This is a genomic window from Leifsonia sp. NPDC058248, from assembly GCF_042881905.1.
Classification (GTDB): Bacteria; Actinomycetota; Actinomycetes; order Actinomycetales; family Microbacteriaceae; genus Leifsonia.
This window is the reverse complement of sequence record NZ_JBHVXB010000004.1, coordinates 302,664-344,029: the sequence shown is the minus strand read 5'-3', so window position 1 is coordinate 344,029 and position 41,366 is coordinate 302,664. Positions and strand designations below refer to the sequence as shown.

At 70.2% G+C, this 41,366-nt stretch carries 33 protein-coding genes; 19 read left to right on the top strand and 14 right to left on the bottom strand.

Annotation, left to right across the window (positions count from 1 at the left end):
* Positions 1–101: 101 nt before the first annotated feature.
* On the bottom strand, positions 102–572 hold the full coding sequence (locus ACFVV5_RS09340) for an Lrp/AsnC family transcriptional regulator (protein WP_387242347.1): 471 nt from the start codon (positions 570–572) through the stop codon (positions 102–104).
* Between the two features lie 234 nt (positions 573–806).
* Between ACFVV5_RS09340 and pdhA the strand changes: the two genes are divergently transcribed.
* The 3 genes from pdhA to ACFVV5_RS09325 are packed head-to-tail and all read left to right on the top strand — an operon-like array spanning position 807 to position 4,398.
* On the top strand, positions 807–1,922 hold the full coding sequence (gene pdhA, locus ACFVV5_RS09335) for a pyruvate dehydrogenase (acetyl-transferring) E1 component subunit alpha (RefSeq protein ID WP_387242382.1): 1,116 nt from the start codon (positions 807–809) through the stop codon (positions 1,920–1,922).
* Complete coding sequence (locus tag ACFVV5_RS09330; RefSeq protein WP_387242344.1) at positions 1,919–2,929, top strand: alpha-ketoacid dehydrogenase subunit beta; 1,011 nt, start codon at positions 1,919–1,921, stop codon at positions 2,927–2,929. The genes pdhA and ACFVV5_RS09330 overlap by 4 nt, the downstream gene beginning before the upstream one ends.
* The gene (locus ACFVV5_RS09325; protein ID WP_387242341.1) at positions 2,929–4,398 is read left to right on the top strand and encodes a dihydrolipoamide acetyltransferase family protein; all 1,470 of its coding nucleotides are present in this window, start codon (positions 2,929–2,931) and stop codon (positions 4,396–4,398) included. Before ACFVV5_RS09330 ends, ACFVV5_RS09325 begins: the two co-directional genes overlap by 1 nt.
* A gap of 2 nt (positions 4,399–4,400) precedes the next feature.
* Here the strand turns inward: ACFVV5_RS09325 and ACFVV5_RS09320 are convergent, their stop codons facing one another.
* The gene (locus tag ACFVV5_RS09320; protein ID WP_387242338.1) at positions 4,401–5,744 is read right to left on the bottom strand and encodes an FAD-binding oxidoreductase; all 1,344 of its coding nucleotides are present in this window, start codon (positions 5,742–5,744) and stop codon (positions 4,401–4,403) included.
* A 265-nt stretch (positions 5,745–6,009) separates the two neighbouring features.
* Complete coding sequence (gene dapD, locus ACFVV5_RS09315; RefSeq protein WP_387242335.1) at positions 6,010–6,990, bottom strand: 2,3,4,5-tetrahydropyridine-2,6-dicarboxylate N-succinyltransferase; 981 nt, start codon at positions 6,988–6,990, stop codon at positions 6,010–6,012.
* A gap of 17 nt (positions 6,991–7,007) precedes the next feature.
* Between dapD and dapE the strand changes: the two genes are divergently transcribed.
* From dapE to ACFVV5_RS09300, 3 genes are all read left to right on the top strand, one after another.
* Complete coding sequence (gene dapE / locus ACFVV5_RS09310; RefSeq protein ID WP_387242332.1) at positions 7,008–8,090, top strand: succinyl-diaminopimelate desuccinylase; 1,083 nt, start codon at positions 7,008–7,010, stop codon at positions 8,088–8,090.
* Positions 8,059–9,333: a hypothetical protein gene (locus ACFVV5_RS09305; protein WP_387242329.1), complete on the top strand. Its 1,275-nt coding sequence runs from the start codon at positions 8,059–8,061 to the stop codon at positions 9,331–9,333. Before dapE ends, ACFVV5_RS09305 begins: the two co-directional genes overlap by 32 nt.
* A 105-nt stretch (positions 9,334–9,438) precedes the next feature.
* Positions 9,439–9,612: a DUF3117 domain-containing protein gene (locus tag ACFVV5_RS09300; RefSeq protein ID WP_387060166.1), complete on the top strand. Its 174-nt coding sequence runs from the start codon at positions 9,439–9,441 to the stop codon at positions 9,610–9,612.
* A gap of 87 nt (positions 9,613–9,699) precedes the next feature.
* Here the strand turns inward: ACFVV5_RS09300 and ACFVV5_RS09295 are convergent, their stop codons facing one another.
* A complete protein-coding gene (locus tag ACFVV5_RS09295) occupies positions 9,700–10,332 on the bottom strand; it encodes an O-methyltransferase (protein WP_387242326.1) in 633 nt (210 codons plus the stop codon).
* An 81-nt stretch (positions 10,333–10,413) separates the two neighbouring features.
* Between ACFVV5_RS09295 and ACFVV5_RS09290 the strand changes: the two genes are divergently transcribed.
* The 3 genes from ACFVV5_RS09290 (at position 10,414) to ACFVV5_RS09280 (ending at position 13,937) form a co-directional block, all read left to right on the top strand.
* A complete protein-coding gene (locus tag ACFVV5_RS09290; RefSeq protein WP_387242323.1) occupies positions 10,414–10,776 on the top strand; it encodes a twin-arginine translocase TatA/TatE family subunit in 363 nt (120 codons plus the stop codon).
* A gap of 274 nt (positions 10,777–11,050) precedes the next feature.
* Entirely contained in the window at positions 11,051–12,433 is a 1,383-nt protein-coding gene (locus tag ACFVV5_RS09285; RefSeq protein ID WP_387242320.1) for an MFS transporter, read from the top strand.
* The gene (locus ACFVV5_RS09280; RefSeq protein ID WP_387242317.1) at positions 12,420–13,937 is read left to right on the top strand and encodes a pyridoxal phosphate-dependent decarboxylase family protein; all 1,518 of its coding nucleotides are present in this window, start codon (positions 12,420–12,422) and stop codon (positions 13,935–13,937) included. The genes ACFVV5_RS09285 and ACFVV5_RS09280 overlap by 14 nt, the downstream gene beginning before the upstream one ends.
* Before the next feature lie 26 nt (positions 13,938–13,963).
* Here the strand turns inward: ACFVV5_RS09280 and ACFVV5_RS09275 are convergent, their stop codons facing one another.
* Genes ACFVV5_RS09275 through ACFVV5_RS09265 form a run of 3 tightly spaced genes read right to left on the bottom strand, consistent with a single transcriptional unit; the run spans position 13,964 to position 16,929 of the window.
* Positions 13,964–15,106, bottom strand: a complete 1,143-nt coding sequence (locus ACFVV5_RS09275) for a P-loop NTPase (RefSeq protein WP_387242315.1) — start codon at positions 15,104–15,106, stop codon at positions 13,964–13,966.
* A complete protein-coding gene (locus tag ACFVV5_RS09270; protein WP_387242312.1) occupies positions 15,099–15,623 on the bottom strand; it encodes a DUF1003 domain-containing protein in 525 nt (174 codons plus the stop codon). The genes ACFVV5_RS09275 and ACFVV5_RS09270 overlap by 8 nt, the downstream gene beginning before the upstream one ends.
* The gene (locus ACFVV5_RS09265) at positions 15,610–16,929 is read right to left on the bottom strand and encodes a magnesium transporter MgtE N-terminal domain-containing protein (RefSeq protein WP_387242309.1); all 1,320 of its coding nucleotides are present in this window, start codon (positions 16,927–16,929) and stop codon (positions 15,610–15,612) included. Before ACFVV5_RS09265 ends, ACFVV5_RS09270 begins: the two co-directional genes overlap by 14 nt.
* Positions 16,930–16,986: 57 nt before the next feature.
* Between ACFVV5_RS09265 and ACFVV5_RS09260 the strand changes: the two genes are divergently transcribed.
* Positions 16,987–17,637, top strand: a complete 651-nt coding sequence (locus ACFVV5_RS09260; RefSeq protein ID WP_387242306.1) for a general stress protein — start codon at positions 16,987–16,989, stop codon at positions 17,635–17,637.
* Between the two features lie 116 nt (positions 17,638–17,753).
* On the opposite strand, the gene ACFVV5_RS09255 is transcribed toward ACFVV5_RS09260, so the two are convergent.
* Positions 17,754–19,262 (bottom strand): aminopeptidase P family protein, encoded by a 1,509-nt coding sequence (locus ACFVV5_RS09255; protein ID WP_387242303.1) that lies wholly within the window; start codon positions 19,260–19,262, stop codon positions 17,754–17,756.
* Between the two features lie 33 nt (positions 19,263–19,295).
* Here ACFVV5_RS09255 and ACFVV5_RS09250 point away from each other — a divergent pair, with 33 nt between their 5' ends.
* On the top strand, positions 19,296–20,168 hold the full coding sequence (locus tag ACFVV5_RS09250; RefSeq protein WP_387242300.1) for a PHP domain-containing protein: 873 nt from the start codon (positions 19,296–19,298) through the stop codon (positions 20,166–20,168).
* 47 nt (positions 20,169–20,215) lie between these two features.
* Positions 20,216–21,388 (top strand): hypothetical protein, encoded by a 1,173-nt coding sequence (locus ACFVV5_RS09245; RefSeq protein WP_387242297.1) that lies wholly within the window; start codon positions 20,216–20,218, stop codon positions 21,386–21,388.
* Positions 21,389–21,506: 118 nt separating this feature from the next.
* Here ACFVV5_RS09245 and ACFVV5_RS09240 read toward each other — a convergent pair whose 3' ends face one another.
* Positions 21,507–22,973 carry a DEAD/DEAH box helicase gene (locus tag ACFVV5_RS09240; protein ID WP_387242294.1) on the bottom strand — a complete coding sequence of 489 codons (1,467 nt, stop codon included), beginning with the start codon at positions 22,971–22,973 and terminating at the stop codon, positions 21,507–21,509.
* A 126-nt stretch (positions 22,974–23,099) separates the two neighbouring features.
* Between ACFVV5_RS09240 and ACFVV5_RS09235 the strand changes: the two genes are divergently transcribed.
* Complete coding sequence (locus tag ACFVV5_RS09235; RefSeq protein WP_387242292.1) at positions 23,100–23,816, top strand: ferritin-like fold-containing protein; 717 nt, start codon at positions 23,100–23,102, stop codon at positions 23,814–23,816.
* Positions 23,817–23,834: 18 nt separating this feature from the next.
* On the opposite strand, the gene ACFVV5_RS09230 is transcribed toward ACFVV5_RS09235, so the two are convergent.
* The gene (locus tag ACFVV5_RS09230; RefSeq protein WP_387242289.1) at positions 23,835–24,137 is read right to left on the bottom strand and encodes a hypothetical protein; all 303 of its coding nucleotides are present in this window, start codon (positions 24,135–24,137) and stop codon (positions 23,835–23,837) included.
* A 10-nt stretch (positions 24,138–24,147) separates the two neighbouring features.
* Positions 24,148–24,372, bottom strand: coding sequence for a DUF3107 domain-containing protein (locus tag ACFVV5_RS09225; RefSeq protein ID WP_387242286.1), 225 nt, complete (start codon positions 24,370–24,372; stop codon positions 24,148–24,150).
* 108 nt (positions 24,373–24,480) lie between these two features.
* On the opposite strand from ACFVV5_RS09225, the gene ACFVV5_RS09220 reads away from it, so the two are divergent.
* Both ACFVV5_RS09220 and ACFVV5_RS09215 read left to right on the top strand, forming a co-directional pair.
* Complete coding sequence (locus ACFVV5_RS09220; protein ID WP_387242282.1) at positions 24,481–27,621, top strand: ATP-dependent helicase; 3,141 nt, start codon at positions 24,481–24,483, stop codon at positions 27,619–27,621.
* Positions 27,618–30,935 carry an ATP-dependent DNA helicase gene (locus ACFVV5_RS09215; RefSeq protein WP_387242279.1) on the top strand — a complete coding sequence of 1,106 codons (3,318 nt, stop codon included), beginning with the start codon at positions 27,618–27,620 and terminating at the stop codon, positions 30,933–30,935. Before ACFVV5_RS09220 ends, ACFVV5_RS09215 begins: the two co-directional genes overlap by 4 nt.
* Here the strand turns inward: ACFVV5_RS09215 and ACFVV5_RS09210 are convergent.
* Positions 30,872–31,948, bottom strand: a complete 1,077-nt coding sequence (locus tag ACFVV5_RS09210; RefSeq protein ID WP_387242276.1) for a phosphotransferase — start codon at positions 31,946–31,948, stop codon at positions 30,872–30,874. The genes ACFVV5_RS09215 and ACFVV5_RS09210 overlap by 64 nt on opposite strands.
* Positions 31,949–32,010: 62 nt before the next feature.
* On the opposite strand from ACFVV5_RS09210, the gene nudC reads away from it, so the two are divergent.
* Positions 32,011–33,027 (top strand): NAD(+) diphosphatase, encoded by a 1,017-nt coding sequence (nudC, locus tag ACFVV5_RS09205; protein ID WP_387242273.1) that lies wholly within the window; start codon positions 32,011–32,013, stop codon positions 33,025–33,027.
* Positions 33,024–34,781 (top strand): ATP-dependent helicase, encoded by a 1,758-nt coding sequence (locus tag ACFVV5_RS09200; RefSeq protein WP_387242270.1) that lies wholly within the window; start codon positions 33,024–33,026, stop codon positions 34,779–34,781. Before nudC ends, ACFVV5_RS09200 begins: the two co-directional genes overlap by 4 nt.
* Here the strand turns inward: ACFVV5_RS09200 and ACFVV5_RS09195 are convergent.
* On the bottom strand, positions 34,663–35,517 hold the full coding sequence (locus ACFVV5_RS09195; RefSeq protein ID WP_387242267.1) for a TOMM precursor leader peptide-binding protein: 855 nt from the start codon (positions 35,515–35,517) through the stop codon (positions 34,663–34,665). The two genes, ACFVV5_RS09200 and ACFVV5_RS09195, sit on opposite strands and share 119 nt — an antisense overlap.
* 61 nt (positions 35,518–35,578) lie before the next feature.
* A complete protein-coding gene (locus ACFVV5_RS09190; RefSeq protein ID WP_387242264.1) occupies positions 35,579–36,922 on the bottom strand; it encodes a zinc-dependent metalloprotease in 1,344 nt (447 codons plus the stop codon).
* Positions 36,923–37,058: 136 nt separating this feature from the next.
* Between ACFVV5_RS09190 and ACFVV5_RS09185 the strand changes: the two genes are divergently transcribed.
* Positions 37,059–38,198 (top strand): PDZ domain-containing protein, encoded by a 1,140-nt coding sequence (locus tag ACFVV5_RS09185; protein WP_387242261.1) that lies wholly within the window; start codon positions 37,059–37,061, stop codon positions 38,196–38,198.
* 125 nt (positions 38,199–38,323) lie between these two features.
* Positions 38,324–41,233, top strand: coding sequence for a UPF0182 family protein (locus tag ACFVV5_RS09180; RefSeq protein WP_387242258.1), 2,910 nt, complete (start codon positions 38,324–38,326; stop codon positions 41,231–41,233).
* The last annotated feature ends 133 nt before the right edge of the window (positions 41,234–41,366 follow it).

Below are 41,366 nucleotides of genomic sequence, written 5' to 3'. Positions count from 1 at the left end.
AACGGGCCGCGGGAGGGGGTGGGACTAACCCCGTTTGCCCCCCCCACCCAGCCCGGACTCGATCGCGGGGACCGTCAGTGGGCGGACCGTCAGCGGGACCGTCAGCGGGCGGCGTCGCGGGCGAGCAGCGGGTGCAGCCGGAACGGGATCAACTCGCCCATGTCGAGAGCGGTCTCCGCCCGTTCGACACCGTCGGCCGCCTGGATGGCGCCCGTGATGCGGAACAGGTCCTCAGCATCCGTGCACACGACGCGCACGAGCAGATCCGACGGTCCGCTGAGCCCGTGCGCCTGCACGATCTCGGGGATGGTCGCCAGGTGCTCCACGATCGACGCCAGCTTCTGCTGCTGCACATGGACCGTCACGAACGCCGCCAGCGGGTACCCGGCGACGTGCGCGCTGATGCGCCGATCGAACGACAGGAACACGCCCGACCGCTCCAGTGCGGTCATCCGGGCCTGCACCGTGTTGCGGCTCAGGCCGAGGCGGTCTGCGAGGGTGACGTTGGTCGCGCGCGGGTCGTCGGTGAGGGCGACGAGGATGCGCCGATCGGTGCTGTCGAGAGTGGGCATAGTGCGAAACCTAGCACCAGGCGACACGGCTGGATAGTGCATCCTGCCCATCCGACACGCTGAGAGTTGTGCTGGCTGACTGGTCAGCGTAGCGTTCCTCCTAATTCCGGCGATGAGGCCGGAAGCCGGTCGCGCGCGCCACAAGCCTGCGGACCGGGCGCGAGAGTGAAGGTTGCGTGAAGCGTGACGATCGACAATCAGCCCGCCGTTCGAAACTCCGACAGCTCCAACCGGATGGACGAGGTCCATCTGGGTGAGCTCCGCCTCGGCGAGATCGACACCGTGCAGCTCCTGACCCCGGCGGGGGATCGGTTGAGCGACGTGCGCTACGACGCCTGGGTCGCCGATATCGGCGATGACCAGCTCCTCTCTCTCTATGAGGACATGGTGGTCATCCGCCGCATCGACACCGAGGCCACCGCCCTGCAGCGTCAGGGCGAGCTGGGGCTGTGGCCCCCGCTGCTCGGCCAGGAGGCCGCACAGATCGGTTCGGGTCGTGCCCTGCGCTCCGACGACTTCGTCTTCTCCAGCTACCGCGAGAACGGTGTCGCGTACTGCCGCGGCGCCGCGCTGCCCGACCTGGTCAAGGTCTGGCGCGGCATCGCCCAGAGCGGCTGGAACCCGTACGACATCAACATGGCCACCCCGCAGGTGATCATCGGCGCCCAGACACTGCACGCCACCGGCTACGCGCTCGGCATCCAGGCCGACGGCACGGATGCGGTGGCGGTCGCGTACTTCGGCGACGGTGCGACCAGCGAGGGCGACGTGAACGAGGCGATGATCTTCGCCGCCACCTACGCCGCCCCGGTCATCTTCTTCTGCCAGAACAACCAGTGGGCCATCTCCGAGCCCGTCGCCCTGCAGGCGCAGCGCCCGATCGCCGAGCGCGCGCCCGGCTTCGGCATCCCGAGCGTCCGTGTCGACGGCAACGACGTGATCGCCGTCATGGCCGTGATGCGGGCGGCGCTCGACCGCGCCCGCAGCGGCGGCGGCCCGACCTTCATCGAGGCCGTGACGTACCGGATGGGCCCGCACACCACCGCGGACGACCCCACCCGGTACCGCGATCCTGCCGAGCTCGACGAGTGGAAGGCGAAGGATCCGATCGCCCGGGTCGAGTCGCTCCTCACCGCGCGCGGCGTGCTCACCGCCGAGCGTGCCGAGGCGGTAGCCGCCGTCGCCGACACGGTCGCCGCCGAGCTCCGGGCCGGGTGCGTCTCGCTTCCCGACCCCGACCCGATGAGCGTCTTCGACAACGTCTACGCCGAGGCCCATACCGGCCTCGCCCGCGAGCGGGACCATTACAGCCGTTACCTCCGCACCTTCGTCGGGGGTGATAGCCGATGACGACACTCACGATGGCCAAGGCGATCAACGCCGGCCTGCGCCGCTCTCTGGCGGGTGACGACCGCGTCGTGCTGATGGGGGAGGACATCGGCACCCTCGGTGGCGTCTACCGCGTGACCGACGGCCTGCAGACCGAGTTCGGGCCCCGTCGGGTGATGGATTCGCCTCTGGCCGAGTCCGGCATCCTGGGCACCGCGGTCGGCATGGCCTACCGCGGCTACCGGCCGGTCGTCGAGATCCAGTTCGACGGGTTCATCTATCCGGCGTTCGACCAGATCGTCAGTCAGGTGGCCCGGATGCGCTACCGCACGGCCGGCGCCGTCAGCATGCCGATCACCATCCGCGTGCCGTTCGCGGGCGGCATCGGCGCGGCCGAGCATCACTCCGACTCGCCCGAGGCCTATTTCGCGCACGCCGCCGGACTCCGGGTCGTCAGCCCGTCGAGCCCCGAGGACGCGTACACCCTCATCCAGCAGGCCATCGCCTCGGACGACCCCGTGCTCTATTTCGAGCCCAAGCGCCGCTACCACGTGAAGGGCGAGGTCGACGAGACCGCGCCGCTGGCCGACGCGCGCCCGATGAGCACGGCCCGGGTCGTCGTCGAGGGCACGGATGTGACGCTCGTGACCTACGGCGGCCTGGTTCAGACCGCGCGCGACGCCGCGATCGCAGCCGCCGACGAGGGGGTCTCGGTCGAGGTGATCGACCTGCGCTCGCTCTCCCCGCTCGACATGGACACCGTCATCGCCTCCGTGCGCAAGACGGGACGCCTGGTCGTGACGCATGAGGCCCCGCTCTCCGGCGGTCTCGGCGCCGAGGTCGCGGCGGCCATCACCGAGCGCTGCTTCTATGACCTGGAGCACGCGCCGGTGCGGATCACCGGCCACGACATCCCGTACCCGGCCGCCAAGCTGGAGGGCGCCCATGTGCCCGACCTCGATCGCATCCTCGATGGGATCGACCGGGCCCTCGACCGTCCCAACTCGCTGACCGGGGTCGAAGACTGATGGCCGCGATCAAAGAGTTCGCGCTGCCCGACCTCGGCGAGGGTCTCACCGAGTCGGAGCTGGTGTCGTGGCATGTCGCCGTCGGCGACACGGTCGTGCTGAACCAGATCATCGCCGAGGTGGAGACCGCCAAGGCCCTGGTCGAGCTTCCCGCACCCTACGCAGGCGTGGTCTCGCGCCTGTTCGTCGAGCCGGGCGTGACCGTCTCGGTGGGGGACCCGATCGTCGCCTTCGAGGTGGCAGGGGCCCCGGATGCTCCGCCGCCAGCGACGACCGCCCCCGCCGCGCGGCCCGAGCCTTCCACGGACGCTGGCGCAGACTCCGCCGCTGGCGCAGACTCGGCCGGTGGCGCAGACTCGGCCGACGCGGACTCCGCCCCCGAGCCGAACCTCGTCGGCTACGGCGCCAAGGCCGACTCCCGCGATCACCCGCGCCGCCGCGCACGCCCCGGACTCACGCCGCCGACGATCACGTCGGCTCCCTCCTCGGCTCCCGCTTCGACGGCTGCGGGGACGACCGCGACCGTGGCGCCGCAGCACTCCGCGACGGCCGGACCGGCCGTCCTCGAGCGCCCGCGCGCCACCCCTCCCGTGCGCAAGCTCGCCCGCGAGCGCGGCATCGACCTCACCGACGTCCTGGGCACGGGCGACGGCGGACTGATCACCCGGCAGGACGTCGAAGCCGTCGTGACCGGCGGGTTCCGTCGCACAGCCACCGCATCCGCCGAGGCTCCCGCGGCCAACCGGCCGGCCGGCCGTCCGTCCCGCGCGCGCGAGACGCGCATCCCGATCAAAGGCGTGCGCAAGTTCACGGCGGAGGCGATGGTGCGCAGCGCCTTCACCGCGCCGCATGCCACGGTGTTCCTCACCGTCGATGTGACGCCCACCATGGAACTGCTCGAACGCCTGCGCGCGCAGCGCGAGTTCGCCGACAGCCGTCCGGGGCTGCTGGCTGTCGTCGCCAAGGCGCTGTGCCTCGCCGTCGCCCGCACCCCCGAGGTGAACGCGCGATGGGACGAGCAGGCCCAGGAGATCGTCGAGTTCGGCTACGTGAACCTGGGCATCGCGGCCGCCACGCCGCGCGGCCTCGTCGTCCCGACCATCCCGGATGCCGACGCCCTCGACCTGGTGGGCCTTGCGACGAGCATCCGGGAGCTGGCCGAGACCGCCCGCGCCGGACGCACCTCGCCGGAGCGGCTCAGCGGTGGAACGATCTCCATCACCAACGTCGGGGTGTTCGGGGTCGACGCCGGGACGCCGATCCTCACCCCGGGGGAGGCCGCGATCCTCGCGATCGGGGCCGTGCGTCGTCAGCCGTGGGAGTACCGCGGCGAGGTGGCGCTGCGCCAGGTGATGACGCTCGCGGTGTCGTTCGACCACCGGCTGGTCGACGGCCAGCAGGGGTCGCGGTTCATCGCCGACATCGGCCGGGTGCTGTCGGACCCCGCGAGCGTGCTCACGATGATCTGACCTCAGTCCGCCGGCGGGACGTTGTGGTTGCCGGCGAACAGATTGGCGGGATCGTACCGGCGCTTGACCGCGGCGAGCCGCCGATAGGTCTCCGCCGGGTAGATGGCGGCGACATCCTCGGCGGTGGCCGACGCGAGGAAGTTCGCGTAGGCGCCGCTGACGTGGGGCGCGAGTCTCGCCCAGATCGCCTGCAGCGCCGGGCGACCAGCATCGACGACCGGTTCCGGACCCGCGATGGTCGTCACGAACATCAGCTCGGCCCGGCGGTGCGCGAACGCGGTGGCATCGTCCGGCACCCGGGACACCGCACCCCCGACGCTGCGGATGGAGATGAACGGCGACGGCTCCGACGCACCGACCTCCGCAAGGATCCGGAGCACGGCGGGCACAGCCTCCGAGTCGACGAAGGCGCTTCGGGCGACGAACCGGATGCCGGGAGGCGGTGTGGCGCCGTCCACCAGCGTGTCCGCATACGGCTTCAGCTCGACGTCGTCGCTGAGAACCGTGCCGAGCCGGCGGATCGGGTCGATAGCTTCGGCCGCGAGCAGCGGGCCGTCGCCGTCGAAGGCCACCTGGATCTCGACCGGCGCCTCCGACCCGCCGGTGAACGGATTGGCGAACCCGAGCGTCGACGTGAGCTCTTCCGGCGCGGTGCGGAGATAATCCGCCCAGCCGCGGAGCACGGCGGGAGCCTCCGACGCCGGGAAGGCGATCGTGCCGAAGTAGACGTCGGTCGTCGGATGGGCGACAAAGTCGAAGGCGGTGACGATCCCGAGATTGCCGCCACCGCCGCGGATCGCCCAGAACAGCTCCGGGTTCTCTGTTGCACTCGTCCGCACGACCTCACCGCCGGCGATGACCACCTCAGCGGCCACGACGTTGTCCAGGGCGAGACCGTGCTTCCGGACCTTCCAGCCGATGCCGCCGGTCAACGTCAGGCCGCCGACACCGACGCTCTTCGTATCGCCCGAGGAGATCGCGAGTCCGAGCGGCGAGAGGATGGCCGCGACCTGACCCCAGGTGGCCCCGCCGCCGATGCGCACGACGTGGCGTTCGCGATCGACCACCTCCACGCCCGAGAGGCCGCCCAGGTCGATCACGACTCCGCCGTCGTTCGTGCTGAAGCCCGGGAATCCATGACCGCCGCCCCGCACGGACAGGGCGAGGCCGGCGGCGGCGGCGAATCTGACGTCCGCTTGGACGTCGCTGACGCTGCGCGGCCGCAGAACGTAGGCCGGGCTGCCGGAGGCGAAGACCGCCCGACTGGCCGATTCGTACTCGGGGGCGCCGGGTTCGATGATGTCGCCGTCGAAGTCGCGGCGGAGTGTTTCGAGCGCTGAGTTCACAAGAGGTTCCTTTCCAGCCACGGACGAGAATGGTTCACGTGGTATTCATCAGACGCCGGTGCTGACGCTTCTGTGACATCCGGATGCGAGGGCTCTGCGACCTTATGCCTTGGACACCGTCATGGCGGTGCGCATCGACGACGGCCGCATCAGCGGACTCTATGCGGTGGGCAATCCCGAGAAGCTGTCCAGGATGGTCGAGGAGACAGCCCTTCGCCGCTGAGCGCGGCTTGCGAGGCGCTGAGCGTGAGGCGCTGAGCGAGGCTCAGGCGTGCAGCGCGGCGTTCAGCTCGATTCCGTCGCCGGAGCGTTTCAGCACCTCGACCGCGCCGGTCAGCGAGTTGCGGCGGAACAGCAGCCCCGGAACGCCCGACAGGTCGAGGGCCTTGACCGTCTGCGGCCGTCCGTCGGCGGTGGCTGCGCCGTTCACCACGACGACCTTCGTGCCGGCGGTGACGTAGAGGCCCGCCTCGACGACGCTGTCGTCGCCGATCGAGATGCCGATGCCCGAGTTCGCGCCGAGGAGAGCACGCTCGCCGATCGCGACCCGCTGGGTGCCGCCGCCCGAGAGGGTCCCCATGATGGAGGCGCCGCCTCCGATGTCGGAGCCGTCGCCCACGACGACGCCCTGCGAGATGCGGCCTTCGACCATCGAGGTGCCGAGCGTGCCGGCGTTGAAGTTCACGAACCCCTCGTGCATCACGGTGGTGCCCGGCGCCAGATGCGCTCCGAGGCGCACGCGCGAGGCGTCGGCGATGCGCACCCGATCCGGCGTGACGTAGTCGAGCAGCCGCGGGAATTTGTCGATGCCCGTCACGTGGATGCCCGCACGCTGCAGCTTCGGGCGCAGCCGGTCGAAGTCGGCCGGATGCACGGGGCCGGCGTTCGTCCACGTCACGATGGGCAGGTGCCCGAAGATCCCGTCGAGGTTGACGGTGTTCGGACGGGTCAGGAGGTGCGACAGCACGTGCAGGCGCAGGTAGGCGTCGGGGGTGGACGCGGGAGGGGCATCCAGATCGATCTCGACGGTCACGATGTCGACCCGCACATTGCGTCGCTCGTCCTCGCCGGCGAGCTCCTCGAACTCGGCCGGGGCGATCCAGCGGTCACGGCCGGCGGGCAGGCCGCCCAGCTTCGGCTCCGGGAACCAGGTGTCGAGCACGGTGCCGTCGCCTGCCACCGTGGCGAGGCCGTATCCCCAGGCGTGGCGGGGCGTGGAGGATTCGGAGGAAACGTCGGAGGGCATGGCTCTAGATTAGTAGGGTGCCCCTCGACCTCAGCGCTTCGTCCATCGACCTCACCCGCCAGCTCTGCGACATCGAATCGGTGTCGGGCGGTGAGACGCGGCTCGCCGACGAGATCGAGGCGGCGCTGAGCGGCCTCGGCCATCTGGAGGTCATCCGCGACGGCGACACGGTGGTCGCCCGCACGGACCTCAGTCGTGAGCGCCGGGCCGTCATCGCCGGCCACATCGACACGGTTCCGCTCAACGACAACCTGCCCACCCGTTTCGAGACCATCGACGGCATCGAGTACCTCTGGGGGCGGGGCACCGTCGACATGAAGTCGGGCACGGCCGTGCAGCTCAAGCTCGCCGCGGAGCTCACCGACCCAACGGTCGACGTGACGTGGATGTGGTACGACCACGAGGAGGTCTCCGCCGACCTCAACGGCCTCGGCCGGCTCGCCCGCCATCGCCCCGACCTGTTCGCCGGTGACTTCGCGATCCTCGGCGAGCCCAGCAACGGCATCGTCGAGGGCGGCTGCAACGGCAACCTGCGCGTCGAGGTGCGCACCTTCGGCCTGCGCGCGCACTCGGCGCGCGGCTGGGTGGGCGACAACGCCGTCCACAAGGCCGCGCCCATCCTGGACACGCTCGCCTCCTACCAGGCTCGTGAGGTCGAAGTCGACGGCCTCGTGTACCGCGAGGGACTGAACGCGGTCGGAATCTCCGGCGGTGTCGCCGGCAACATCATCCCCGACGAGTGCATGGTGCACATCAACTACCGCTTCGCGCCGAGCCGCAGCTCGGAGGAGGCGATCGCGCACATGCACGAGCTGTTCGGCGAGTACCAGATCACGGTCGTCGACCGCGCCGACGGCGCACGTCCCGGTCTCGACGCGCCTCTCGCGCAGGAGTTCCTGGCGGCGGTCGGCGGGGTCGCCAAGCCCAAGTACGGGTGGACGGACGTCGCACGATTCAGCGCCATGGGCATCCCCGCGGTCAACTACGGCCCGGGCGATCCGCTGAAGGCGCACGCCGACGACGAGCGCGTCGCCGTACAGCAGATCACGGCCGTCGAAGCGGGACTCCGTGCCTGGCTCACCGGTGCCGGCCGCGCCTGAGGAGGCGGCTCGCGAGCAGCGGCTGCTCGAGCGAGAGCTCCCGCCGCCGATCATCGTCCCCTGGTGGTCACGGTGGTGGATGCGCGTCCTGGCCGTCTACGTCGCGAGCCGTGTCGTCACCACGACCTTCCTGCTGATCCTCGCGAACGCGCAAGGCCAGAACCAGTGGACCGCCGCGCATCCGGGCTACTTCGACTTCGCGGCGATCTGGGACGGCCGCTGGTACAACATCGTCTCGATCGCGGGCTATCCGGCGTCGCTGCCCACGGTCGACGGGGTCCATGTCACGGAGAACGCCTGGGCGTTCATGCCGGGGTATCCGGCGTTCGTGAACCTGCTGCAGTTCCTGACCCGGATGCCGTGGCCGGTCGCCGCCGTCTTCGTCTCGGCGGCGTTCGGCGCCGGCGCAGCGCTCATCTTCTACCTGCTGCTGCGTCGCCTGAACTTCTCAGCGTCGACGAGCCTGTTCGCGGTGGTGCTGTTCTGCGTCGCGCCGGTGTCGCCGTTGTTCCAGCTGGCGTACGCCGAGTCGATGTACATCTTCCTGCTGGTGCTGGCGCTCTACCTGCTGGTGGACCGGCGGTACGTCGCGCTGTTCCCCGTCGTCACGATCATGGCGTTCACGCGTCCGAGCGGCCTCGCGTTCGCCCTGACGCTGGCGTTGCACGTCGCCTACCGCTGGTTCACCCGCCGCACCGACCCCTTCCCGGTGCGCGACCGCGTGCTGAGCATCTCGCTGATGGTCTTTTCCGGTCTCGCCGGTCTCGCCTGGCCCGCGCTCGCCGGCATCGTCACGGGATCGTGGACGGCTTACACCGACACCGAGCTGGCCTGGCGTGCGCCGTACATCGGCTACGTGCACCTCGTGCCGTTCGCGTCCTGGTTCCAGGGGGCGGACTGGTGGTTCGGCTACATGCTGGGGCTGCCCGGCTGGCTGGGCATCGTGTGCCTGGTGCTCATCCTGGCGATCTTCGCCATCACCCTCTTCTCGCCCGCGGTGCGGCGTCTCGGAGTCGATCTGCGGTTCTGGATCGCCGCCTACGCTCTGTACCTGCTCGCGGTGTTCTTCCCGCAGTCGAGCACGTTCCGGCTCCTGATGCCGCTCTTCCCGCTGCTTGCGGTGCTCGCGATTCCGCGCAGCAGGTTCTATCGATCGGGCCTCGTGGTGCTGTTCCTGGCCCTGCAGGTGGGGTGGCTGCTCGTGTGCTGGGGCGTCGACGGACTCGACTGGTCCCCGCCGTGATCGTCGCGGCGATCGTCGCCGGACACGGACGTGGGTAGACACACGATTTCCGCAGGTCGGCGCGTATGACAGATAATAGAGATACATCCACGAAAGGGGAGCTGCATGGCGGCCATGAAGCCGAGGACCGGGGACGGGCCAATGGAGGCTGTGAAGGAGGGTCGGCTCATCATCGTGCGAGTGCCGCTCGAGGGTGGGGGACGACTCGTCGTCTCTGTCAACGACGCGGAGGCCAAAGAGCTTCACGACGCTCTCGCGAGCGTCGTCGCCTCCTCCTAGCTAGCGCGGAAACGGGCCCCCGAGGGGGCCCGTTTTCCTGTGCCTGCGGTCGGATGGACGCCGCGATGCGCGGCGCCCGTCGACCCGTTACGGGGCGAGTTTCGTGATCTGCAGCAGCCCGTCGCCGGCCAGCGAGAGCGCGCTGACGACGGCGCCGGAGGCGGCGGTCTCGGTGACGAGGGTGCGGAAGCCGGTGGCGACGTCGTCGCGTTGCGCCGGGTCGGAGACGCGTCCCTTCCAGAGCGCGTGGGCGACGAGCACGGTTCCTCCCGGTCGCGCCAGGCGCAGCCCGTGCTCCACGTATTCGATGACCGACTGGGGGTCTGCGTCGATGAAGACGATGTCGTACGAGTTCTCGTTCATCCGGGGCAGCACGTCGAGCGCGCGGCCGGTGATGAGCCGCACCCGGTTGGAGGCGATGCCGGCGTCGGTGAAGAAGCCGCGCGCGTGCTGCTGGTGCTCGAGCTCCGAGTCGATCGACGTGAGCTGAGCCTGCGTGCCGCCGGTGAGCAGCCACAGACCGGATACTCCGGCCCCGGTTCCGACCTCGACGATGTTCTCCGCAGCGGTGGCCGCGACGACCACGGCCGCCTGCGCGCCGACGCTCGGTGCGATCGGGTCGATGCCCAGTTCGAGCGACTGCTGCCGTGCACGGGCGATGACCTCGCTCTCGACGATGACGTCGTCGGCGAATTTCCAGTTCGAATCTTTGTCTGTCACAGCGCTCCCGGTGATCTCCGGCACCAGGATACGGCCCGCTATCGCAGCTTTCGTGCAGGCGTTCCGAGTTACCCTTATCTCGTGTTCGGATTGACCTTCGAGAAGCTGCTGATCATCGGCGTGATCGCGGCGTTCCTGCTGGGCCCCGAACGGCTGCCCGGCTACGCCGCCAAGCTCGGCCAGTTCACCCGCTCCCTGCGCGACTTCGCCAACGGCGCGAAGGACCGGATGCGCGAAGAGATGGGCCCCGACTTCGACGACGTCGACTGGAAGAAGCTCGACCCGCGCCAGTACGACCCGCGCCGCATCATCCGCGAGGCGCTCCTCGACGACGGAACGGCCACGACCACGGCGATCAAGCCGGTCACCGAGTCGGCCTACGCCCAGCACCAGCGCAAACTGCAGGCCGGCGCCCTGCCCCCGTTCGACACCGAGTCCACCTGATCGGCGCGGTGAAGAATCTAGGCTACTGAAATGTCGGTAGTCTGCAGATGAACGACATCGTCAGTTCCGGTCTGCAGTTGGCAGACATGATTGCGCGTCCGATCGGATTGCACTCAAGATCTATCCATAAAGCCAAGCGCCCCCGAACATGTCGGAGGCGCTTTGCCGATCGAGCTTTCCCAATCCACTTGATCCGAGCTTAGCGAGTTTCTGTTTCAGAAACCTCAATGTGCCCGTGTGCGGTCGGAGAGTCTCCGGGCTATATCATTCGGGAATGATCGCAACGGAGCAGTTGCTCACCCGCCGGACGATCGCCCGCTACGCCATCGGCTCCCTCGGAACCGGAGGGTTCGCAACACTGCCCGGGCTGGTCCTCGTCTACTACCTCACCAACACGCTCGGCGTCGCCGCCATCGTGGCCGGGGTCGTCGTCACCGTGGCCAAGATCTGGGACGTGATCATCGACCCCGTGATCGGCGCGCGCTCCGACCGGATGCTCGCCCGCAACGGCTCCCGGCGGGGCATGATGATCGTCGGCGCGATCGCCCTCCCGGCGTTCTTCCTCGTGACGTTCGCCGTTCCCGCCGGCACGTCGCCCGCCGCCGCGGGCATCTGGGTGTTCATCGCCTTCCTCCTCACCGCGACCGCGTTCAGCCTGTTCCAGGTGCCGTACATCGCGCTCCCGGCCGAGCTCGCATCCGGCTACGACCAGCGCACCCGCCTGCTCACCTGGCGCGTCGTCGTCCTCACCTTCGCCATCCTCCTCTTCGGTGCGGGCGGTCCCGTCCTTCGTTCACTGGGCGGCGACAACGAGTACGCCGGCTACCTGCTGATGGCGCTGGTCGCCGGCGTCGTGATCGGGGCCGGGATGCTCATCTCCAGCTTCGTCGCGCCGCGCCACCTCGTGGCCGCCGGTGACGCGCCGCCGCGGGAGAGCATCCGGAGCACGTTGCGCACCAACTATGCGGCGGGGTTCCGGGTGCTGCGCGACAGCCAGCCGTTCCGGGCGCTGCTGCTGACCTTCCTGCTGCAGGGACTGGCGACCGGCGTGATGCTCACCGGAGCCAGCTACGTCGCGACCTGGGTGCTGCACTCCGAAGGCGCGGTGACGTACCTCTTCGTGGCGCTGATCGGTCCGGCCCTCGTCATGACGCCTGTGTGGGCTGTGGTGTCGCGGCGGATCGGCAAGGAGCGCGGGTTCGCCCTGGCGAGCGTCCTGTTCGGGGTGGCGGCGCTCTCGATGATCGCGCTGCTCTGGGCGCCGGGCTGGTGGGTGTACGTGTCGGTGGCGCTGGTCGGCGCCGGCTACGCGGGTATGCAGTCACTGCCGATGGCGATGCTCCCGGATGTGATCTCGCACGACGCGGAGCGAAACGGCCCGGGCCGGGCGGGGACCTTCGGCGGCATGTGGACGGCCGGCGAGACCACGGGCATGGCCCTCGGCGCGACGGTGTTCACGATCGTGCTCGGCGCCACCGGCTACATCGAGAGCACCGCGAAACCGGCGATCGCTGCGGCAGGGGAGTCCCAGTCGGCCGCCGCCGTCGCCGGGATCGTGCTCGGCTTCAGTCTCGTCCCCGCCGCGATCGTCGCGGCGAGCCTCATCCCACTGTTCCGGTACCGCTTGCGCAAGGAGGACATCGATGGTCGCCTTTGACTCCACCGCGATCCTGGCACGGCTCACCGCGTTGCGGGCGGCGGACGCCCCCACTCACGGCGGCCGCGTGCTCAGCTACGTCTACGACTCGGGCGTCGCCGCCATCGACGAACTGGCGGCCGACGCCGTCCGCCTCGTGCAGCCGGTGAACGGCCTCGACCCGACGACGTTCACGTCGGTCGCGGTGATGGAGCGCGAGGTGCTCGGGTTCGCGCGCGAACTGCTCCACGGCGGCGACGACGTCGTCGGCACGGTGACGACCGGCGGCACCGAGTCCTGCCTGCTCGCGGTGAAGACGGCGCGGGACGTGTGGCGAGCGGCCGGCGGAACGGGTCGCGCCCGGCTGGTGGCGCCGGTCTCGGTGCACGCCGCCTTCCAGAAGGCCGCGCACTACTTCGACCTCGAACTCGACCTGGTGCCGATCGACCCGCAGACCGGGGAGGTCGACGCGGCCGACCTGATCGGGCGTCTGGGTCCGGATGTGGCGCTCGCGGTGGTCTCGGCCCCGTCGTACCCGTTCGCGACCCTCGACCCGGTGGAGGAGGTCGCGGCCGCCTGCGACGAGGCCGGAATCGCCTGCCACGTCGACGCCTGCATCGGCGGCTGGATCCTGCCGTTCTGGCGCCGAGGCGACGGGACGCCGCTGCCCCTCTGGGACTTCCGGGTCCCGGGCGTGACGAGCGTGTCCGCCGATCTGCACAAGTTCGGCTACGCGCCGAAGGGCGCCAGCGTGCTCCTGCAGCGCGGACGCGACCGGCAGCGCGCCCAGTACTTCGCGACGACGAGCTGGCCGGGCTACCCGGTGGTGAACTCGACCATGCTCGGCTCCAAGTCGGCCGGAGCCCTGGCGGCCTCGTGGGCGATCGTGCAGGCGCTCGGCGCACGCGGGTTCGCTGAGCTCGCCGAATCGTGCAGGCGGGCCACCAGTGCCCTCACGGACATCATCGAGGACATCGAGGGGCTGCGCATCGTCGGAGATCCGGTCGGGCCGTTGCTCGCCGTCGCGACGGACGAGAGCGTGCCGGCCGAGCGCCGTGTCGATCCGCACCGCTGGGCCGACCGGGCACGCCGCCGCGGCTGGCTGCTCCAGCTGCAGCCGGGACTCGTGCAGGCGGACGGGACGCGCGTCCCGCACACCACCCACCTCACGATCACGCCGGTCACGGAGGAACTGGTCGACGAGCTCGAGGCCGTGCTCCGTGCGTCCGCCGCCGAGGTGCGGGGCGAGCCGCGCGCGGATGCGTCCGCCGTGCTCGCGGCGCTGCCTCCGGAGCTGCTGGCTGCGGCCGCGGGCGACACGGGCGACCGGATGCTCGACTCGGAGACGGCTGCGGGCATCCTGAACGCCATCGGACTGGGCGGCGACGGAGACGACCCCACCGGCGCCCGGCTGCCCGACGAGATGGCGCCCTTCCTCGCACTGATCGAGGCCCTGCCGCACCCGCTCACCGAACGCCTCCTCATCGAGCTGCTCGCGCGCATCGTGGAGCCGCCCTCGCGCTGAGGTGCCTCGACTCCCGGAAGAACGGGTCAGGAGACGCTGAGGCCGAGCTTGCGACCGGCGAGACCGCGTCCGCGCGTGGCCAGCAGGTCGGCGACTCCGCGGATGGCGGCCGCGGCCGGATCGGCCGGGTCGGTCACCACGATCGGTGCCCCCGCGTCCCCGCCGGCGCGCAACGGGATGCTCAGCGGAACAGACGCGAGCAGCGGCACGGGCGTCTCCTGGCCGGCCGACAGGCGACGGGCGACCTCGGCCCCGCCGCCGGAGCCGAAGAGCTCGAGCACGGTGCCGTCGGGCTGGGGGAGCCCCGCCATGTTCTCGATCACGCCCGCGACCCGCTGCCCCGTCTGACGCGCGACCACGCCGCTGCGCTCCGCGACGTCGGCGGCGGCCGGCTGCGGCGTCGTCACGACCAGCACCTCGGCGTTCGGCAGCAGCTGCCCGACCGAGATGGCCACGTCGCCCGTGCCCGGCGGCAGGTCGAGCAGCAGGATGTCGAGGTCGCCGAAGAACACGTCGCTGAGGAACTGCTGGATCGTCCGGTGCAGCATCGGGCCGCGCCAGGCGACGGCCGCCGACGGCGAGTCCACGAACATCCCGATCGACACCACCTTCACGCCGTAGGCGATCGGCGGCAGGATCATGTCGTCCACCCGGGTCGGGCGCGGGGCGTTCCCGGCGGCGTCGACGAGGCCCAGGATGCCCGGGATCGAGAATCCATGCACGTCCGCGTCGACGATGCCCACCCGCAGGCCGCGTTCGGCCAGCGCGACGGCCAGGTTGGCCGTGAGCGTCGACTTGCCCACGCCGCCCTTGCCGCTGGTGACCGCGTAGACGGTGGTCAGCGAATCCGGCCCGAACTGCTGGGCCCGGGCGGCCCGCCCTCCGCGCAGCTTCTCGGTGAGGGCTTTGCGCTCGTCGCGCGACATCACCGAGACGTCGACGGTGACCCCGCTGACCCCCGGCACGCTCGCGGCGGCGGTGCGCACATCCCGTTCGATCGTGTCGGCTGCCGGGCATCCGACGATCGTGAGCTTGACGGCCACGGTCGCATGGCCGGCGTCGTCGACGGTGACCCCGCCGACCATGTCGAGGTCGACGATGGGCTTGCGGATCTCCGGGTCGAGCACGCCGCCGAGCGCACGCTCGACGGCGGCAGCCAGCTCAGGCACGTGCGGTCTCGCCGTCCTCGTCGTCGCGGCGGTCGAGGTCTTCGAGCAGGGCGCGCAGTTCGGCGCGGATGAAGTCCTTCGTCGCCATGTCCTTGATCGCCAGCCGCAGCGCGACCACCTCGCGGGCGAGGTACTCGGTGTCCGCCAGGTTGCGCTCGGCGCGTTGCCGGTCCTGCTCGATCTGCACGCGGTCGCGATCGTCCTGCCGGTTCTGCGCGAGCAGGATGAGCGGGGCGGCATACGAGGCCTGCAGCGACAGCACCAGTGTCAGGGCGATGAAGCCGAGCGCGATCGAGTCGAAACGCCACGCCTGCGGAGCCAGCGTGTTCCAGCCCATCCAGAAGATGACGAAGATCGTGAGGCCCAGGATGAACCACGGCGTGCCCATCGCACGGGCGATCCACTCCGTGAACCGGCCGAACCGGTCGCTCTGCTGCTCGCCGCCACGCCGCGGGAGGACGGTCGTGCGGAGGCCCTTGGGGGCGTCCAGTCTGGTGTCCTGCTTACCTCGGGCCATTGCCGCTCCTCCTTCCGTTCGCGATCGGGATGCTGCCGGTCTCGTCGGAGACGCGGGCGCGTTTCACGGGTTCGTCGTCGCGACTTCGCCAGTCGTCGGGGAGCAGATAGTCGAGGATGTCGTCAATGGTCACCACCCCGACCAGACGGTGGTTGTCATCCACGACGGGCAGGGAGACGAGGTTGTAGCTCGCCAGGATGCGCGACACCTCGGCGGCGCTGGTGTCGGCCGTCACCGGCTCCAGACTCGGGTCGAGCAGAGTGCCCAGCCGCACGTGGGGCGGGTAGCGGAGCATCCGCTGGAAGTGCACGACGCCGAGGAAGCGGCCGGTGGGCGCTTCGTAGGGCGGGAGCGTGACGCAGACGGCCGCGCCGAGCGCCGGGGCGAGCTCGTGGCGCCGGATGAGCGCCAGTCCTTCCGCGACGGTGGCGTCGGCCGACACGATGATCGGCTCAGTGGTCATCAGGCCGCCGGCGGTGTCGGGGGCGTAGGTCAGGAGCATCCGGACGTCTTCGGCCTCTTCGGGCTGCATCAGCTCGAGGAGGTGCTCGCCGCGCTCGTCGGAGAGCTGGGCGATGAGGTCGGCGGCGTCATCCGGCTGCATCTGGTCGAGCACATCGGCGGCGCGGTCGTCGTCGAGCTGGGCGAGGATCTGCACCTGCTCGCTCTCCGGCATCTCTTCGAGGACGTCGGCCAGGCGGTCGTCCGGCAGCTCCTCCGCGACCTCGAGCATCCGCTGCTGGGGGAGGTCGAGCAGGGTGTTGGCGAGGTCGGCCGGCTTCAGCTCGGAGTAGGTGGCGATCAGCTGCTCGGCCGACTGCGGCTCACCGGCCGGCTGCGTCTCGCGCACCTCGTTCCAGGTGACGAACGTGGTCGGACCCTTGCCGAACGGCGAGGAACCGGCCTTCGGTCGGCGCACGAACAACTGGCTGATGGCCCACTCGCCGGTGCTGGACTCCTCGATGGCGACGTCTTCGATGGTGGCCTCGCCGGTGCCGTCGGTGAAGGCGACCTTGCGGCCGAGCATCTCGGCGATCACCCGCACCTCGCCGCCGCGCTGCTCGAACCGCCGGACGTTGATGAGGCCGGTCGTGATGATCTGCCCGCTGCCGATGCTGGTCACGCGGCCGATCGAGACGAACACCCGCCGTTTCCCGGGGATCTCGACGATCAGGCCGACGACGCGCGGAGGGTCGTTCTTGCGGTAGACGACGAGAACGTCGCGCACCTTCCCGACCCGGTCGCCGACGGGGTCGAAAACGGTGCACCCGGCCAAGCGGGCGACGAACACTCTCGTGGCACTCACATGTAATAACTTAAGCCCTCGGAGCGCCCGCACGCCGTCGGGTGGAAGAATAGTGCGATGAGCACACCGAGTCCGCTGGGCGGACGCAACCGCGCCATGTTCCCGACGCTGCCACGAGGCGAGGTCGTCGGCACGTTCGAGAGCTATCCCGAAGCGCAGCAGGCCGTCGACGTGCTGGCCAGGGCCGACTTCCCCGTCGACAAGGTCTCCATCATCGGCAGCGACCTGAAGAGCGTCGAGCGCGTCACCGGCAAGCTCAGCTGGGGCCGCGTGGCCGTCGCAGGAGCCGCCTCCGGAGCGTGGCTCGGCATCTTCTTCGGGCTCCTGCTCGTGATCTTCTCTCCCGCCACCAACTTCGGCTTCGTGATCGCCGCCGTGCTGATCGGGGCGGGGTTCGGGATGCTCTTCGGAATCGTCTCCTACGCGATCAACCGCCGCCGCCGTGACTACACCTCGGTGATGCAGGTGATCGCGACGAGCTACTCGGTGCTGGTCGACCCGGATCTCGCCAACCGCGCGCGCAACCTCATGCAGGGCGCGCCGCAGGAGGCCTCGCCGTACGGGCATCCGTCGGAGCCGCCGGTCGCGCGGCATCCGTCTGACCCGCCTCCGGCCCCGCCGGCCCCTCCTGCGCCTCCTGCGCCTCCGGCCCCGCCGCTCGCGCCGCCGAGCGGCCAGGAGCCCCCGGCCCCTCCGGCCTCCCGCTGACCCCGGCCCCCGAGAACGCCGAAGAAAGGGTCCCGATCTACCGCGCGACACTCGCGCACACGGTAGATCGGGACCCTTTCTGTGTCAGGGGCGGGAGGCGGGAGCCGGGAGCCGGGTCAGCGGAGGCGCTGCACCCAGGCCTCGACGTCGTCCGCGGTGCGGGGGATGGCGATCGACAGGTTCTCGGCGCCGTCGGCAGTGACCAGGATGTTGTCCTCGATGCGCACCCCGATGCCGCGGAACCGCTCCGGAACCGTCAGATCGTCGGGCTGGAAGTACAGGCCGGGCTCGATCGTGAACGTCATGCCGGGCTGAAGCACGCCGTCGAGGTAGAGCTCGCGGCGCGCCTGGGCGCAATCGTGCACGTCGAGGCCGAGGTGGTGGCTCGTGCCGTGCACCATGTAGCGGCGGTGGTGCTGGTTGTCCGCCTCCAGGGCCTCCTCCGCCGTCACCGGGAGGAGCCCCCACTCGGCGGTGCGCCGCGCGATGACGCCCATGGCCGTTGCGTGGATCTCACGGAACCGGATGCCCGGGCGGACGATCGCGAACGCCGCATCCGCCGCCTCGCGAACCGTCTCGTAGACGAGTCGCTGGGTCTCGGTGAACGTCCCGTCGATCGGGAGGGTGCGGGTGATGTCGGCGGTGTAGTAGCTGTCGACCTCGACTCCGGCGTCGAGCAGGATGAGGTCGCCGGGGATGACGGGGCCGTCATTGCGGGTCCAGTGGAGGATGCACGCATGCGGACCGCTCGCGGCGATCGTGTCGTAGCCCACCGCGTTGCCGTCGGCGCGGGCGCGCCCGTTGAAGACGCCCTCGACGAGACGCTCGCCGCGAGGATGCGCGGTGATGCGCTCCAGGTCGCCGATCACGTCGTCGAAGCCGCGTGCGGTGGCGTCGACGGCCACGCGCAGCTCGCCCACCTCGTAGGAGTCCTTGACGAGGCGCAACTCGGAGAGGTCGCGGGCGAGCCGGTCGTCCCCCTCGTGGTCCTCGGCACTCGCGTCGTCGCCGGCGGCGACCAGGCGGGCCGTGTCGATCCGGTCGGTGAGCTCGTCGTCCGCCTCGCGCACCAGGAGGGTGCCCGCGTCGGTGGAGTCGACGACCGCAGTGAGGTCGGCGATGCCCCGCGTGGCCAGGGCGAGGTCGCCGGCCACCTGGGCGAGCGAAGGACGCGGGCCGATCCAGAACTCGCCGATCTCAGGGTTGGCGTAGAACTCGTCGGAGTAGCGCCCGGCTCTCTCGCGGAAGTAGAGCGTCGCCTCGTGCCCGGCCGCGGTCGGCTCGAGCACGAGCACGCTGCCCGGCTCCGAGTCGGAGCCCCAGCCCGTCAGGTGGGCGAACGCCGAGTGGGCACGGAACGCGTAGTCGGTGTCGTTGGAGCGCTGCTTGAGGCGACCGGCGGGCACGATGAGCCGCTTGCCGGGGTGCAGCTCGGAGATGCGGGCGCGGCGGGCGGCAGCGAACGACGCCTGCTCCCGGGCATCCGGAACCGGCTCGGCGCGGTCGGCCCAGCCGCTGCCGATGTACTCCTTGAACCCGTCGGACCCCGGAGTGGTCGAACGGTTGGAGGTGGCGCGGGGTTCGGGGGTGGACGTGGACTGCTCACTGGTCTGCTGCGACGACATGCCTCTCATTCTTCCACTCCTAGGATGGAGGTCATGGCTGATGAGCGACGCTTCCGTGGTCCCATCGACCTGCACACCCATTCGAGCGTCTCCGACGGGACCGAGACGCCCGCGGAACTCGTGCAGGCCGCGGCCGCGGCCGGGCTCGGAACGGTCGCGCTCACCGACCACGACTCGACGGCCGGGTGGCTGGATGCAGCTGCCGCAGCGGGGGACGCCGGTGTGACGCTCATCCCGGGCATGGAGCTCAGCACCCGCATCGAGTTCGCGAGCGTCCACATGCTCGGCTACCTCTTCGACCCGGCGAACGAAGCGCTCGTCGCCGAGACGGAGCGCATCCGCGTCGGTCGGCTGCGTCGCGCGGAAGACATGGTGCGCCGCATCTCCGAGGACTACGACATCACCTGGGACGACGTTATGGACCAGGCCACAGAGGGTGCGACCGTGGGGAGGCCCCACATCGCCGATGCTCTGGTGGCGCGCGGGCTCGCCTCCGATCGCAGCGCTGCGTTCGCGGGCATCCTGCACTGGCGCGGCGGCTACTACCAGCCGCACTACGCTCCCAACCCGCTCACCGGCGTGCGCCTGATCCGCGAGGCGGGCGGGGTGCCGGTGCTCGCGCATCCCGGAACCGGCGGCCGCGGCCGGGTCATCCCGGAGGACCGGCTGGCCCGTCTGACCGAGGCCGGACTGTTCGGGCTCGAGATCGACCACCGCGAGAACACGGTCGACGGCAAGGAGCGACTGCGGGAGCTCGCCGCGAAATACGGCCTCGCGATCACCGGGTCGAGCGACTATCACGGCGCCGGAAAGCCCAACCGGCTGGGCGAGAACACGACGGCGCCCGAGGTTCTCGACCGCATCATCGAAGAAGCGACAGGCGCGGCGCCCTTCTACGCCTCCTGACGATCACCGCTTAGCCTGTACCGGGGAAAGCAACGGGAGGTGAGCGCGTGAAGCGTTCGAACTGGTCCGTGGGCGCCGTGACAGCCGTGCTGGTGGCCGCACTCGTGACCGCGGGCGGTGCCGGGCCCGCTCTGGCGGACACGTCGTACCCCTCCTGGGGCGACGTGCAGGCGGCGAAAGCGAACGCGGCGGCCTCGCAGGCGAAGGTCGTGCAGATCAACGGCCTGCTGGCCGGACTCCGGACGGCGGCGAACGCGGCAGGAGATCTGGCCGTGAAGCGCGCGGGAGAGTACGGACAGGCCGTGACAGCGTTGACGGCGGCGACCCAGAAGGCCTCTGAGCTCGCTTCGGAGGCGAAGACGGCGACCGCGAAGGCGGCCTCGCTGCGCGCTCAGAGCGGAACCCTCGCCTCGCAGCTCACCCGCTCCGGCGGCTCCGAGCTGTCGTTGCGGCTCTTCCTGACCGGCAATGACCAGACCGGCTCGTCGAAGCTCCTGTACCAGCTGGGGGCGATGTCGAAGCTGGCCGACCAGGCGAGCACCCTGTTCGCCGACGCGAACGCCCAGAAGAACCTCTCGCTGTCCCTGAGCTCGCAGGCCTCGACGGCGGAGAAGGTCCGAGACCGGCTCGCGGAGCAGGCCAAGAAGGCCCTCGCCGTCGCACAGGCGGCGAAAGAGGCGGCGGATGCGCAGCTCGCCTCGCAGAAGAAGCACGCGGACACGCTCTACGCCCAGCTCGCCTCGCTCAAGAACACCGCGGCGTCGGTGGAGAGGAAGTATGAGCAGGGCCAGGCCGCAGCAGCGGCGGCGGCAGCGGCCGCAGCGGCGGCAGCGGCGGCGGCAGCAGCAGCAGCAGCAGCGAACGACGGCGGGGGCGGGGGCGGTGGATCGGCTCCGGTTCCCGGAGTGGTCTCCGACCCGGCGGGCGCCCAGGCGTACGCGTCGAGCCGCCTCGGCGCCTACGGCTGGGGCGGAGACCAGATGGGCTGCCTCATCTGGCTGTGGAACCAGGAGTCGGGCTGGCGGGCCGACGCCTACAACACGTCCAGCGGCGCCTACGGCATCCCGCAGTCGCTTCCGGCCAGCAAGATGGCCACGGCCGGGCCGGACTACATGACCAACGGGAACACCCAGATCAACTGGGGACTCGACTACATCAGCGGCCGCTATGGCTCACCGTGCGGTGCGTGGGCGCACGAGGTCTCGTTCAACTGGTATTGAGCCGGAGCGGTGTGCGGCGGTATGACGCGGACGAGCCCGGACCTGCGAACAGGTCCGGGCTCGTCTGTGTCAATGCGTGATTGCGTCAGCGCTTGACGCCGTCAATGCCGCGACAGCGTCAGCTGGCGGGCGTGGTGGGCGCCCCGCCGCGGGAGCGACGGCGCCGGCGGCGCGGTGCGCTGTTGCCGTCGTGGTGCTCCACTCCGCCGCCGTCGTGCGTGCCGGCGGCCTGCGATGACTCGCTGCTCGGCGCGGTCTCACCGGCGGGGGAGCCGGCCGGCCGGCCGCCGCGGGTGCGGCTGCGGTTGCGGTTGCGACTGGCGTCGGACGAACCGGTGCGCTCGTCGTGGCTGCGCTCGGGACGATCGCCGCGCGGCGCGGACTCGGTCTTGACGGCCGGCGTCGGCTTGAGGCGGCCCTTCGAGCCGGCCGGGATGTCGAGATCGCTGAAGAGGTGCGGCGACGAGGAGTACGTCTCGGTGGGCTCGGGCTGGCCGAACTCGAGGGCGCGGTTGATGAGAGCCCACTTGTGCAGGTCTTCCCAGTCGACGAACGTCACGGCGATGCCGGTCTTGCCCGCGCGGCCGGTGCGGCCGGCACGGTGGAGATAGGTCTTCTCGTCGTCGGGGATCGTGTGGTTGATCACGTGGGTGACGTCGTCGACGTCGATGCCGCGGGCGGCCACATCCGTCGCGATGAGGATGTCTTTCTTGCCTGCCTTGAAGGCCGCCATGGCGCGCTCGCGCTGCTCCTGGTTCAGATCTCCGTGCACGGCGGCGGCGTTGAAGCCGCGGTCGTTGAGCTCCTCGACCAGCTTGGCCGCAGCGCGCTTGGTGCGCGTGAAGACGACGGTCTTGCCGCGTCCCTCGGCCTGCAGGATGCGCGCGACGACCTCGTCTTTGTCGAGCGAGTGCGCCCGGTAGACGAGGTGCTTGATGTTCGCCTGGATCTGGCCCTCGTCGGGGTCGGTGGCGCGGATGTGGATGGGACGCGTCATGAAGCGGCGCGCCAGGGCCACGATCGGGCCGGGCATCGTCGCCGAGAAGAGCATGGTGTGGCGGGTGGCCGGGGTCTGCGCGAACAGCTTCTCGATGTCGGCCAGAAAGCCGAGGTCGAGCATCTTGTCGGCCTCGTCGAGCACCATCTCGCGCACGTTGCCGAGGTTGAGGAGGTGCTGACCGGCCAGGTCGAGCAGACGGCCGGGGGTGCCGACCACGATCTGCGCGCCCGACTTGAGCTGGGCGATCTGGCCCTCGTACGCCTTGCCGCCGTAGATGGCGACGACCTCGGTGTCGCGATTCGACGCCGCCTGGGCGAGGTCTTCGAAGACCTGCACGCACAGCTCGCGGGTCGGGACCACGACGAGCGCCTGCACGCCGGGCTCCGGGTGGAGGCCGAGTCGCTGGATGAGGGGGAGACCGAAACCGAGGGTCTTGCCCGTTCCCGTCTTCGCCTGACCGATGATGTCCTGGCCGTCGAGGGCGAGGGGGATGGTCTGCGTCTGGATGGCGAACGGCTCGATGATGCCCTTGGTGGCCAGAGCGTCGACCATGTCCTGATCGATGTTGAGTTCGGAGAAAGTCACGTAGTTATGCCTGTTCAGATTGAGGTGATGGGGTCTACGCCCTGTTCCTCGTCGCAGGCGTAGGGCCGTCGATCCAACGCCGACGGCGGATCAAGTCTACTCGACGCCCCCGTTACACTGCTGTACGTGGCATCCAGGTTCCCCCGACGCCGGCCCCCGGTCGAGCTTCCCCGACTCAAACCGCGGGACACCGCGATCCAGGCGACCAGGGTCGATCTGCACGAGGTGATGCCCGATCTGCTCCCGTATCTGGGACAGGCGGCCTATCTGCAGCTGGAGGCGTTCCAGTCGCTCTCGCGCGTGGTGGGCCAGGTCGACGATCTCGCCGCCAAGGAGAGGATCTCGGCTGCAGCCGGTGCCTCCCTGTCGAAGCACCACGGCATCGTCGCTGAGATCCGCCGTCGCGGCGACGACCCGTCGGAGGTCATGAAACCGTTCGCCGACGAAATCGACGGGTTCAGCGCGCTCACCACGGGGTCCGATTGGCGGGAGACCCTGCTCGCCGTGCTGGTGACGAGCGGCCTCCTCGACGACTTCTTCATCCGGCTCGCCTCCGGCCTCCCCGGAGACGTCGGGCCGCGCATCGCATCGTTGCTGGGGTCGGACGGCGGTCAGGACGGCATTGTCGAGGTGCTGCAGAACGAGATCGGCGCCGACCCGAAGCTCGCCTCGCGGCTGGCCATGTGGGGAAGGCGGCTGGTGGGGGACACGCTCCTCGTGGCGCGCTCGGCCTTGCACCTCTCGGGCAACCCGGCGGCCGACGAGGAGCGGATCGAGCCGATCTTCACCGAGCTCATCGCGGCTCACACGCGCCGGATGGACGCACTCGGCCTCACCGCGTAGCCGAGCGGCGGTGACAGGCTAGCGCGCGACCGCACCCTTTGTGAGGTTCGCGAACAGCTTGTCGTCGCTGGAGGTGCGCACGCGGCCGATCACCAGGTCGGCGACGGTCACGATCACGGCGGTGCCGACGAGCGTGATCCACCAGATCCAGCCGCCGTTCCACTTGAGGCCCGCCCAGGTGAGGGCGACCCACAGCACGCTGGCCGCCATCACGCCGATCGCGGGCACCAGAACGGAGCCGTGCGTGTGGCGGTGCGGAAGGAAGTAGCGTGCCCCGAGGCCCAGGATGGCCCCGCCGAGTGCGACGAAGAGCAGTTCCATCGTCGTCGCTCTAGCCGACGAAGCCGATGCGGCGGGCCTCGTCGCTGCCGATCTCGACATACGCGATGCCGGCGGTCGGGATGAGGTAGACCTTGCCCTTGTCGTCAGTGAGACGAAGGAAGCCGGTGCCGCCGGTGAGCGAGGACTGAACCTGCTCGGCGATCTCCTCGACCGACTGCGTCGACTCGAAGCTGAGCTCGCGGGGAGCGTTGACGATTCCGATGCGGATCTCCACGTGTGGTGCCTTTCGAATCTGGCCGGCGGATGTGAGTTCAGACTACGACACTCGGCTCACGGCGCTGCGCAACGTTCTCTGTCGGCGGACGCCGGTAGCGTTCACAGCATGACGATCCGAGGTTTCCGGCCCCGCCCGCAGGCGGTCAGCGATCGGGAAGACCTCGCTCTCGACGACTCCCAGCTCGACGTGCTCACCCTGGCCGACGGCGCATCTGCCGCGGTGCTCGGCGCACCGGGCACGGGCAAGACCACCACGCTGGTCGAGGCCCTGGCGGAGCGGGTGCTGGTGCGCGGCTACGCGACCGGCGAGGTCCTGGCGCTCACCGCATCCCGAGCCTCCGCCACGCGCTTGCGCGACCGCATCGCGCTGCGCGTCGGCGTTCCGACCAACGGCCCGCTCGCCCGCACGGCCACCTCGCTCGCCTTCCAGCTGGTGGGGGAGCGGGCGCGCGCGAACGCGGTGGAGGCGCCGCGCCTGCTCACCGGAGGCGAACAGGACCAGATCATCGCCGAGCTGCTGGCCGGTCATCTCGAAGACGGCACCGGACCGGCGTGGCCGGAGCCGCTGGTCGACGAGGTCCGGATGCTCCGCGGATTCCGCACCGAGCTGCGAGAGCTGATGGGCCGGTGCGTCGAGCACGGGGTGACGCCCAGCAGGCTCGCAGAGCTCGGGGCGATCAGCGGCCACGACGAATGGCGGGCGGCCGCCCGGTTCATCGGCGAATACCAGCGGGTCGTCGACAGCTATCGCGGAAGCTTCGTCGACTCGGCCGAGCTGGTGGCGGAGGCCGTCTCGGTGGTGCGTGGCGGCGGCGGGCTCGGAGGCCTACGCCTCCTCCTCGTCGATGATCTGCAGGAGGCCACGGCCGCCACGCTCGGCCTGCTGCGGGCGTTCGCCGCCCGGGGCGTCGCGGTGGTGGCGTTCGGCGATCCGGACGTCGCGTCCACCGCTTTCCGCGGGGCGCAGGCCTCGGCTCTCGGGCAGCTGGATGCTCGGCTCGGCGTTCCCGTCACACGCTTCGTGCTCACCACGGCGCATCGGCAGACCCCGGAGCTGCGCGAGCTGACGTCGCGCGTGACCGAACGCATCGGCACGGCTGCGGCAGGGGTGCAGAGGCTCGCCGCGGCGGATCGCGTCCGGGCCGGCGATGCAGCCGGCGATCCCGCCACGCCCCCGATCGTGCGCATCGAGGCGTCGTCGGCGCCGGCCGAGGCCGCCCGGCTCGCCCGCCAACTGCGCGAACGGCACCTGCTCGACGGGGTGCCGTGGAACGAGATGGCCGTCGTCGTTCGTTCGGGCGCCCACGTGCCCTCGCTCGCCCGCGCGCTCGCGGTGGCCGAGGTGCCCACCAAGACGTCCGTCGCCGGGCGTGCGCTGCGCGACGACTTCGCGGCCCGCCAGCTCATCACTGTCGTCGGTGTGGAGCTCGGGTCGATCGACCTGACCGCGCCGGTCGCCACCGATCTGCTGCTCGGGCCGTTCGGCGGTCTCGACGGCATCAGCCTGCGTCGGCTGCGCCTCGCCCTGCGTCAGGAGGAGCTCGCCGGCGACGGCAACCGGCAGGCGGACGACCTGCTGGTCGAAGCCCTCGGCGCCCCCGGCCGTCTCGCCACGATCGACTCGGCCCCGGCGCGACGGGCCAGCCGGCTGGCTGAGACCCTGAGCGGCGGGCGCGAGAAGGCTTCGGCCGGCGCCACAGTCGAAGAGCTGCTCTGGCACGCCTGGGAGCGGAGCGGGCTGGCCAAGCGGTGGCTCGAGCAGTCCGAGCGCAGCGGCATCGTGGCCGACGAAGCCAACCGTCATCTCGACGGCGTGGTGGCGTTGTTCACGGCCGCGCGCCGGTTCGTCGAGCGCTACCCCGAGAGCCCCGCCTCCCTGTTCGTCGACGAGCTCCTCGGTGCGGAGGTCCCGGAGGACACGCTCGCCGCTCAGACCGCTTCCGACGCGGTGCTGGTGTGCACGCCGAGCGCCACGATCGGCGCCGAGTTCGAGGTCGTGGCGGTGGCCGGACTGCAGGAGAGCGTGTGGCCGAACCTCCGGCTGCGCGGCTCGCTCCTGCACCCGCAGAAGCTCGGCGAGGTCGTGGAGGGAAGCGACTCCGACACGGCCGACGAACGGGCTCAGGTGATGGGCGACGAGCTGCGGATGTTCGCCCTCGCCATCTCGCGGGCGCGCGGCCAGGTCATCCTCACGGCGACGGCGAACGACGACGAGCAACCGTCGCCCTTCCTGCGCCTCGCCGGGGAGCTGGCGGTCGACGACACGGACGACTCCGCGCATCCGCTGTCGTTGCGCGGCATGGTCGGCCGTCTGCGCCGCCGCCTCGTCACCACCGGCTCGCCTGACGCCGCCGAGGCTCTCGCCCGGCTGTCCGCCGCCGAGGTCCAGGGCGCCGACCCGGCCGGCTGGTACGGCCTCATCGAGCCCTCGACCGAGGAGCCGCTGGTCGACCTCGACGACCCGGAGGCCCGTGTGCGGGTCTCGCCGTCCCGCCTCGAGACATTCGAGAAGTCGCCGATGGCCTGGTTCGTGGATGCGATGTCGTCGTCGCCGAGCGGCCTCGCCGCGGGCATCGGGACGGTGGTGCACGCCGTGATGGAGGAGGTGAGCACCGAGCCGGGAACCGACCTCAGCGTCGAGCGCATCTGGAGCGGCGTCGAGTCGCGGTGGGGTGAACTGCAGTTCGAGTCGCCCTGGCTGGAAGAGAAGGAACGGCGCCGCACCCGCCGGCTGGCCGAAGGCATGTCCGACTACCTGCGCGACTTCGACCGGGCGGGCGGCGTGCTGCTCGGATCGGAGGGAGAGTTCACCCTCGAGCTCGGACAGGCGCTGGTCAGCGGCAAGATCGACCGCGTGGAACGCACGCCCGAAGGGACCATCGTCATCGTCGACCTCAAGACCGGGAAGACCGTGCCGCCCAAGGCGAAGGTCGCGGAGCACGCCCAGCTCGGCGCCTACCAGCTCGCACTGGAGCACGACGCCATCGAGCAGGCACGGGATGCCGAGCTCCCGTCGGGCGGAGCGAAGCTTCTGTTCGTGAGCAAAGGCACCAGAGGCAGGACCTACCAGGAGGCTGCGCAGGAACGGCTCGACACCGACGGTCTCGACCGCCTGCGGAAGCGCGTCGCCGCGGCGGCAGAGGGCATGGCGGCGAACACCTTCGTCGCGGTGCTCGACCTCGACGAACGCGACCCGCACGCGAAGTACGAATACCGCATCCACCTGGTTCCGGCGGTGAGTGCATGACCGAAGAGAACCTCGACGACGTCCTCGAGTGGGAGGTCGACGCACTGACGCTCGACCTCGTCGAGCGTGCTCTCGCCGAGGAGACGCCACGCCCCGCACGGCGCATCAGTGCCGTGCAGATCGCGGGCGCCCTCGGGCTCCCGACGCCCACGGAGCAGCAGCAGGCGGTGATCGAGGCGCCGCTGGCGCCGGCGATCGTGGTGGCCGGCGCCGGCAGCGGCAAGACCGAGACGATGGCGAACCGGGTGGTGTGGCTGCTCGCCAACGGGCACGTCCGGGTCTCCGAGATCCTCGGGCTCACGTTCACCCGCAAGGCGGCAGGAGAACTGGCCCTGCGCATCCGCCGACGCATCGAGCAGCTCGCGGCATCCGGGCTCACCGACATCGAGTTCGACCCGTTCGACGCGCCCAACGTGGCCACCTACAACTCCTTCGCGAACGCGATCTTCCGCGAGAACGCACTGCTGATCGGCCGCGAGCCCGAGTCGGCCGTGCTGAGCGAGGCGTCGGCGTGGCAGCTCGCGCGCCGGCTGGTGGTGACGAGCACCGACGACCGGCTGGTCGAGCTCGAGAAGAGCGTCGACCAGGTCACAAGCGCTGTGATCGCCCTCAGCCGGGCGCTGAGCGAGAACGTCGTGGAGGCGGCCGACGTCGCACGGATGACCGAGCGGTTCGCCGGGTTGGCGGAACTCCCCACCGGCAGCGGCCGCGTGGCGGACATGTACCTCTCGGTGCGCACGGCGATCGCAGTGGTCGGATCGCTCCCGCCCCTGCTCGATCTGGCCGAGCAGTTCGCTGCGGAGAAGGTGCGCCGCGGATTCGTGGAGTACTCCGACCAGGTCGCCCTCGCCCTCCGGGTCGGCGAGCGGCTCCCCGCGGTGGTCGACGACTATCGCGAGCGCTATCGCGTCATCCTGCTCGACGAGTACCAGGACACCTCGGTGGTGCAGACGCGCCTGCTCTCGCGCCTGTTCGCCGGGCAGGCCGTGATGGCCGTCGGCGACCCGCACCAGTCCATCTACGGCTGGCGCGGTGCGAGCGCCGCCAACCTGGGCCGGTTCTCGCTCGACTTCACCGGCGCGCGCGATGGCGCGATGGAGTACGCGCTCTCGACCTCGTGGCGCAACCCGACGCGCGTGCTCGACGCGGCGAACGTTCTCGTCGAGCCGTTGTCCGCGGCGTCGCCGGTCCACGTCGAGCGGCTCGGCGCGCGTCCCGGAGCGGTGCCGGGCGAGCTCGACACGCGATTCGAGCAGACCGTCGCAGACGAGGCGGAGGCGATCGCGGGCTGGCTGGGGGAGCGCCTCGAACGACGCGATGCCGACGGACGACCGCCGAGCGCGGCTCTCCTCTGCCGGTCCGTCAAGAAGATCGACGCCTTCACCGGCGCGCTCGCCCGTCACGGCATCCCGTATCACGTGCTCGGTCTGGGCGGCCTGCTCGAGCAGCCGGTGATCGCCGACCTGGTGAGCGCCATGCGCGTCATGCACGACCCGACAGCAGGGTCGGAGCTGATCCGGGTGCTGGCGGGTGCGCGCTGGCGCCTCGGGCCCAAGGACATCGCCACTCTGCGGGGCGTCGCCTCTTGGCTGGCGGCGCGCGACCACCGGTTCCGCGAACTCGATCCGGCGGTGCGCGAACGCCTGCGGCAGTCCGTCGCGGGCGACGAGTCCGCCTCGCTCGTCGACGCCCTCGACTTCGTCGTCGAAGCGCCCGACGGACACTCGCAGCTTACCGGCTTCAGCGCCGAAGGCCTCGGCCGGATGCGCGCGGCCGGCCGCCAGCTCGACTATCTGCGGTCGAGGGTCGGCCTCGACCTGCTCGACCTCGTCACGCTGGTGCAACAGGAGCTCCTGCTCGACATCGAGGTCGCCGCCAACGAGACCGCGCAGCTCGGCCAGGCCAGCCTCGACGCGTTCGCCGAGCAGGTGTCGTCCTACCTGGCCAGCGACGACCAGGCGACCCTCGGCTCCTTCCTCTCCTGGCTCGCCGAGGCCGAGCGGCGCGACAACCTGGCCCCGCGCAGCGAGGACCCCGAGCCGGGAACCGTGCAGATCCTGACCATCCACGGGTCCAAGGGACTCGAATGGGACATCGTCGCCGTGCCCCGGATGGTCGACGGAGAGCTGCCCGGCGGGCCGCGCAGCAAGAAGGGCTGGCTGGAGTTCGGGGCATTGCCCTTCGAGTTCCGCGGGGACTCGTCCGAGCTGCCGATGCTGGCCTGGCGCACCGCCGAGACGCAGAAGGAGGTGGACGAGGCGGTCAAGGCGTTCGAGGCGGAGATCGTCGAACGGCACGCCGCCGAGCAGCGCCGGCTGGCGTACGTCGCCGTGACCAGGGCGAAGGAGAGCCTCCTGCTATCGGGCTCCTACTGGTCCACGCAGACGAAACCGCGCGGGCCGGGAGCGTTCCTGCTCGAACTGCAGGCCGCCGGCCTTCTGCCGGAGGACGCCTTCCCTGAGTGTCATGAGCCGGACGAGAATCCGCTGACCCTCACGGCGGAGACCGTGGCGTGGCCGCTCGACCCCCTGGGATCGCGCCGGGAGCGGGTGGAGGCCGCGGCACGCGCCGTGAGCGCCTCGCTCGACCGCGGCCCGGGCGACGGAGGGGTCTACGCCCACGACATCGACCTGCTCCTGGCCGAGCGCGCGAATCGAGCGACCGACGCCGAACTGGTGGAGCTGCCGACGCGCATCCCCGCCTCCCGGTTCAAGGACTACGTGACCGATACGGCCACCGTCGCGGCGGCGTTGCGGAGGCCGATGCCGGAGCGGCCATACCGGCAGACGCGGCTCGGCACGCTCTTCCACGGCTGGGTCGAGCAGCGCTACGGCACCGTCGCCGGAGGGTCGGATGTGATCGACGCCGCAGCGGCCGAACTCGACGACCCGGTGGGTGAGACGCTCGAATCGGCCGAACTGGGGGAGCTCCGGCGCACCTTCGAGGCGAGCGAATGGGCCGACCGGCGACCCCACGAGGTGGAGATCGAGATCCACGTGACGCTCGCCGGCCACGTCATCGTCTGCAAGCTCGACGCCGTCTACCCGGCCGACGACGGGGTGCACACCTACCAGATCGTCGACTGGAAGACCGGCAAGGCGCCACGCGACGCCGACGACCTGGAGCGCAAGCAGCTGCAGCTGGCGCTGTACCGGCTCGCGTACGCGCGGTACGCGGGAATCGACCCGCAGTTCATCGACGCGGTCTTCTACTTCGTGGCCGACGACACGGTCATCCGGCCCGAGCGCATCTACTCCGAGGAGGAGCTGCGCTCGCTCTGGTCGTCGACGACGGGCTTCATGCCGCCCGCGTGACCGTACTCCTCGGAGTTGCGGTCGCCGGGCGTGCGGTCGAGCATCGCCTCGACATCGTCGACGGCCAGGATGGGTCCGGTCGCGGTGGAGAGCGGCGTCGCCGAGTTCGTGTGCACGCGGTCGACCAGGCCGTCGAGCATCTCGACCGCGTCGTCGACGATCGACTGGTTGCGCACCTCGCGGCCGTGCAGCAGCCAGCGGGCGACCTCGAGCTCCGCGTAGAGCATCGCGCGCTGGGTGAACTGACGGTCGGTGGCCACCTGGCGGGTCGACGCGTAGGCGCCGAGCGCGCCGCTGGTGGCGTCCGGGCTCATCGCGAGGAGCCAGTGCAGGTCGCGAGCTGGGTCGCCCACCCGCAGCGCCGACCAGCCGAGCACGGCGGTCACCGACTCCTCCTCCACGAGGAAGGACTCGGCCGTGAGAGCGCCGTTGATGACGGTCGGCTGGAACTGCCAGAGCGACAGGTCGGCAGCGGCATCCCGCCACCGGTCGCGCAGCGCGCTCGGGAGCAGCCCGGTCGCCGCCGCCGACTCGATCAGCGACGTCGTCGACGTGTGGCATTCGGTCGCGCTCAGCACCGGAAGGCCGGCTTCGCCCACGAAGTTGGTCGGAAGCGTGTGGATCGCCGCGATCGCGTGGCCGATGGAACCCGCGAGACCGTCGCCCGGCGGGACCTCGTCGACCTCGATGTGGTGGCCGGGAAGGAAGTCGTAGACGACGGCGCGGGTTCCGCCGACCGGCGTCTGGCCGAGGTAGGTGGGCACGTCGAAGGGCAGACGGCTCCGGATGCCCGTGGTCAGCGCACGCAATGCCACGAGATCCGCGCTCTGCTCGGTCTCCGCCCCCTGCGACGCCGGGACCCGGATGATGCGCGTCTGCCCATCGCGTCCGCTGAGGAGGGCGGAGTCGAACTCGGCCGCCCCGCCCAGGCTGTAGCTGCGGGTTCCGGAGACCTCGAGCCCCGCGACGGCGGAGGTGGCCAGCGCGGCTAGAGTGAGATGGGATCTGGCCATGAACCCTAGGTTAAATGGACTTCCCCGCGTGGGCTTGTTCGCCACGCCTTGAAAGGACCCCTATGTCGCCCTTCCCTCTGAGCGCTCTGCCCCTCTCGCGGCACGCCATCGACCGCGATCACGTCTCCCGGTCGCGTCCGGCGCTGTTCGACGAACTGTGGGAGGAGCCCACCACGCGTGTGCTCGCGCTCTGGAAGGGGCGTGCGCTGCTCACGGCGGAGAGCGTGGAGGCGGCAGCTCCCGTGGCCGACGGCTGGGGATCGTCCGACGGCGTCGCTGCACTCGACCTGCTGCCGGTGGAGCGGGTCACGTCGGCTCTGCTGCGGGTCTACCTGGGTCGCACGCTGACCGCCACCGAGTCCGAGCCGACCGGCAGCGCCGTCGTGCTCGAGGTGCTGACGGACGCCGCCGCCGCCGAGCTCGAGCCCGACGAAGCGCGCTGGGGCAACCTGCGCACGGTCGCGACGGCCTTGAGCGACCGGGATGCCGGGCTCTTCACCGAAGCGCTGGCCATCGCCAACTGGCACGCCACGCACACGCACTGCCCGCGCTGCGGCACTCCGACGGTGGTCGAGCAGGCCGGATGGGTGCGCCGCTGCTTCGAGGACGGGTCCGAGGTCTTCCCCCGCACCGACCCGGCGGTGATCGTCTCCGTGCTCGACGACGACGACCGCCTGCTCCTGGGCTCGAACGCGATGTGGGAGCAGTCGCGCTACTCGCTGCTCGCCGGGTTCGTGGAGCCGGGGGAGTCGTTCGAGTCGGCGGTGGAGCGCGAGATCTTCGAAGAGGCGGGGGTGCGCGTGGTCGACGCCGAGTACAAGGGGTCGCAGCCGTGGCCGTTCCCGGCGTCGGTGATGGTCGGCTTCACCGCGCGGATCGCCTCCGATCAGGATGCGGCGGCGCTCGACCCCGACGGTGAAGAGATCCTCGACCTGCGCTGGTTCAGCCGGCACGAGCTGTGGGAGGCGCGCGATCAGGTCATCCTGCCGGGCCGCTCGTCGATCGCCCGCGCCCTCATCGAGGACTGGTACGGCGGATCTCTCGACGAGCCCCCGGTCGCGGCGCCGGTCGTGCCGTGACGCCGGAGAACCTCCTCGACGGTCTCGACGCCCAGCAGCGGGTCGCTGCCGAAGCGCTGCTCGGCCCGGTGTGCATCCTCGCCGGTGCGGGCACGGGCAAGACGCGGGCGATCACGCACCGCATCGCCTACGGCGTCGCGAGCGGGGCCTACGCCCCGAACCGCGTCATGGCGCTGACCTTCACGAACCGGGCGGCGGCCGAGCTCCGCGGCCGGTTGCGCCAGCTCGGCGCGGGCGGTGTCGCGGCTCGCACGTTCCACGCCGCGGCCCTCTCGCAGCTCAACTTCTTCTGGCCTCAGGTGGTCGGCGGGCAGCTCCCGAGTGTGCTCGACAGCAAGGGGCGCATCCTGGGTCAGGCGGCCGAGCGTCTCGGATTCAAGGTCGACACGGCGACCCTGCGCGACGTCGCTGCCGAAGTCGAATGGCGCAAGGTCTCCGGTCTGACCGTCGAGCAGTACGCCGCGACGATCGCGTCGAGGAACCTCCCGGGCAATCTCGCCGCTGAGCAGGTGGTGAAGATGCTGCAGACCTACGAAGACCTCAAAGACGAGCGCAAGCAGTTCGACTTCGAGGACGTGCTGCTCGCCTGCGCCGGCATGATCGAGATCGAACCGGCCGTCGCCATGCAGGTGCGCGAGCAGTACCGGTTCTTCGTGGTGGACGAGTACCAGGACGTCTCGCCGCTGCAGCAGCAGCTCCTCGACCTCTGGCTGGGCGGACGACGCGACGTGTGCGTCGTCGGAGACGCGAGCCAGACCATCTATTCGTTCGCCGGTGCGCGCAGCGAGTACCTCCTCGACTTCGAGCGCCACTACGCCGGCGCGACGGTCGTGCGGCTGGAGCAGAACTACCGCTCGACACCCGATGTCGTGGATGCGGCCAACCGGCTCATGCGGGGGCGCTCCGGTGCGCTCACCCTCCGCGCCTCCGTGACCCGGGACGAACAGGGCGAGCCGGTCGAGACCAAGGCGGCTCCGGCGTCCGACGTTCCGCCTCCCGCGGGGTTCCCCGACGATCGCGCCGAGGCCAGGGCCGTCGCGCAGCAGGTCGCCGCCGAGCTCGCCGCCGGAGCCAAGCCCGAGGACATCGCGATCCTCTACCGCGTGAACGTGCAGGCCGCCGCGCTCGAGCAGGCCCTCGGCGACCTCGGGATCAGCTATCAGATCCGCGGCTCGAAACGGTTCTTCGACCTGCCCGAGGTGCGGCAGGCGATCATGTCCCTGCGCGCCGCGAGCGTCTCGATCGCCGACGAGCCCCTCTTCAAATCGGTCAGCGACGTGCTGCGTTCCCTGGGTTGGAGTCAGGAGCCGCCGGATGCCCGGGGAGCCGTGCGCGACCGCTGGGAGTCGCTCAACGCGATCATGGGACTGGTCGACCTGGCGCCGGCCGGCACCACCTTCCGCCGCTTCACGGACGAGCTCCTGGTGCGCCAGGCCGGTCAGCACGAGCCGACGCTCTCGGCCGTCACACTGGCGACACTGCACTCCGCCAAGGGACTCGAGTGGGAGTCGGTGCACCTCATCGGGCTGAGCGAGGGTCTCGTGCCGATCAGCTACGCCAAGACCTTCGAGCAGATCGACGAGGAGCGCCGGCTGCTCTACGTCGGGATCACGCGTGCCAGGCGCCGTCTGCGGATCAGCTGGTCGGCGACAGGAAACCTGGGCGGCCGGGCACTGCAACGTCAGCCGTCCCGTTTCCTGGCAGAGCTCGGCACCCGCACGCCTCGTGCGGCCGGTGAGCCCGTTCGGTCGTGATCCCGGTCTCATAGTCGAGCGACAGGCCGAGGTGTGCGAGGCGCCGCGAACCGCGGACCGCACGATCGAGCACCGCGCGTCCGGCGACGGCCGCCACGGCTGTGGTCACGAGACTGGTCTCGCGGCGGGCGTCCCGGGTGTAGAGCTGGCTCGCCATCGCGGGCCAGTCGGGCTCGCCGTCGGAGCGGTGCAGGTCGAGGCAGCCCAGGCACGGGCCGTCGCCCGGCTCGACGAGCGGGCCGATCGTGACCGTCTCGTCGCCGAACACGACCGGGAGGTGGGGCACGTCGCGTCGGAGCCACCTCCGATGGCGCTCCGGCTCGATGGCGAACGAGCCGAGGATCACGGCGGCGTCGGCCGCCCGCACCGCCGGATCGCTCCAGGAGAGGCCCGCGCGCACGTCGGCGCCGCTCTCCCGCAGCACCTGGAGGAGACGGCCCGCGGCTCGACCGGCCCCGTCGACGACGATCAGGGGAGGCGTCACGGTGCCCGGTTCGCCGGAGAGCACCGGAGCGAGGCGCTCGAGGAACCTCTCGGCGGCCGACGGATCGCCACCGGCGCGCTCCGCCACGAGTTGCAGGCCGGAGAGCGTGACGCCGGCGTCGAGTGCGACGAGCATCCGCTCGTCGGCGTTGCTGAGGCCGGTCAGCGTGAGCACCGGCCGCTCCACCCCGAACTGCAGGGTGGCCGGCGAGCGCCAGACGCGGTGAATCCGTGGGTCGAGTGCGAACGTCATCCCCGCATCATGCCGCGAACGGCATGAGTCGCGCAGAAGTTATCCACAGGCGAGCGTGCGGTTACTCCTCCGTCGGGCGCTCGGTGTCTCCGCGCAGCAGGTCTTCGAGTGCCTGGTCCACGGCGTCGCGCTCCGGCTCCTCGCCGTTCGCCGTCGCTGTGAGGCGTGCCACGAGGCCCGACGGGTCGTCGAGGTCGCCGGCCTGGGGGAGCAGGTCGGGGTGCGACCAAAGGTCGTCGCGGGCATCCGGGCCCACCGCCTCGGTGACCGCCTGCCACATGGCGGCCGCCTCACGCAGCCGGCGCGGACGCAGCTCCAGGCCGACGAGGGTGGCGAACGCCGACTCGGCCGGGCCTCCGGATGCACGGCGACGCCGGACCGTCTCGGCGATGGCGTCGGTCTTGGGAAGGAGCTTCGTAGCGTTGGCGGTGACGACGTCGACCCAGCCCTCGACGAGGGCGAGAAGCGTCTCCAGCCGGGCCAGAGCCTCCAGCTGGTCGTCGGACTTCGGCGGGATCAGCGCGCCGCTGACCATCGCCTCGCGGAGCTCTTCCGGGTTCGAGGGGTCGAAGCTCTCTGCGAGTTCTTCCAGACGGTCGGTGTCGATGGTGATGCCCTTGGCAAAGGCCGTGATCTGGGTGATGAGTTGCAGGCGCAGCCACTTCGCGTGACGGAAGAGGCGGGCGTGGGCCAGCTCGCGCACCGCGAGGTAGAGCTGGATCTGGTCGGCGGGGATGTCGAGACCGTCGCCGAACTCGGCGACGTTCTGCGGGATGAGCGCCGCGGTCCCGTCCTCCATCAGCGGGATGCCGATGTCGCCGCCCGAGACGACCTCCTTGGCCAGCTGCCCGACCACCTGACCGAGCTGCATGGCGAAGAGGGCGCCGCCGATCGAGCGCATCACCTGACCGGCGTTCGCGATCATGCCCTGCATCTCTTCGGGCGCCTGCTCGGTGAGAACACGGGTGAGGGCGTCGGAGATGCTCAGTGCCACCGGCTCGGCGAGTTGCGACCAGATCGGCATCGTCTGACGGGCCCACTCGGCACGGCCGATCAGCTGCGGGGGAGTGGTGAGCTCGGCCACGGTGGTCACGTTGTCGAGCCAGAGCGCTGCGACGTTGAACGCCTGGTCGAGGTGTGCGCGCTCGGCCGGGGTGACCGCCTGCGCGCCCTCTGACGCGAGAGTGCGCGCCTGCTGGAGGGCGAGATCCCAGTTGATGCCGCCGTCGGAACTGCGGATGGCGTTCTGGAGCTGACCGAGGAGCTGCTGGATGCTCGCCGGATCGTTCGGGAGACCGGCGGCCCCGGCCAGCTGGCTCGGGTCGATGGAGGAGTTGCCCGACAGGAACTCGCGCAGCATGTCGCGGAATTCGTCGTCCGGCTCCTTGTTGGGGTCGTCGGCCATCGTCTGCCTCTTTCGTGTGGTGCGGCTTTCAGGCTTGGAATCTACGCTAGCCCGTGATCACCGGCCCCGGGTGAGAATTGGCCTAGGCTCGTGGCTCGGGATGTGCGCCCGTGGCGAACAAGCGAAAGGTACCTGTGTGAGCCTCTTCACCGACGACGACCTGCAGCCTCTTCCGGAGGAGGAACGGGTCCGTGTGGCGCCCCCGCGGCGCGTCGTCATCGGCTGGTCGCTGGTCGCCCTCGCTTTCGTCCTCACCCTGATCCTCGCGCTGGTTCCGGCGCCGTACGTCATCGAGCAGCCGGGCCCGGTGTACAACACGTTGGGCAAGGATCAGCTGGTGGGCGCGACGCCGAGCCCGGATGCGAAGCCGCTCATCACCATCCCGGACAAGACGACCTACCCGACCGCCGGCTCGCTCGACCTGCTGACGGTGTCGGTGGTGGGAAACCCCGACCAGCGGCCGAACTGGTTCGAGGTCGCACGCGCCTGGTTCGACCCGAGTCAGGCCGTCCTCCCGGTCGACGTCGTCTTCCCCCCGGGGACCACCACGGAGCAGTCGAACGCGCAGAACGCCGCCCTCATGGTCGACTCGCAGCAGGATGCGGTGGCGGCGGCGCTGAACGATCTGGGTTACGAGTTCCCCGAGGCGGTCGCGGTCAAGCAGATCATCAAGGGCAGCCCCGCCGCTTCGGTGTTCAAGGTGGACGATGAGATCGTCAGCGTGAACGGCAAGCCGGTGCCCGGGGTTCAGACCCTGAGGAAGCTCGTCGCGGAGAACGGCGTCGACAAGCCGGCGGAGGTGGGGATCGTGCGCGACGGCGTCGCGTCGACGGTGTCGATCACGCCCGCGAAGTCCGGCGGTCAGACGGTTCTGGGGATCGGGGCCGGCATGGACTACACCTTCCCGTTCGACGTCAAGATTCAGCTCGACAACGTCGGAGGACCGAGCGCCGGCCAGATGTTCGCCCTCGGAATCATCGACAAGCTCACCCCGGGCAAACTCAACGGCGGCGAACGCGTGGCGGGAACCGGCACCATCGACAACGAGGGGAACGTCGGCGCGATCGGCGGCATCCGGCAGAAGATGTACGGCGCCCGCTCGGCGGGCGCCACGTACTTCCTTGCTCCGCAATCCAACTGCGACGAAGTGACCGGGCACATCCCGCGAGGCCTGAAAGTGTTCGCGGTCAAAACGCTCGACGACTCGCTCAAGGCGCTCCAAGCGGTGAGCACCGGAGGCAGCACAGCGGGGCTCGCCACCTGCCCCGCTTCATAGGGCGTGCACAGGGGCTCATAGGCCGCGCATAGGCTCGCCGGAGCACGGCGCGAGCGCAGCAATCTTGCAGCGTCCCGCGCCTAGGATGGTCCCTGACCTTTCCACGCGAGAGCAGAGGCCCATACGTGAGTTCAACAGCAGCAGTTCGACCTCCAGGACGCCGTCGCGCGGCAATCTGGATCACTCTGGGCGCGGTCGTCGCGCTGGTCATCCTCTTCTTCGTGTTCGCCGGGCTGTACGCCGACATCCTCTGGTACCAGCAGGTGGGCTTCCTCAACGTGCTCACCACGCAGTGGCTCGCGGCCGCGGTGATGTTCTTCATCGGGTTCTTCGGCATGGCGGTGCCGCTGTGGCTGGCCATCCAGCTGGCGTACCGACTGCGCCCGGTCTACGCCAAGCTCAACACGCAGCTCGACCGCTACCAGCAGGTGATCGAGCCGCTCCGCCGCCTGGCGATGTACGGCATCCCGATCGTCTTCGGCATCTTCGCGGGCGTCTCCGCCGGGTCCCGCTGGCAGACCGCGCTCCTCTGGCTCAACGGCACGAGCTACGGCCAGACCGACAAGCAGTTCCATCTCGACATCGGGTTCTACCTGTTCGACCTGCCCTTCTACCGCAGCCTGGTGGGCTTCGCCTCGGCGGTCGTCATCATCTCGCTCATCGCGACGCTGGCCACCTGCTACCTGTACGGCTCCATCCGGGTCAGCGGCCGCGAGGTGCGCATCTCCAAGTCGGCGCGCATCCAGATCTCGGTGATCTCGGCGGTCTACCTGCTGCTGCAGGCCGTCAGCATCTGGCTCGACCGCTATGCGACCCTCACCGACGCCAACGTGAACGACCAGATCAACGGCGCTGCGTACACCGATGTGAACGCCACGATCCCGGGCCGTGCTGTGCTCGCGGGCATCGCCGTGTTCGTCGCCGTGCTCTTCATCGTCACGGCCTTCGTCGGCCGCTGGCGCTTCCCGATCGTCGGAACGGCGCTGCTCATCGTGGCCGCCCTCGTCGTCGGGGCGATCTACCCGTGGGTGGTGCAGCGCTTCCAGGTCGAGCCGAGCCAGAAGACGCTCGAGACGCCATACGTGCAACGCGGCATCGACGCGACACGAGACGCCTACGGCTTGAGCAACATCGACGTCATCCCGTTCAACGCCAAGACCACGGCCGAGCAGGGCGCGCTGCGTCAGGACGCGCAGACCACGGCGCAGATCCGCATCATCGACCCGGCGGTCGTCAGCCCGTCGTTCCGTCAGCTGGAGCAGTTCCGGCAGTACTACGCGTTCCCGAACAACCTCGCCGTCGACCGGTACAACCTCGATGGCAAAGAGCAGGATGCGGTGGTCGCGGTGCGCGAGCTGCAGCAGTCCGGCCTCACCAGCGCCCGCAACTGGTACAACGACACGGTCGTGTACACGCACGGCTACGGCCTGGTCGCCGCCTACGGCAACCAGCGTTCGGCCGACGGCCAGCCGGTGTTCCTCGAGTCGGGCATCCCGACCAAGGGGTCGCTCGGCACCTACGAGCCGCGCATCTACTTCGGACAGCAGTCGCCGACGTACTCGATCGTCGGCGGTCCGAAGGGCGGCAAGAACGTCGAGCTCGACTACCCCGGCGGAACGGGCGACGCGCAGCAGACGTACACGACGTTCGCCGGCAACGGCGGTCCGAAGCTCGACAACATCTTCAAGCGGCTGGTCTACGCGCTCAAGTTCCAGGACGAGCAGATCGTGCTCTCCGACGCGGTGAACAACAACTCGCAGATCCTCTACGACCGCGACCCGATCAAGCGCGTCCAGAAGGTCGCGCCCTACCTGACGCTCGACTCGCAGGCCTACCCGACGGTGGTCGACGGGCGGGTGAAATGGGTCATCGACGGCTACACGACGAGCGATCAGTACCCCTACTCGCACGTCGGCAGCCTGAGCGACGCGATCGCGGACACCGAGACGCCGAAGCCCGCGTACGCGTTCGACGACATCAACTACATCCGCAACTCGGTCAAGGCCACGGTCGACGCCTACGACGGGTCGGTCACGCTCTACGCCTGGGACGACAAGGACCCGGTGCTGAAGACGTGGGAGAAGATCTTCCCGACCACCGTCAAGCCGATGAGCGACATGAGCGCCCAGCTGATGAGTCACGTGCGCTACCCGGCCGATCTCTTCAAGGTGCAGCGCTCGGTGCTCGGGCAGTACCACGTGACCGACGCGGGCTCCTTCTACTCGCGTGAAGACGCCTGGACCACGCCGAACGACCCGGTGTCGGCGTCGACCAGCCCGACCCTGCAGCCGCCGTACTACCTGACGATGCAGATGCCGGGACAGACATCTCCGGAGTTCTCGCTCTACACGACATTCATACCGCAGGCCTCGAGCGAGGCCAGCAGATCGGTGCTCAAGGGCTATCTCGCCGTCGACTCGAACGCCGGGTCGACGAAGGGGGTGAAGGCCGATGGCTACGGCAAGCTGAGACTCCTGAGCCTGCCGTCGAGCGACACGGTGCCCGGGCCGGGGCAGGTGCAGAACAGCTTCAACTCCGATCCGAGCGTGTCACAGCAGCTCAACCTGCTCAGACAGGGCAAGACGGACGTGATCAACGGCAACCTGCTCACGCTGCCCGTCGGCGGCGGTCTGCTCTACGTGCAGCCGGTCTACGTCAAGTCCACCGGCGAGACCAGCTACCCGCTGCTCCAGAAGGTGCTGGTGGCGTTCGGCGACAAGATCGCGTTCCAAGACACCCTGGATCAGGCGCTCGACGTGCTGTTCGGCGGCAACTCCGGTGCGACCGCCGGCGATACGAACATTCCGACCGGGACGAGTCCGCCCGCCTCGGGCGGCACCGGGTCCGGTTCGGGCACCAGCACCCCGACTGACAACGCGGCGCTGCAGCAGGCCCTGCTCGACGCTCGTGCGGCGCTCACCGACCGCACCAACGCCCTCAAGGCCGGTGACTGGACGGCGTACGGTCTGGCCGACGCGCGACTGACCAAGGCGCTCGCCGACGCGCTGGCAGCCGAAGGGTCGACCGGCAAGTAGCGGCGAGGACTCGCGCAGCAGAGTGGCGGGGGGGGGGGAGCCCGGCGGGCGCCCAGGGGAGGGGGTCGGAGTGTGGGGTTTTGTTAGAGCGGAAAACAAAAAAAATAGAGTGGCGGGGGCGGCCCCCGCGGAG

Coding starts and splice junctions, on each gene's coding strand:
- ACFVV5_RS09340 (WP_387242347.1), bottom strand. CDS start 572: ATGCCCACTCTCGACAGCACCGATCGGCGCATCCTCGTCGCCCTCACC.
- pdhA (WP_387242382.1), top strand. CDS start 807: ATGGACGAGGTCCATCTGGGTGAGCTCCGCCTCGGCGAGATCGACACC.
- ACFVV5_RS09330 (WP_387242344.1), top strand. CDS start 1,919: ATGACGACACTCACGATGGCCAAGGCGATCAACGCCGGCCTGCGCCGC.
- ACFVV5_RS09325 (WP_387242341.1), top strand. CDS start 2,929: ATGGCCGCGATCAAAGAGTTCGCGCTGCCCGACCTCGGCGAGGGTCTC.
- dapD (WP_387242335.1), bottom strand. CDS start 6,990: ATGCCCTCCGACGTTTCCTCCGAATCCTCCACGCCCCGCCACGCCTGG.
- ACFVV5_RS09300 (WP_387060166.1), top strand. CDS start 9,439: ATGGCGGCCATGAAGCCGAGGACCGGGGACGGGCCAATGGAGGCTGTG.
- ACFVV5_RS09285 (WP_387242320.1), top strand. CDS start 11,051: ATGATCGCAACGGAGCAGTTGCTCACCCGCCGGACGATCGCCCGCTAC.
- ACFVV5_RS09280 (WP_387242317.1), top strand. CDS start 12,420: ATGGTCGCCTTTGACTCCACCGCGATCCTGGCACGGCTCACCGCGTTG.
- ACFVV5_RS09270 (WP_387242312.1), bottom strand. CDS start 15,623: ATGGCCCGAGGTAAGCAGGACACCAGACTGGACGCCCCCAAGGGCCTC.
- ACFVV5_RS09260 (WP_387242306.1), top strand. CDS start 16,987: ATGAGCACACCGAGTCCGCTGGGCGGACGCAACCGCGCCATGTTCCCG.
- ACFVV5_RS09255 (WP_387242303.1), bottom strand. CDS start 19,262: ATGTCGTCGCAGCAGACCAGTGAGCAGTCCACGTCCACCCCCGAACCC.
- ACFVV5_RS09250 (WP_387242300.1), top strand. CDS start 19,296: ATGGCTGATGAGCGACGCTTCCGTGGTCCCATCGACCTGCACACCCAT.
- ACFVV5_RS09230 (WP_387242289.1), bottom strand. CDS start 24,137: ATGGAACTGCTCTTCGTCGCACTCGGCGGGGCCATCCTGGGCCTCGGG.
- ACFVV5_RS09220 (WP_387242282.1), top strand. CDS start 24,481: ATGACGATCCGAGGTTTCCGGCCCCGCCCGCAGGCGGTCAGCGATCGG.
- ACFVV5_RS09215 (WP_387242279.1), top strand. CDS start 27,618: ATGACCGAAGAGAACCTCGACGACGTCCTCGAGTGGGAGGTCGACGCA.
- ACFVV5_RS09210 (WP_387242276.1), bottom strand. CDS start 31,948: ATGGCCAGATCCCATCTCACTCTAGCCGCGCTGGCCACCTCCGCCGTC.
- nudC (WP_387242273.1), top strand. CDS start 32,011: ATGTCGCCCTTCCCTCTGAGCGCTCTGCCCCTCTCGCGGCACGCCATC.
- ACFVV5_RS09195 (WP_387242267.1), bottom strand. CDS start 35,517: ATGACGTTCGCACTCGACCCACGGATTCACCGCGTCTGGCGCTCGCCG.
- ACFVV5_RS09190 (WP_387242264.1), bottom strand. CDS start 36,922: ATGGCCGACGACCCCAACAAGGAGCCGGACGACGAATTCCGCGACATG.